This window comes from Rhodococcus sp. NCIMB 12038 (assembly GCF_002165735.1).
Lineage (GTDB): Bacteria > Actinomycetota > Actinomycetes > Mycobacteriales > Mycobacteriaceae > Rhodococcus_F.
Genome location: NZ_NHML01000006.1, coordinates 230,373 through 285,541, shown reverse-complemented (window position 1 = coordinate 285,541; position 55,169 = coordinate 230,373). Strand labels below are relative to the sequence as shown.

The 55,169-nt window shown below is 65.8% G+C and carries 59 protein-coding genes and 1 pseudogene (1 of these 60 only partly in view); 36 read left to right on the top strand and 24 right to left on the bottom strand.

Features of this window, described 5'->3' with window-relative positions; translation table 11 throughout:
* Window positions 1–64: 64 nt before the first annotated feature.
* A complete protein-coding gene (locus tag CA951_RS11575) occupies window positions 65–823 on the top strand; it encodes a polyprenol monophosphomannose synthase (protein ID WP_072941699.1) in 759 nt (252 codons plus the stop codon).
* Here CA951_RS11575 and CA951_RS11570 read toward each other — a convergent pair.
* A complete protein-coding gene (locus CA951_RS11570) occupies window positions 783–1,196 on the bottom strand; it encodes a TIGR03618 family F420-dependent PPOX class oxidoreductase (RefSeq protein ID WP_087556968.1) in 414 nt (137 codons plus the stop codon). The two genes, CA951_RS11575 and CA951_RS11570, sit on opposite strands and share 41 nt — an antisense overlap.
* A 30-nt stretch (window positions 1,197–1,226) precedes the next feature.
* On the opposite strand from CA951_RS11570, the gene CA951_RS11565 reads away from it, so the two are divergent.
* Genes CA951_RS11565 through CA951_RS11550 form a run of 4 tightly spaced genes read left to right on the top strand, consistent with a single transcriptional unit; the run spans window position 1,227 to window position 4,724 of the window.
* The gene (locus CA951_RS11565) at window positions 1,227–2,000 is read left to right on the top strand and encodes an SDR family NAD(P)-dependent oxidoreductase (RefSeq protein WP_087556967.1); all 774 of its coding nucleotides are present in this window, start codon (window positions 1,227–1,229) and stop codon (window positions 1,998–2,000) included.
* The gene (cbiE, locus tag CA951_RS11560; RefSeq protein WP_087556966.1) at window positions 1,997–3,232 is read left to right on the top strand and encodes a precorrin-6y C5,15-methyltransferase (decarboxylating) subunit CbiE; all 1,236 of its coding nucleotides are present in this window, start codon (window positions 1,997–1,999) and stop codon (window positions 3,230–3,232) included. Before CA951_RS11565 ends, cbiE begins: the two co-directional genes overlap by 4 nt.
* Window positions 3,229–3,978 (top strand): precorrin-4 C(11)-methyltransferase, encoded by a 750-nt coding sequence (gene cobM / locus CA951_RS11555; RefSeq protein ID WP_087556965.1) that lies wholly within the window; start codon window positions 3,229–3,231, stop codon window positions 3,976–3,978. Before cbiE ends, cobM begins: the two co-directional genes overlap by 4 nt.
* 2 nt (window positions 3,979–3,980) lie before the next feature.
* Entirely contained in the window at window positions 3,981–4,724 is a 744-nt protein-coding gene (locus CA951_RS11550) for a cobalt-precorrin-6A reductase (RefSeq protein WP_087556964.1), read from the top strand.
* A gap of 16 nt (window positions 4,725–4,740) precedes the next feature.
* Here the strand turns inward: CA951_RS11550 and CA951_RS11545 are convergent, their stop codons facing one another.
* Entirely contained in the window at window positions 4,741–5,178 is a 438-nt protein-coding gene (locus CA951_RS11545; RefSeq protein ID WP_087556963.1) for a cupin domain-containing protein, read from the bottom strand.
* 175 nt (window positions 5,179–5,353) lie between these two features.
* On the opposite strand from CA951_RS11545, the gene CA951_RS11540 reads away from it, so the two are divergent.
* Window positions 5,354–6,094, top strand: coding sequence for a lipoate--protein ligase family protein (locus tag CA951_RS11540; RefSeq protein ID WP_087556962.1), 741 nt, complete (start codon window positions 5,354–5,356; stop codon window positions 6,092–6,094).
* 41 nt (window positions 6,095–6,135) lie between these two features.
* Here the strand turns inward: CA951_RS11540 and CA951_RS11535 are convergent, their stop codons facing one another.
* A complete protein-coding gene (locus CA951_RS11535; RefSeq protein ID WP_087556961.1) occupies window positions 6,136–7,014 on the bottom strand; it encodes a LysR family transcriptional regulator in 879 nt (292 codons plus the stop codon).
* Between the two features lie 118 nt (window positions 7,015–7,132).
* On the opposite strand from CA951_RS11535, the gene CA951_RS11530 reads away from it, so the two are divergent.
* From CA951_RS11530 to CA951_RS11520, 3 genes are all read left to right on the top strand, one after another.
* On the top strand, window positions 7,133–8,167 hold the full coding sequence (locus tag CA951_RS11530; RefSeq protein ID WP_087556960.1) for a nitronate monooxygenase: 1,035 nt from the start codon (window positions 7,133–7,135) through the stop codon (window positions 8,165–8,167).
* 121 nt (window positions 8,168–8,288) lie between these two features.
* Entirely contained in the window at window positions 8,289–9,500 is a 1,212-nt protein-coding gene (locus tag CA951_RS11525; RefSeq protein WP_087556959.1) for a YbfB/YjiJ family MFS transporter, read from the top strand.
* 223 nt (window positions 9,501–9,723) lie between these two features.
* Entirely contained in the window at window positions 9,724–10,968 is a 1,245-nt protein-coding gene (locus CA951_RS11520) for a reverse transcriptase family protein (protein ID WP_087557039.1), read from the top strand.
* 16 nt (window positions 10,969–10,984) lie between these two features.
* Here the strand turns inward: CA951_RS11520 and CA951_RS11515 are convergent, their stop codons facing one another.
* Window positions 10,985–11,731 (bottom strand): SDR family oxidoreductase, encoded by a 747-nt coding sequence (locus CA951_RS11515; RefSeq protein WP_087556958.1) that lies wholly within the window; start codon window positions 11,729–11,731, stop codon window positions 10,985–10,987.
* Window positions 11,732–11,892: 161 nt separating this feature from the next.
* Between CA951_RS11515 and CA951_RS11510 the strand changes: the two genes are divergently transcribed.
* Window positions 11,893–12,720, top strand: a complete 828-nt coding sequence (locus CA951_RS11510) for an NADPH-dependent oxidoreductase (RefSeq protein ID WP_087557038.1) — start codon at window positions 11,893–11,895, stop codon at window positions 12,718–12,720.
* A gap of 12 nt (window positions 12,721–12,732) precedes the next feature.
* Here the strand turns inward: CA951_RS11510 and CA951_RS11505 are convergent, their stop codons facing one another.
* Both CA951_RS11505 and CA951_RS11500 read right to left on the bottom strand, forming a co-directional pair.
* Entirely contained in the window at window positions 12,733–13,035 is a 303-nt protein-coding gene (locus tag CA951_RS11505; RefSeq protein WP_087556957.1) for a hypothetical protein, read from the bottom strand.
* A pseudogene (locus tag CA951_RS11500) lies at window positions 13,002–13,607 on the bottom strand (FAD-dependent monooxygenase); the annotation flags it as partial. The gene CA951_RS11505 and the pseudogene CA951_RS11500, both read right to left, overlap by 34 nt.
* Before the next feature lie 181 nt (window positions 13,608–13,788).
* Here CA951_RS11500 and CA951_RS44900 point away from each other — a divergent pair.
* Window positions 13,789–14,064, top strand: coding sequence for a hypothetical protein (locus tag CA951_RS44900; RefSeq protein WP_179220174.1), 276 nt, complete (start codon window positions 13,789–13,791; stop codon window positions 14,062–14,064).
* A 62-nt stretch (window positions 14,065–14,126) separates the two neighbouring features.
* On the opposite strand, the gene CA951_RS11490 is transcribed toward CA951_RS44900, so the two are convergent.
* The 4 genes from CA951_RS11490 to CA951_RS11475 all read right to left on the bottom strand — a co-directional run bounded on the left by CA951_RS11490 (window position 14,127) and on the right by CA951_RS11475 (window position 17,273).
* The gene (locus CA951_RS11490; protein WP_256973496.1) at window positions 14,127–14,879 is read right to left on the bottom strand and encodes a transporter substrate-binding domain-containing protein; all 753 of its coding nucleotides are present in this window, start codon (window positions 14,877–14,879) and stop codon (window positions 14,127–14,129) included.
* A gap of 115 nt (window positions 14,880–14,994) precedes the next feature.
* Complete coding sequence (locus CA951_RS11485) at window positions 14,995–15,294, bottom strand: hypothetical protein (protein ID WP_087556955.1); 300 nt, start codon at window positions 15,292–15,294, stop codon at window positions 14,995–14,997.
* The gene (locus CA951_RS44120) at window positions 15,294–15,416 is read right to left on the bottom strand and encodes a hypothetical protein (protein ID WP_256973495.1); all 123 of its coding nucleotides are present in this window, start codon (window positions 15,414–15,416) and stop codon (window positions 15,294–15,296) included. Before CA951_RS44120 ends, CA951_RS11485 begins: the two co-directional genes overlap by 1 nt.
* A gap of 846 nt (window positions 15,417–16,262) precedes the next feature.
* A complete protein-coding gene (locus tag CA951_RS11475; protein WP_087556954.1) occupies window positions 16,263–17,273 on the bottom strand; it encodes an NADP-dependent oxidoreductase in 1,011 nt (336 codons plus the stop codon).
* A 233-nt stretch (window positions 17,274–17,506) separates the two neighbouring features.
* On the opposite strand from CA951_RS11475, the gene CA951_RS11470 reads away from it, so the two are divergent.
* The 7 genes from CA951_RS11470 to CA951_RS11440 all read left to right on the top strand — a co-directional run bounded on the left by CA951_RS11470 (window position 17,507) and on the right by CA951_RS11440 (window position 23,728).
* Window positions 17,507–18,475 (top strand): polysaccharide deacetylase family protein, encoded by a 969-nt coding sequence (locus CA951_RS11470; protein WP_087556953.1) that lies wholly within the window; start codon window positions 17,507–17,509, stop codon window positions 18,473–18,475.
* A gap of 52 nt (window positions 18,476–18,527) precedes the next feature.
* Window positions 18,528–20,048, top strand: coding sequence for a long-chain fatty acid--CoA ligase (locus CA951_RS11465; RefSeq protein WP_087556952.1), 1,521 nt, complete (start codon window positions 18,528–18,530; stop codon window positions 20,046–20,048).
* A 92-nt stretch (window positions 20,049–20,140) separates the two neighbouring features.
* Entirely contained in the window at window positions 20,141–21,088 is a 948-nt protein-coding gene (locus CA951_RS11460; RefSeq protein WP_087556951.1) for an AraC family transcriptional regulator, read from the top strand.
* Between the two features lie 121 nt (window positions 21,089–21,209).
* Window positions 21,210–22,046, top strand: coding sequence for an SDR family oxidoreductase (locus tag CA951_RS11455; RefSeq protein WP_087556950.1), 837 nt, complete (start codon window positions 21,210–21,212; stop codon window positions 22,044–22,046).
* Between the two features lie 214 nt (window positions 22,047–22,260).
* Window positions 22,261–23,034 (top strand): 3-oxoacyl-ACP reductase FabG, encoded by a 774-nt coding sequence (gene fabG, locus CA951_RS11450; RefSeq protein ID WP_087556949.1) that lies wholly within the window; start codon window positions 22,261–22,263, stop codon window positions 23,032–23,034.
* Window positions 23,031–23,486, top strand: a complete 456-nt coding sequence (locus CA951_RS11445) for a MaoC family dehydratase (protein ID WP_087556948.1) — start codon at window positions 23,031–23,033, stop codon at window positions 23,484–23,486. The genes fabG and CA951_RS11445 overlap by 4 nt, the downstream gene beginning before the upstream one ends.
* Before the next feature lie 14 nt (window positions 23,487–23,500).
* Window positions 23,501–23,728 (top strand): hypothetical protein, encoded by a 228-nt coding sequence (locus tag CA951_RS11440; protein ID WP_179220173.1) that lies wholly within the window; start codon window positions 23,501–23,503, stop codon window positions 23,726–23,728.
* Between the two features lie 614 nt (window positions 23,729–24,342).
* Here the strand turns inward: CA951_RS11440 and CA951_RS11435 are convergent.
* On the bottom strand, window positions 24,343–25,038 hold the full coding sequence (locus CA951_RS11435) for a S1 family peptidase (RefSeq protein WP_256973491.1): 696 nt from the start codon (window positions 25,036–25,038) through the stop codon (window positions 24,343–24,345).
* 1,320 nt (window positions 25,039–26,358) lie between these two features.
* On the opposite strand from CA951_RS11435, the gene CA951_RS43405 reads away from it, so the two are divergent.
* Together CA951_RS43405 and CA951_RS11430 are read left to right on the top strand one after the other, a co-directional pair.
* Complete coding sequence (locus CA951_RS43405) at window positions 26,359–26,499, top strand: hypothetical protein (protein WP_179220172.1); 141 nt, start codon at window positions 26,359–26,361, stop codon at window positions 26,497–26,499.
* Window positions 26,500–26,623: 124 nt separating this feature from the next.
* The gene (locus tag CA951_RS11430) at window positions 26,624–26,896 is read left to right on the top strand and encodes a hypothetical protein (RefSeq protein WP_087556946.1); all 273 of its coding nucleotides are present in this window, start codon (window positions 26,624–26,626) and stop codon (window positions 26,894–26,896) included.
* 687 nt (window positions 26,897–27,583) lie between these two features.
* Here CA951_RS11430 and CA951_RS11425 read toward each other — a convergent pair.
* Entirely contained in the window at window positions 27,584–28,357 is a 774-nt protein-coding gene (locus CA951_RS11425) for an SDR family NAD(P)-dependent oxidoreductase (protein ID WP_087556945.1), read from the bottom strand.
* A gap of 115 nt (window positions 28,358–28,472) precedes the next feature.
* On the opposite strand from CA951_RS11425, the gene CA951_RS11420 reads away from it, so the two are divergent.
* Window positions 28,473–29,075, top strand: coding sequence for a TetR/AcrR family transcriptional regulator (locus CA951_RS11420; protein WP_087556944.1), 603 nt, complete (start codon window positions 28,473–28,475; stop codon window positions 29,073–29,075).
* Between the two features lie 57 nt (window positions 29,076–29,132).
* Here the strand turns inward: CA951_RS11420 and CA951_RS11415 are convergent, their stop codons facing one another.
* Entirely contained in the window at window positions 29,133–29,744 is a 612-nt protein-coding gene (locus CA951_RS11415; protein WP_087556943.1) for a hypothetical protein, read from the bottom strand.
* A gap of 336 nt (window positions 29,745–30,080) precedes the next feature.
* Between CA951_RS11415 and CA951_RS11410 the strand changes: the two genes are divergently transcribed.
* Genes CA951_RS11410 through CA951_RS11400 form a run of 3 tightly spaced genes read left to right on the top strand, consistent with a single transcriptional unit; the run spans window position 30,081 to window position 33,911 of the window.
* Entirely contained in the window at window positions 30,081–31,475 is a 1,395-nt protein-coding gene (locus tag CA951_RS11410) for an NAD(P)/FAD-dependent oxidoreductase (protein WP_087556942.1), read from the top strand.
* Window positions 31,476–31,520: 45 nt separating this feature from the next.
* A complete protein-coding gene (locus CA951_RS11405; RefSeq protein WP_087556941.1) occupies window positions 31,521–32,414 on the top strand; it encodes a dihydrodipicolinate synthase family protein in 894 nt (297 codons plus the stop codon).
* A 3-nt stretch (window positions 32,415–32,417) separates the two neighbouring features.
* Window positions 32,418–33,911: a sodium:alanine symporter family protein gene (locus CA951_RS11400; protein ID WP_087556940.1), complete on the top strand. Its 1,494-nt coding sequence runs from the start codon at window positions 32,418–32,420 to the stop codon at window positions 33,909–33,911.
* Window positions 33,912–34,049: 138 nt separating this feature from the next.
* Here CA951_RS11400 and CA951_RS11395 read toward each other — a convergent pair whose 3' ends face one another.
* The 3 genes from CA951_RS11395 to CA951_RS43400 form a co-directional block, all read right to left on the bottom strand.
* Entirely contained in the window at window positions 34,050–34,811 is a 762-nt protein-coding gene (locus tag CA951_RS11395) for a class I SAM-dependent methyltransferase (RefSeq protein ID WP_087556939.1), read from the bottom strand.
* A gap of 209 nt (window positions 34,812–35,020) precedes the next feature.
* A complete protein-coding gene (locus CA951_RS11390; protein WP_087556938.1) occupies window positions 35,021–35,599 on the bottom strand; it encodes a dihydrofolate reductase family protein in 579 nt (192 codons plus the stop codon).
* Complete coding sequence (locus tag CA951_RS43400) at window positions 35,596–36,390, bottom strand: ferritin-like domain-containing protein (RefSeq protein ID WP_218780486.1); 795 nt, start codon at window positions 36,388–36,390, stop codon at window positions 35,596–35,598. Before CA951_RS43400 ends, CA951_RS11390 begins: the two co-directional genes overlap by 4 nt.
* 110 nt (window positions 36,391–36,500) lie before the next feature.
* Here CA951_RS43400 and CA951_RS11375 point away from each other — a divergent pair, with 110 nt between their 5' ends.
* Window positions 36,501–37,028, top strand: coding sequence for a hypothetical protein (locus CA951_RS11375; protein ID WP_087556936.1), 528 nt, complete (start codon window positions 36,501–36,503; stop codon window positions 37,026–37,028).
* Window positions 37,029–37,070: 42 nt separating this feature from the next.
* On the opposite strand, the gene CA951_RS11370 is transcribed toward CA951_RS11375, so the two are convergent.
* Both CA951_RS11370 and CA951_RS11365 read right to left on the bottom strand, forming a co-directional pair.
* Window positions 37,071–37,502 carry a hypothetical protein gene (locus tag CA951_RS11370; protein WP_256973489.1) on the bottom strand — a complete coding sequence of 144 codons (432 nt, stop codon included), beginning with the start codon at window positions 37,500–37,502 and terminating at the stop codon, window positions 37,071–37,073.
* The gene (locus tag CA951_RS11365; protein ID WP_087557036.1) at window positions 37,499–38,101 is read right to left on the bottom strand and encodes a dihydrofolate reductase family protein; all 603 of its coding nucleotides are present in this window, start codon (window positions 38,099–38,101) and stop codon (window positions 37,499–37,501) included. Before CA951_RS11365 ends, CA951_RS11370 begins: the two co-directional genes overlap by 4 nt.
* A gap of 200 nt (window positions 38,102–38,301) precedes the next feature.
* On the opposite strand from CA951_RS11365, the gene CA951_RS11360 reads away from it, so the two are divergent.
* Window positions 38,302–38,928, top strand: a complete 627-nt coding sequence (locus CA951_RS11360) for a class I SAM-dependent methyltransferase (protein ID WP_087557035.1) — start codon at window positions 38,302–38,304, stop codon at window positions 38,926–38,928.
* Window positions 38,929–38,931: 3 nt separating this feature from the next.
* Here CA951_RS11360 and CA951_RS11355 read toward each other — a convergent pair whose 3' ends face one another.
* Window positions 38,932–39,891: a hypothetical protein gene (locus tag CA951_RS11355; protein ID WP_256973488.1), complete on the bottom strand. Its 960-nt coding sequence runs from the start codon at window positions 39,889–39,891 to the stop codon at window positions 38,932–38,934.
* Between CA951_RS11355 and CA951_RS11350 the strand changes: the two genes are divergently transcribed.
* Window positions 39,869–40,186, top strand: a complete 318-nt coding sequence (locus CA951_RS11350; protein ID WP_256973487.1) for a hypothetical protein — start codon at window positions 39,869–39,871, stop codon at window positions 40,184–40,186. The two genes, CA951_RS11355 and CA951_RS11350, sit on opposite strands and share 23 nt — an antisense overlap.
* Window positions 40,187–40,206: 20 nt before the next feature.
* On the opposite strand, the gene CA951_RS11345 is transcribed toward CA951_RS11350, so the two are convergent.
* Together CA951_RS11345 and CA951_RS11340 are read right to left on the bottom strand one after the other, a co-directional pair.
* Window positions 40,207–40,413 carry a hypothetical protein gene (locus CA951_RS11345; protein ID WP_072941917.1) on the bottom strand — a complete coding sequence of 69 codons (207 nt, stop codon included), beginning with the start codon at window positions 40,411–40,413 and terminating at the stop codon, window positions 40,207–40,209.
* Window positions 40,410–40,664, bottom strand: a complete 255-nt coding sequence (locus CA951_RS11340) for a hypothetical protein (RefSeq protein ID WP_179220171.1) — start codon at window positions 40,662–40,664, stop codon at window positions 40,410–40,412. Before CA951_RS11340 ends, CA951_RS11345 begins: the two co-directional genes overlap by 4 nt.
* 271 nt (window positions 40,665–40,935) lie before the next feature.
* Between CA951_RS11340 and CA951_RS11335 the strand changes: the two genes are divergently transcribed.
* On the top strand, window positions 40,936–41,118 hold the full coding sequence (locus tag CA951_RS11335) for a ChaB family protein (RefSeq protein ID WP_087556933.1): 183 nt from the start codon (window positions 40,936–40,938) through the stop codon (window positions 41,116–41,118).
* Window positions 41,119–41,183: 65 nt separating this feature from the next.
* Here CA951_RS11335 and CA951_RS11330 read toward each other — a convergent pair whose 3' ends face one another.
* The gene (locus CA951_RS11330; RefSeq protein ID WP_087556932.1) at window positions 41,184–41,912 is read right to left on the bottom strand and encodes a GntR family transcriptional regulator; all 729 of its coding nucleotides are present in this window, start codon (window positions 41,910–41,912) and stop codon (window positions 41,184–41,186) included.
* Window positions 41,913–41,963: 51 nt separating this feature from the next.
* Between CA951_RS11330 and CA951_RS11325 the strand changes: the two genes are divergently transcribed.
* From CA951_RS11325 to leuD, 8 genes are all read left to right on the top strand, one after another.
* Window positions 41,964–44,819, top strand: a complete 2,856-nt coding sequence (locus CA951_RS11325; RefSeq protein ID WP_087556931.1) for an FAD-binding and (Fe-S)-binding domain-containing protein — start codon at window positions 41,964–41,966, stop codon at window positions 44,817–44,819.
* Window positions 44,820–44,891: 72 nt separating this feature from the next.
* Complete coding sequence (locus CA951_RS11320) at window positions 44,892–45,347, top strand: hypothetical protein (RefSeq protein WP_087556930.1); 456 nt, start codon at window positions 44,892–44,894, stop codon at window positions 45,345–45,347.
* A 132-nt stretch (window positions 45,348–45,479) separates the two neighbouring features.
* Window positions 45,480–46,127, top strand: a complete 648-nt coding sequence (locus CA951_RS11315; protein WP_087556929.1) for an IclR family transcriptional regulator — start codon at window positions 45,480–45,482, stop codon at window positions 46,125–46,127.
* Window positions 46,128–46,312: 185 nt separating this feature from the next.
* Complete coding sequence (locus CA951_RS11310; RefSeq protein WP_087556928.1) at window positions 46,313–47,533, top strand: CaiB/BaiF CoA-transferase family protein; 1,221 nt, start codon at window positions 46,313–46,315, stop codon at window positions 47,531–47,533.
* Window positions 47,534–47,615: 82 nt separating this feature from the next.
* Window positions 47,616–48,953 (top strand): SLC13 family permease, encoded by a 1,338-nt coding sequence (locus CA951_RS11305; protein ID WP_087556927.1) that lies wholly within the window; start codon window positions 47,616–47,618, stop codon window positions 48,951–48,953.
* A gap of 27 nt (window positions 48,954–48,980) precedes the next feature.
* Window positions 48,981–49,850 (top strand): hydroxymethylglutaryl-CoA lyase, encoded by an 870-nt coding sequence (locus tag CA951_RS11300; protein ID WP_087556926.1) that lies wholly within the window; start codon window positions 48,981–48,983, stop codon window positions 49,848–49,850.
* 231 nt (window positions 49,851–50,081) lie between these two features.
* Window positions 50,082–51,509, top strand: coding sequence for a 3-isopropylmalate dehydratase large subunit (gene leuC / locus CA951_RS11295; RefSeq protein WP_087556925.1), 1,428 nt, complete (start codon window positions 50,082–50,084; stop codon window positions 51,507–51,509).
* Complete coding sequence (gene leuD / locus CA951_RS11290) at window positions 51,493–52,101, top strand: 3-isopropylmalate dehydratase small subunit (RefSeq protein WP_087556924.1); 609 nt, start codon at window positions 51,493–51,495, stop codon at window positions 52,099–52,101. Before leuC ends, leuD begins: the two co-directional genes overlap by 17 nt.
* Before the next feature lie 339 nt (window positions 52,102–52,440).
* Here the strand turns inward: leuD and CA951_RS11280 are convergent, their stop codons facing one another.
* On the bottom strand, window positions 52,441–54,132 hold the full coding sequence (locus CA951_RS11280; RefSeq protein ID WP_087556923.1) for an AMP-binding protein: 1,692 nt from the start codon (window positions 54,130–54,132) through the stop codon (window positions 52,441–52,443).
* A gap of 171 nt (window positions 54,133–54,303) precedes the next feature.
* A protein-coding gene (locus CA951_RS11275; protein WP_087556922.1) for a ketopantoate reductase family protein crosses the window boundary here: on the bottom strand, window positions 54,304–55,169 show its 3' portion. 58 nt of this gene lie beyond the right edge of the window; 866 of the gene's 924 nt are visible here — the last part of the coding sequence; its start codon lies beyond the right edge, outside the window; it ends in the stop codon at window positions 54,304–54,306.

Below are 55,169 nucleotides of genomic sequence, written 5' to 3'. Positions count from 1 at the left end.
TCACGACCGCACTCGCCGCTGCACGTCCGCGGAGAGTCGGGATCACAGATCAACCGAAGGTGTCATGGAAAGCGTCGCCCCGAAGGTAACCGTCGTCGTCCCGACCTACAACGAACGCGACAACCTGCCCAAGATCGTCGAGCTTCTCGCGGCATTGGCCATCCCGAACCTGCACGTGCTGGTCGTCGACGACAACTCGCCGGACGGCACCGGTGAGGTCGCCGACACGCTCGCGCAGAGCGGTCCGATCCCGGTCGGTGTGCTGCACCGGACCGTGAAGGACGGCCTCGGGCGCGCCTACGTCGCCGGCATGACGCGGGCGCTGTCGGAGGGCGCGGACATCGTGATCCAGATGGACGCCGACCTGTCGCACCCCACCGAGGCCATCCCGCGGATGGTGGAGACGCTGACGACGACGGATGCGGCCGTCGTGCTCGGCTCCCGCTACGTGGCGGGAGGCGCGGTCGCCAGCGACTGGCCGTGGCACCGCAAGGCGCTGTCGGCGTGGGCGAACTTCTACGTCAACGCGATCCTGCGGTTGCGGGTCAAGGACGCCACCGCCGGGTTCAAGGCGTGGCACGCGGACACGCTGCGGGCCATCGACGTCGAGGGTGTGCAGAGCAACGGGTACGCATTCCAGGTGGAGATGAACTACCGGGTGGTGCAACGCGGCATGACGATCGCCGAGGTCCCGATCCGGTTCGAGGAACGCACGGACGGTGTGTCCAAGATGAGCCTCGCGGTGCAGCTCGAGTCGGCGCGGGTCCCGTGGAAGCTGCGGTTCAGTCGTGACGCAGCGCAGCCGAGCCGAGTACGCGGCTGACGGCGATTTCCACGACCACCCGGGTCGGGTTCACCCGGGGCTGGCGGTACCGCGCGGCGTAGCGGGCAACGGCGTCGGCGACGGCTTCGGGGTCGGTGAGGACCCGGGCGGGACCTTCGAGCGTCATCCAGCGCGGTCCGTCCACCTGGCTGACCGCGCCGTACCCTCCGCGTTCGGCGTTGAGGGCCTTCTGCGAGGAGCCGTTGGTGATGACGCGCGCCAGCCCGTGCTCCTGATCCCAGGTGAACCCGACGGCGACGACGTGCGGGGTGCCGTTCTTGCGGAGCGTGGTGAGCGTCCCGAGGTGGTATTCGCCGAGGAAGGCGAGTGCCGCGTCGGGCAGGCGGATCGGGGTGGAGGGGGTGCGGTCCATGCCCCGACGGTAATCCAGGACACTGGACGGGTGAGCCTGGGATCGAAGAAGAACAGCGGAAAGCCCGACGACGGGGTGGTACTCCTGCTCGGTGGTCGCAGCGAGATCGGCCTCGAGATCGCCTCCCGGCTCGCGCCCGGCCGCACGATCGTCCTCGCCGCCCGCCGCAGCACCGAACTCGCCGCCGAACGGCAGGCGCTGCTCGATGCGGGCGCGTCCGCGGTGGACTGCGTGGAGTTCGACGCCGACGACCTCGACAGCCACGAGAAGCTCCTGAGGTCCGTCGTCGACGCCCACGGCCCGCTGTCGGTGGCGGTGCTGGCGTTCGGCATTCTGGGCGACCAGGCGCGCGCCGAGCGGGACGCACGGCACGCCGTCGCCGTGGTCCACACCGACTACGTCGCGCAGGTCTCCGTGCTCACCCACCTCGCCACCCTGCTCCGGGAGCAGCGGTCGGGACGGATCGTGGTGTTCTCGTCCGTCGCGGGTGTGCGGGTGCGCCGCGCCAACTACGTCTACGGGTCGGCGAAGGCCGGCCTGGACGGGTTCGCCTCCGGCCTGGGTGACGCCCTCCACGGCAGCGGTGTGTCCCTGCTGCTCGTCCGGTCCGGCTTCGTGATCGGCCGGATGACCGAGGGAATGTCGCCCGCGCCGATGTCGAGCACGCCCGGGCAGGTCGCGGACGCGGTCGTGCGGGGCCTGCGCCGCGGCGCAGGCCGAGTGTGGGTGCCGGGACGATTGCGGCCGGTGTTCTTCGTCATGCGACTGCTGCCGCAGGCGATCTGGCGCCGGATGCCGCGATGACCGACCCGATCGTCGTCGTCGGTATCGGTGCCGACGGGTGGGACGGTCTGTCGCCGTCTGCGCGACGCGAGATCGAGGCCGCCGACGTCGTGATGGGTTCGGGGCGCCAACTCGCCCTGATTCCCGAGTCGCCTGCGGTGCGGGTGGACTGGCCGTCGCCGCTGGTCCCGGCGCTGCCCGGCCTGTTCGAACAGCACCACGGCCGGCGGGTCTGCGTGCTGGCCAGCGGAGACCCGATGTTCCACGGCATCGGCGTCACCCTCGTCGGACTCCTCGGCGCGGACCGGGTGCGGGTGATCCCGCACCCGTCGTCCGCCACCCTGGCCTGCGCCCGGTTGGGCTGGGCGGCGCACGAGACACCGGTGGTCAGTCTCGTGAACCGGCCCGTGGACACGCTCCTGCCGGCACTCGGCGATCGGACGCGACTGCTGGTCCTGAGCCGCGACGAGCACACCCCCGCGGCCGTGGCCGAATTCCTGACTGAACGAGGATTCGGTCCGTCGCGGCTCACCGTGCTCGGTGAACTCGGCGGACCCGAAGAGTCGAGGCTCGACGGAACGGCGTCGGCGTGGTCGCACGGGCCGGGGCCCCGGCTGAACGTGATCGCGATCGACTGCTGCGCCGAGTCCGGCGCCGTCCGGCTGACCCGGCTGCCGGGACTGCCGGACGCCGCGTTCACCGGTGACGGGCAGATGACCAAACACGAGATCCGCGCCCTGACGCTGTGCGCCCTCGCACCCGCGGCGGGGGAGTTGCTGTGGGACGTGGGAGGCGGATCGGGCACGATCGCGATCGAATGGATGCGCACCCACCCTCTCTGCCGGGCAGTGACTTTCGAGCGCAGCGCGGCGCGCGTCGACCAGATCACGTCGAATGCCTCGGCGCTCGGGGTGCCGTCCCTCGCGGTGTTCGGCGACGCACCCGCGGCCTTCGGGGACGTGCCCGCCGAACTGTTCGCGCCGGACGCGATCTTCGTCGGCGGTGGCGTCACCCAGGACGGCCTGCTCGACGAGTGCTGGTCCCGGCTCCGGGTCGGCGGCCGGATGGTGGCCAACGCAGTGACGGCGGAGTCGGAAGCGCTACTGCTGCAGTGGTTCTCGAACTGCGGCGGGCAGCTCCGTAAATTTCAGGTGTACCGGGGGGAGCCGCTCGGTGGGTTCACCGCGTGGCGGCCACAACTGCCGGTGGCGCAGTGGTCGGTGACGAAGCAGTCGAAAGGTGTTGTGGCATGACGGTGTACTTCATCGGAGCCGGTCCCGGTGCGGCCGACCTGGTCACGGTCCGCGCGCAGCGGATCATCGCGGCCAGTCCGGTCTGCCTGTACGCGGGCAGCCTCGTCCCGCAGGAACTACTGGCCGAATGCCCCGAGGGGGCACGGGTGATCGACACGGCGCGTCTGAGTCTCGACGAAATCGTCGCCCTGCTGATCGAGGCCGACGCGGCCGGTCAGGACGTCGCCCGCCTGCATTCGGGTGACCCGTCGATCTTCAGTGCCGTCGCCGAACAGGTCCGCCGGCTCGAATCCGCCGGGGTCGCGTACACGGTGGTGCCCGGGGTGCCCGCGTTCACTGCGGCGGCGGCGTCGCTGGGTCGGGAACTGACCGTTCCCGGCGTCTCCCAGTCGATCGTGCTGACCCGCGTGTCCACCCTGTCCACCGCGATGCCGGAGGGTGAGGACCTGCGTTCCCTCGGCCGCAGCGGCGCCACGATGGTGGTGCATCTGGGGGCGCACCGGATCGATCAGATCGTCCTGGAACTCACCGAGAACTACGGCCGCGACTGTCCGGCTGCTGTCGTCGCGTTCGCGTCGCGCCCCGATGAGATCGTGCTGCGCGGCACCCTGGCCACCATCGCCGATCAGGTGAAGGCGGCGGGCGTTACGAAGACCGCCGTGGTAATCGTCGGTAAAGTGCTTGCTGCCGAAGGTTTTCCGGATAGCTACCTGTACTCGGCCGCCCGCGAGCGCACCACCCACTGAGCGTGGCGCGGATCCTGATCCTCGGTGGCACCGGGGAGGCCCGAGCGCTGGCCGCGGCACTCGCGGACGTTCCCGGTGTCGAGGCAGTGTCCTCCCTCGCCGGCCGGGTCCGTGACCCGCGCCTGCCTGTCGGGGACGTGCGGATCGGCGGCTTCGGGGGAGCGGACGGCCTCACGGAGTGGTTGCGCTTGCATCCCGTCGACGCGATCGTGGACGCGACGCACCCGTTCGCGGCGCAGATCACGAGCAACGCTGCCGACGCCGCGCACCGCTGCGGCATCCCACTGATGGTTCTTCGTCGCCCCGAATGGTCGCCGCGTCCGGGTGAACACTGGCACGGCGCCGCAGACCTTGCCGACGCCGCCGAACTGCTCCCCGGTCTGGGAACGAGGATCTTCCTCACCATCGGCAGGCAGGGTGTCGACGCGTTCGCAGACCTGCACGCGCTGTGGTTTCTGATCCGCGCGATCGATCCGCCCGACGTGGCGATGCCGCCGCAGTCGATCCTGCTCCTCGCCCGCGGGCCGTTCGCGGTCGCCGACGAGACCGCACTCATGCGTGAGCACCGCATCGACGTCCTCGTCACCAAGAACAGCGGCGGCGGTCAGACCGACGCGAAACTGGACGCCGCACGCGCACTGGGCGTCCCGGTCCTGATGATTCGCCGTCCGCCATTGCCACCGGCGACGGCAACGGTCGACGACGTCGCCGGAGCCGTCGCCTGGATCGGCGCCCTCACGCGATGACGACCCGGCCGGCCCGTCAGCAGGCCGGCGCCGGTGCGTCCTCGGACAGGGGCTTGCCCTCCGGTTCGGTGTAGAACGCGAGCAGGACCAGCGGTTCCGTTCCCAGATTGGAGCCCTCGTGGACGTGATCGCTGCCGTGGTCCTCGGTGATCGCCTGACCGGCCGTCGTCACCGCGGTCGTGCAGTCCTGCAGCGTCCGGCTCAGCACACCCGATTCGACGAACGCGTACACCGGGCCGTCGTGGTAGTGCCACCCCGTCGTGCCGCCGGGGGCGATCTCGATGCGCCGCAGCGTCAGATCCGTGCCCGCCGAACTTCCCGCGACCGCCGGAACCGTGGTCTCGAACAGAACCTGTGCCGTCACCCCCGAAGACGGCGTGGCCTGGGCGGGGGAGGCGGACAGCACCGCGGCGACTGCGCAGGACAAGACGACCACACTCGATCTGAGGAGCATCGTGACGACCTCTCGGCGCGCTGGCCCTGCACACTGCGCGCAGGCGTCCAGGGGGAGTGCATTACGGCGTGTCCAGGGTAGGGCCACGAACCGTGCGTCCGAGGGGATATCCGCGAAATTCGATCGCCGTGCAGACTATGTCTGAGATACTCCGGAGCGGAACGGCGGGATGGGTATGACGATAGAGCAGTTGCTGACCACGCATTTTCCGGATGATCCCGTGATGGATGCGGCGTTTGCGTCGGCGCTGCTGCGTCGAACCGGGCGAGATCCGAATGCGTCTGCGCTGGTGCGGATCTACAGTCCCGCACCAACGTTGTCGTTCGGGCGGTTGGACGCTGTTCGACCGAAGTTTCCGGCCGCGGCCGTGGCGGCGCGGCAACATGGGTTCACCCCCGTCGTCCGGGGCGCCGGTGGTCGGGCGGCGGCGTACCACGAGCAGACCCTCGTCGTGGAGATCGTCTCCCCGGACACGGAGGGCATCGTCGGGGCTCGGCCCCGCTTCCAGCGCATCACCCCGAGGATCGTCGCCGTGCTGAGGACGCTCGGCGTCGATGCTCGCATCGGACCGGTGCCCGGCGAGTACTGTCCCGGTGATTGGACGGTGAACGGCGCGGGCCGCGTCAAGTTGGCGGGGACCGCGCAGCGAATAGTAGCCGGCGCATGGCTATTCGGCTTCGAACTCGTGGTATCCGATTCGAATCCCGTGCGGGCGGTGCTCGCCGATGTCAACGCCGCCCTCGAGTTGGAGTTCGACCCCGCCACGGCGGCGTCCCTCACGGACCTGAACCCGGCCGTCACCCTCGACCAGGTCCGGACCGCGATCCTTGCCGAGATCGGCGCGGTCCACGAACTGACCCCAGATCCCGACCTCCTCGAGGAAGCCGCGAACCTGCGCGACGCCCACGTGGCATGAGGGGCCCGGCCCTGGGGATCCCGCTCCATCATCGAAATGGCCTACAGTGACGAATGATTCGACGATGCCGTTCCGGCGCCGGGCGGGGGAGAGTTGCGGATCGCGGCGTCCCGCAACACCCGCAGCAGCGGCGTCACCCGGTTGCGGCGGTACACGAACCGCACGACCGCGGGTGGCGCACCGACCAGCGGGATGAACCGGACGTTGCGGTGGTTCACTCGCCTTTGGGCGACTTCGGGAACCGTGCCCACACCGCGGTCCGCGGCGATCAGTTCGAGCCACTCGTCGAAGTTCGAGCACGTCACCACCGGGCCGTCGTGGTTCGGCCACAGATCTTCGGACGTGGTGCCGCTGAGGGTGTTGATGACCAGAGGCAGCGTTCCGAACTCGGCCCAGTCGATGGACTCGCGGCTCGCGAGAGGTGAGGCGGCGGAGACCGCCGCGATCCGCTGCTCCTCGAACAGCGGATGCTGCACGAACTCGTCGCCCGGGACGTCCCGGCGGACGACCGCGGCGTCCACCGTCGCGTTGTTCAGCGCGGCGATGGGGTCGTCGCAGCGCCGCGGAACCACGGTGGCGCGGGAGGTCTTCTCGGCGTCGTCGATCACCTGCTGTGCCCACGGATCGGGGAGGAGCCAACTGAAGCCGAGGGCGAGGGATCGGGTGGTGTACAGCGCCATCGCGGAATCGAGATCGCCGAGAATGACGCGCACCTTCTCGACGAACCCGGCACCGTCCTCGGTGAGGGCGAGCGCACGCGAGGTCCGGTCGAACAACCGCACGCCGAGCGAGGCCTCGAGTTGCTGCACCGTTCGGGTCAGCGCCGGCTGGGTGATGTGGAGCGCGGTCGCCGCGGCGGTGAACGAGCCCGCCTCGGCGACCGCCACGACCGCCCGCAGATGCCGCAGTTCGATGGTCATAACTGCCAAGCATAGATCCAGCCGAAACGGCATTTCCGCTTGCCGATTCGGCGGTGCACGATGGTGGACGGAAGCGTGAGCCGCGTTCGTCACGCACCCATCGACCGAAAGGAACCTGGTGTTCGATTTCGAGGAAGACCTCCGAATTCCCATCGTCGGGGCGCCCATGGCGGGAGGGCCGAGCACCCCCGAACTCGTTGCCGCGGTTTCGTCCACCGGCGGCCTCGGTTTCCTGGCGGCCGGGTACAAGAGCGTCGACGTGGTTCGCCGTGAGGTCGACGCGGTTCGCGCTCTGACGGACGCACCGTTCGGACTCAATCTCTTCGTCCCGGGCCGCCCGCTTGCCGACCGCGCGGCCGTGGAGGCCTATCGGGAGCGGTTGCAGCCGCTCGCCGAACGTCGGCAGGTGGTGCTGCCCGAGGTCGTCGACCACGACGACGACGCGTTCGACGCCAAGGTCGACCTCGCAGTCGAGCTTGCCGTTCCCGTGGTGTCGTTCACGTTCGGGCTTCCGCCGCGAGGCGTCGTCGAGCGGTTGCACGCTGTCGGCACTGCCGTCGTGGCGACGGTGTCGGATGTCGACGAGGCACAGTCGGCCGCCGAGCGGGGCGTCGATGTGATCTGTCTGCAGGGAGTCGACGCAGGTGGGCATCGGGCGACGCTCGACCCGGACGCGGAGCCGGACCCACGTTCGACCCGGGAACTGGTCGAGGCGGCCCGCGTCGCGGTCGACCTTCCCCTCGTCGCGGCGGGAGGGATCGCGACGGGTGCAGACGTCGCTGCGGCTCTCGCGGCCGGCGCCACCGCAGTCCAGATCGGTACCGCTCTCCTGCTCGCCGGCGAGGCGGGCACCAAGCCCGCGTACCGCGCCGCGTTGCACGACGACCGGTTCACCGACGCCGTCGTCACCCGCGCGTTCTCGGGCCGTCCCGCCCGCGGCCTGGTCAACGACTTCATCACCGACTTCGACGCCTACGCGGTGACGGCATATCCGCAGGTACACCTGTTGACGAGCGGGCTGCGGGCCGCGGCGGGGGCCGCGGACGACCCGCAAGGCCTCGCCCTGTGGGCCGGCGTCGGGTATCGCAAGGCCCGGTCGGCCCCCGCCGAAGAGATCATCCGGGACCTGTGGAGAGAAGCGCGGGACGGCTGATGGACATCGGCGAACGTCTGCTGCCGTACGCCGAACACCTCGCGCCGGCCGACGCGCGCGCGGCGTTGCTGAGATCCGTCGCTTGCTAGGTTCGGCGGCGAACGTCTTTGGAAGAGAAGGCATGAACGCACTAGGTAGCACCGACGAGCGAATCACGTTCCGAACCCCGACCTCGCCGTGGATCACGGTCGGCCAGGTTGGGGCTGCACTGGCGGCCGGCATGGGTATCGGACGGTTCGTCTACACCCCTGTTCTCCCGCTGATGGAGGCTCAGGCCGGATTGACCCCGTCAGCGGGCGCCGCTCTGGCGACGGCCAACTATTTCGGCTATCTCATCGGGGCGCTCGCCGGAATCGCCCTACCCGGGCTGATGCGCTCGGCGGCAACCCTGCGTGTCTCACTGCTCGTCCTGACCTTCACGCTGGCGTTGATGCCGGTCGCATCGAACGAAACCGACTGGGGTGTATTGCGATTCATTGCAGGTGTCACCAGTGCGCTGGTGTTCGTTTTCGCTGTCGGCGCCATGCACTCCCACCTGAGTGGTCAGGCAGCGCACCTGTCGGGGTGGGCGTTCGGCGGAATCGGAGCGGGTATCGCCCTGTCGGGCCTCGTCGTCCTCATCCTGCGGTCGATGAGCACGTGGGAGTCCGTGTGGTGGGCGGCCGCGCTGCTGACCGCGATCTGCACCCTCGCGGCGTGGACTCTCACACCGCAGCACCCGGCATCCGCGTCGGCCGACGAGCGTCGAAGGCCACCCGAGCAGGGGGCCCGCCGGTTCGGCGCCCTCTTCGCCAGTTATTCCCTCGAGGGCGTCGGATACATCATCGCCGGCACCTTCCTCGTCGCGGCGATCGACCGTACCGCGGGTGGCATTGCCGGCAGTGGCGCCTGGGTGCTCGTCGGCTTGGCGGCGCTGCCGTCCGGTCCGCTGTGGGCGTCGCTCGGCCGACGGTGGTCCCGGCCGGTCCTGCTGGTGATCGCCCTCACCGTTCAGGCTGCCGGTATCGCGCTGCCCGCGGTGGCAGGCGGCATCGGGCCCGCCCTGGTCTCCGCCTTCCTGTTCGGGGGAACCTTCCTCGGCATCAGCCAGATGTCGCTCGCGATCGGCGCTCACCTCCAGTTCCCGCGTGCGGTCGCGATTTTGACGAGCGGATACAGTCTCGGTCAGATCGCGGGCCCACTCGTCGTGACACCACTGCTGTCCGACGGCTACCACGTCGCCTTGCTCGTCGCCGCGGGTATCGTCCTCGCCGCAGCACTTGCCGCCGCCGGACTGAGCGTCCGGTCGCGGGGCACACCACGGTCGGGTAGGGGGAAGGCGGCCCATTCCTGAAGGCGATTGGGCCCCGGACGGCCGCGAGGATGTGGCATTCTCACGAGGTGCGACGGTGGCGGGGTGAGAGTGGTGTGGCCGGTTCGCCGGCTGCGACCATGTCAGGGGTAACCCCTGGCTCGACAGTGTTCATCGGAGACACCGTCCGACGCGCGACCGCATGCTCCGCGTGCTCCGGCGCGCCGCAGACGACAGGTATCGGTCGCCTCGCACCGTCGCACGCATGACTGCCCGCCCGGCCCTGCCGCCCGAGATCGCTCGTCGCCTCGCGGCGGTGGCGATCGACGGAGCCTGGACCGGGGCCGGCCTCGTCCTCCGCTTCGAGGAAACCGGAGTGCCGGACGCCGACCGGATCGCGATACGGCTCCACGACCTCATGCCCACGCCGCCGATCGACGGCGTCGACAGCGTCTTTCGGCTGCTGTCGGAACTTCCGCTGATCGAGCGGGCAGAGCCGATCGTCGACGAGGTATCCGGCAACAACTGGAAGTTCGACGTCCCGCAGTGGTCGCGCACTGCCGCGGTCGCCGAGGCGGTCGGCCTCACCCCCGCCGAACTCGACTGGTTCGCCGATCCCGGCGGGTGGCTGCGCACGAAGCCGCCGCCGCTGCAGCACTACCGCTATCGGATCCGGTCGGACAACCGCCTGCTCGAAGCGCCCAAGGAACGTCTCCGGGAGGTGCAGCGCCGGATCCTGCGGTCCGTCCTCGACCGCGTTCCGCCTCATGCGGCGGCGCACGGATTCGTCCGAGGTCGCAGTGTCCACACCTTCTCCGCTCCGCATGCCGGGCACGAAGTCGTGCTGCGCATCGACCTTCGCGCGTTCTTTCCCTCGGTCTCGCGGACGCGGGTGCGGGCGGTCTTCGGCGCACTCGGCTATCCGACCCGGGTGTCCCGGGTGCTCGCCGGGCTCTGCACGACGTCGACCCCACCCGGTGTCCTCGCGCAGCTTCCGTTCGACGCGGCGAGCCGGCTCCGGGGTGCGCACCTGCCGCAGGGGGCGCCGACGTCACCGGCGCTCGCCAATCTCGTTGCACACCGGCTCGATCGCAGGTTGACCGGACTCGCGCGAACCCACCGCGTCGCGTACACCCGATATGCCGACGACCTCGCGTTCTCCGGCTCGGATCTCGCGGTGGATCGACTGATCCACGCCGTCGGCAGGATCGTGGCGGACGAAGGCTTTTCCGTCCACCCCGGCAAGACCCGGGTGATGCGAGCACACCGACGCCAGCACCTGGCAGGGCTGGTGGTCAACACTCGTCCGCAGGCGGCGCGTGCCGAGTACGACGACGTGAAGGCACTGCTGTTCAATTGCGTTCGGCACGGGCCGGATTCGCAGAATCGTGACGGCAGACCGCACTTTCGCGAGTACGTCTACGGACGCATCGCCTGGGTCGGGGAGTCGAACGAGAGCAGGAAACGCTCGCTGCACGCACTGGCCGCCCGGGTCGGCTGGGAAGGTTAAGGCCGCCGGACCGCGGTCAGCCGCGGCCGACGAACGGCATACGGGAGGCCATGATCGTCAACGTCGGCACGGTGACGTCGAGGGGGAGTTCGACCAGCCGGGTGACCGCGTCCGCGACGTACCGCGGATCGAAGGTGGGTTCGGCTCGCATGGATCCGTCCGCTTGGCGCGCGGAGTGGCCGATGCCGGCGGTCATGGCGGTGTCGGCGTTTCCGATGTCGATCTGGGTGCAGCAGATGTCGTGGTCGCGCCCGTCGAGTGCGATCGACTTGGTCAACCCCGATACTGCGTGTTTGGTTGCGGTGTAGGCGACGCTGGCGGGTCGAGGTGTGTGCGCGGACAGGGAGCCGTTGTTGATGATGCGTCCGCCGCGGGGTGTCTGCGCCTTCATCATTCGGACGGCTTCTCTCGAACAAAGGAAGACCCCGGTGAGGTTTGTGGCGACGGTCCGGTCCCAGTCCTCCGGTTCGATCTCGTCGACCGCGCCGGAGGGGCCGAATGTGCCGGCGTTGTTGACGAGTACGTCGAGGCGGCCGAACCGTTCGGCGACGGTGGCGAAGAGGCTGTGCACCGACTGCGGTGAAGAGACGTCGGCAGGCACCACGAGTGCGTGGTCGTGCCCGTGCGCTGTCCGATCGAGGGACTCTCGTGTCCGTCCGGTCAGCACCACGTGGTGTCCGGCATCGAGTAGTCCGGTCGCGATGGACCGCCCGATTCCCGAGCCGGCACCCGTCACGACGATGACCCGTTCCGTCACGTTCACTCCTCAATTCGATCGGTAACGCAAGGTTCACGAACAACTGATGGTAACCATCGAACCGTCGCCGATCGCCGGTGTTCGACATCGGCAGGTTCGTGGTGCCCGCAGGAATCACGGTGCGCCGAACCCTGGAGTGGGGGAGCGGAGTCGGGTTTCCTGTCCCGGTGACCATCGCAGACATCGCACCTCGTACCGCATTGCAGCAGCGCTACTGGGACCCCGCCCTCACTGAACCCGCGCAGTGGAATCCGGTTCTGGAAGCCCTGCATTCGCACCGGTCGGTTCGCCGCTACCTGCCCGATCCGCTGACCGACGAGACCCTCGACGTCCTCGTCTCGGCGGCGCAGTCGGCCGCCACGTCGTCGAACCTCCAGGCGTGGAGTGTCGTCGCCGTCCGCGACCCAGACCGGAAGGCTCGCCTCGCCGCGCTCGCCGGCGACCAGGCCCACATCGTCGAGGCCCCGGTCCTGCTGGTCTGGCTCGCCGACTTCGCCCGCGTCCGCCAACTCGCCGGCGATCGCGGCGCGCCGATCGAGGGCGCCGACTACCTCGAGAGCAGTTACCTCGGGTTCATCGACGCCGCCCTGGCGGCGCAGAATGCCGTGACCGCGGCGGAGTCCCTCGGATTGGGAACGGTGTTCATCGGCGCGATCCGTAACAAGCCCGAGGAGGCCGCCGCGGAACTCGGGCTGCCGCCCCACGTGTTCGCGGTGTTCGGGCTGGTCGTCGGGCAACCCCATCCGGACGCCGACGCCCAGATCAAGCCGCGTCTGCCCCGACAGGCCGTGCTGCACCACGAGACGTACGACCTGCCTGCCCAGCGCGACCACGTCGACGCCTATGAGGGGCGCATCGCCGCCTTCTACGGCACCCAGCAGCTCGAGCATTCGTGGACTGCACGGGTTCTGGACCGACTCGCCTCGGCAGCACGGTTGAACGGGCGCGATCGGCTCAAGGAATCGCTGATCCGACTCGGGTTCCCCCTGCGCTAGGGGCTGTCGACGCTATGAACTGGCGCCTTCGGAAATTCGATCCGCTGTGTCCGACGGGGCCGGCAGGGCCTGGATCGCGAGGCGGAGTGCAGCGCCCGGTTCGGTGCCTGCCGGCCACCATCCGGCCGTCGACCCGTCCGGGCGGGCCAGGAGTGCCCCGCCGTGGGGGATGCCCATTCCGCGGGCGGTGATGGCGTCGACATCGTGGACGACGAGCGACGGATCCGAAAGCGAGGGCGCGGCGCGCTGCCACGACGCGCTCGGGTGCGTCGTGCACAGCGTCAGCCCGCGTCCGAGCAGGTCGAGGGTGGACACCGTAGGGGGCGTGGGACGGCAGCCAGACGTGCGGGATTCGGCCCCCGAGGTCCGCAGGCAATTCCTGCGCGGCGAGCCGGGTTCCGCCGTGCGGATCGGCCGAGCGGGCCACGTTGTGCGCGGCCACCGGTCGGCGTTCGGTTTCGTAGGTGTCCAGCAGCTGCGGTCAGGAACACGGCGCCTTCCCGCCAGCGGTCCGCGAGCTGCGCGGCGAACGTGAAGGTCCCGATGCGTTCGATCCGCGGCTCCAGGTCGGTCAGTCCGCTGCCGAGCCGGATGAGGCGGGTGGCCTGCTCTTTCGTCGGACTCGCCACGGACTGTCGGGCGAGGTCGTGCTCCACGCCGTACACCCACCGGTCACCGCGGCCGGCCGGGACGAAGACCCCCGCGGCTTCGGGGTGGGTGACGGCGTAGACGCAGTAGCGGCGGTCGCCGAGCAGTTCCCACAGCGGGGCGCGGAACTCGGTTCCGACGGCCTGGGACAGACGGCCCGGCCCGCGCATGGCGATCCCGAGGGCATCGCGCACCGTGCTGCGCGCGCCGGCCGCCGCGACGAGGAAGCGGGCATGGAAGGAGCGATCGGCTTTCGACGTCGCGCAGTGTCACCTCGACACCGTCGGACCGGTGGTCGAGGCCGGCCACCTCGGGGCGAATCCTCCCCGTCGACGAGGTCGCTCGCATCCTGATCGCCACCGCCGAACGGAGCCTGTGCCGGTGAGCGGTGCGTCACGCCGGGTCGGTGGCCCTGCGGGGGTGGCGGCGCTGGTGGAACCGGGCGCGCTGCAGATCCAGGAGCGTCGCGCTCTCGGCATCTGCTTGCTGCTGTCGACGGGCAATTCCGACCCGAACGGCGGTCGTACGTCGGTGAAGTTCCGCTGCTCGGTCGTCTGCGTTCTCGTCGTCGAGAAAATGGGCGGCCGCACGATCGCACCGAATCAGCAATTGTTCGTAGACGAGGCGCGCCGGCGCTCGCTCGTCGAGTTGGGTGATCGCGACGTCCTCCACGAATTGCAATGGGATACGCAGTAATTGGTAATTCATTCGCAAAAGTGTCATCGGCATGCCGCGCAATGTTGTCACGATCGGGGATGCTAGCCCTCGTGGCCGACGTGTGTGCGGCGTTTCGCGTTCATCGGGCGGTCAGCCGGGAGATTCGTCGACGCCGAGGAGGAGCCCGGCACAGGGGAAGACTCGTCGTGGTCCTTGTTCACACCGATGCCGTACTGATCCAACTGCAGCTCGGGGCCGGTGACCTCGAGGTGTGGATCCTGCACCGCCATCCCCGCCAGGATGACGTCATCGGTGCTCGCGGCGTCGGCTTGGCGCTGTTGGAGAACGATGAGGCAATCGTCGAGGTCCCGGACGGCGACGATCGTCGCAGTCGGCACCAGCCGCTGCACGGCATCGAGCGAGGAGGTATCGACGAGAGGACAGACCCGCTGGTTCTCCGGGTCCGCGAGAGTCCCTGTTGCGGAGCCGGTGCGCACCAGCAGTCGTTGGACGGCCCGGAAGTACACGGTGGAGAACGCGATTCGTTCCGCACGTGCGCAGGTGATGGTGAAGGTGCGGGCCACGATGTCGACGACGTTGTTCTCCAGTGCGTCGAGTCGGGCGGCCGAGGTGAGGAGGCGAAATTCGATCAGGGACGGATCCCCGAGCAGGTCCTGTGCGATTTCCCGCGCGATGTCGACGTCGAAACCGGACAAGGTTCCGGTCACCGGGTCGCAAAAGCTCATCAGGTTGGTGCTCTGGTCGACGCCGACGATCAACCGGCCCCGCGCGCGAATCGCGGCGACCGCACCGTCGGCGGGTGCCGCGGCCGGTGTCGGGTCTGAGGCCGCCAAGGGCGCCGCACTCTGCCGGTGATTGCGGTTCGGGTGAGGCGGTAGCACCGGTGGCGGCGAAGCGTTTCGTCGGCGCAGGCTTGCTGCGCGAGGATGCCGGCGCTCGCGATCGCACCTAGCGGTTCGGTGCCCTCCACCCGTGCACCGCGCTGGCAGTCGAGGACGCTGGACCGGCTGTGCCTACCCACTGGGCGATCACTGACACCAGCACGGTGGCGGTGAGCAGGGCCGGGTTCAGTCGACGGTGCGTCCTGCGCACCAGATACAGCTGCGCGAGCACGAGCAAGGCCAGGGCCGCGACCGTGGTCGCCAGTGCGGCAGCGGGGAGCCGTTCGGTTCGAGTCTGGGTGTCGGCGACGGCACGGATCTGATCCGAGTAGAGGGTGTGCGCCACCGGCAGCACGGTGTCCTGCATCAGCGCGGAGGCATCGCCCAGGCCACCCCGATCGGGTTTCCGGCGTTGTCGTTGGCGCGGGCGGTCGAGATCAGTCCGGCGTAGACACCGAAGTGTCGGGAAATGTCCGTCAACTGCTGCACGCATTCCGGTTCTGCGGGTCGACCCCGGTGCCTGCGGTGATCAAGGCTGCCGAGGCGTCCGCGAGCGCCTGATTGTAGGTCTCCAACAGCGTGGTCGGATCGACGTCGGTGGAGATGAACAAGGTGGTGGCGGCCGCATCGGCGATGGCCGTGAGCTGTAGAGAGACTGCGCCGCCACCGCCACCGCCAGCGGTTCGGTATGGCCGCGCAGCGTCTGGATTGTTGTTGGCGGGCCCCGACCGATATGGACGGCACCACCCCCGCGACCAGCGTGGCCGCAATCAATATAGCGCCGAACAGGATGAGCCGGCCCGGGGTGGACACCAGCAGTTCGCGCCACGGTGGGCGAGGTGGGGCGTCCTCGGCGACCAGCGACTCGTCGAGGACGTGCCCGTCTTCGGTGGTGTCGGTCGCGCATTGGAACACGATGCTCCTCCATGCCCTGGAAGTCAGATCCGCGGGCGCCGGATCCAGCGGCGGGCTTTGAGCGCGAGGTGCAGTTCGAGGCGGGTGGCGCCGTTGAGGGGGTCGACGCCGAGGGTGTCTCGGATTTGTTGATCCGGTAGTACAGGCTGGTGCGGAGCAAGGTGTCGGCGACGGCTTTGACGTTGTCGCCCTGGTCGTAGAACACCTCGAGGGTGTTCACGAGGTCACCGTTGGGGTCTGCGTCGACGAGGGGGTCGAGTAGGTCGGAGACGGTTCCCCGTCGGTGCGTAGCAGGGTGGCGATCAGCCGGTACGGCCCGATCTTCTGGCGAGGACCTGCACTGGAGGTGGATACGTGGGATACCTGTGCATGCGTTGGAGACCGCACTCCGGCCGTGCGATAACAAGGTTCAGAGCCTGGCTACGCAGTTAGATCGATGATGAGTTTGCCCGGTTGGCCGTTGGAGAACGAGTCCACGAAGGCGGCCGGCAACTGCTCGAATCCGGGCAATACGGATTGCACGACCTCCAACTGTCCGGAACTGATGAGTTCGCCGAGCGTGGCTTCAACCTCTGCTGCGCGGTCCACGTAGTCGAGCACGACGAATCCTTGTGTAAGGATACGCTTGGTGAGAAGCAGCCCGAAGTTGATTGGGCCGGAGGGTCGTTCGGTCAAGTTGTAGCCGTCGATCAGGCCGCACAATGCGATGTGTGCATGGTTGTTCAGCCGGGCGATCGATGCCTCGAACATCGGGCCCCCCGAGTTTTCGAAGATGCGGTCGATGCCGTCCGGTGTTGCCGCCTCGAACTGGTCCTTCCAATCAGGGGCCTTGCGGTCGACGACGGCGTCGGCTCCCAGTCGGGCCACCATCGAGCACTTCTCGGCCCCTCCTGCGATGCCGACAACGCGTGCGCCCGCCCGCTTTGCGAGCTGGACCGCCACGCTTCCCACTGCGCCAGAGGCGCCGGAGATCAAGACGGTGTGTTTTGGTTTCGGGCGCAGGATGTCGCACACTCCGGCCCACGCGGTCAGGCCCGTCATCCCGAGTATGCCGAGGTAGTGCTCTAAGGGAACGTCCTCGTGTGATGCGATTCGGTCCCAGTCGGTACCGGGCGAGCTGACGATCTGGCGCCGTTGCCAGCCGACAAAGCCGCGAACGATGTCGCCCGCGGTGAAGTTGCTGTTGCGTGAGGCGGTCACGCGTGCCAGACCGAAAGCGCGGACTGGCTCTCCGAGTGCTACGGGCGGAAGGTAACTCGGTCGGTCGTCGAGCCAGCCCCTGATGGCCGGATCGATCGAGATGAAGAGGGTCTCGAGTGCGACGTCGCCAGCCTCGAGTTCGGGCAGGGCGACGTCCTGCACGCGGAAGTCCTCCACGCTCACGTGCCCGCGGGGGCGCTGCGCCAGGACGATCTGTTGTGATGAGTTCACGGTGTTACTCCTTCGTCATCAACGACGGTAGAAGTCATGGCAAGGCAAAACTTGGGCTTCTGCGCACGGGATTCGAAGAGCGCGCACAGCGCGCATCCCGATGCCCGATGCGATGCGCCTGATGAAAGCAGGTGCGCGCAAACAGCCAAGACGTGATGTCCGTCACTTCATAGGGTCGGTGAGAAGCGGGTTTCGTGCCGAGGAGCCCTCCTAAAAGATCCGGAGTCAACGCAATGAATGACATGCGCGCCGACCGACCTCTCGAGATTGCGGTCACGATCGATGACTTCGTCCTGTGGGACGGCGTTCCCATGCCGGACGATACGACTCCCACTGATATCACGCGGTCCGTCGCGAAGACGTTGAACGACTACGGACTCGAGGGGACCTACGGCTTCTCTCATACATACCGGTTAGAGAACGAGCCAGAACAAATGGAGGCCTTCGAGGCGTGGGTCGAAGCGGGCCATCACCTGGGTAACCACACTCACCAGCATGCCCCGCTGCGTTGGATGCCCGACGCGGCATTCCGATGCGATTTCGAGACGGCCGAGAAGTATATCGGTCATCTGATCGACGCCGCACCGTCGAAGTACTTCCGGTACCCGATGGACATGTCGTCAGGATCTGAACGACGTCGAGGGGAAGTCGAGAATTACATCGCTGATCTCGGCTACCGCACCGCCCCGATCACCAGTTGGTTCAGTGATTTCGCGTTCATAATGCCGTACTTCCGCGCGATGACCCTGGGCGACAAGGACGTGCAGAAGCAGGTACGCGACCTGCACGTGTCGACCGCGGTTGACATGCTCTACAAACACGCGGACACCGCGCACACCCTGTTCGGTGCCGACGCGCCCCTCATCTGGCTCGTTCACGGCACCACGATCTCTCGTGACACCCTCGCTCCGATCCTCGAGGCATTCCTCGAGCGTGGCGTGGAGTTTGTAACCCTCGATGAGGCGATGAAGCATCCGGTGAACTTCGGAAAGCCGCCGTGTAGTGAGAGCTTCACCAACCAGCTACAGAGATTCGCGATTGCTGCGGGCGTGCCGAAACCCGAACTCGACTTCGAGCGGCTAGCCGAGATCTTGAACCTCGCGCCCATTCCCGGACTCGACACGATGGCGACTTACGAAGATCGCATGTTCAAGCCGTTGGCGAGGCGGGTGGGAGCCGACTACGACTGGGATTGGTCCTGAGCCGGCAATCCGCATTCACAGCATCAAACCATCATCATCGGAAAGCAGGATCATGCTCAACCTGGCCACCATGCTCGCCGACACTGCTCGACGCACTCCCGACAGAACCGCTGTCATCGAAGGTGACCGAACCCTGACCTTCGGTGAAATCGATGCGGCCGCGAACAGTGTCGCCCATTTTCTTCTCTCGCTGGGGTTGCGCCCCGGCGACCGCGTCGCCCTGACGATCGCGAATGTTGTCGAGTTTCCGATCGTCTACTTCGGCATCCTCAAGGCCGGTGGAGCCGTGGTGCCGCTCAACACGATGCTCAAGCGGGAGGAGGTTGCCTACCACCTCCGTGACTCGGGCGCGACGGCATACTTCTGCACCGTGCCGGGACTCGGCGACGAGGCGTGGCGCGGATTCCAGGACGTCGAATCCTGCGAGCATCTGGTCACCCTTGGCTCCGCATTACTCGATGCGCCAGGTGTAGGAACGACCTTGGCTGACGCAGTGGCCGAACACCCCGCCGAAGACGTCCTGCAGGTGACCGAGGCAACGGACACAGCGGTGGTCCTCTACACGAGCGGGACGACCGGCAGACCGAAAGGGGCGGAGCTCACCCACGCCAACATGGTCCTCAACGCCATCGGGCACAACCAACTGCTCGACGCCCGAGCCGACGACATACATCTGGTCACACTTCCGCTCTTCCACTCGTTCGCACAGACCGTGCAGCTGAACGCCGGTTTCGCCATGGGTGCCACCCTGGTCCTGCTGCCACGATTCGACGCAGCCGAGGCTCTGGCGTTGATGACGCAGCACCGGGTGACGGTCTTCGCCGGTGTCCCGACGATGTACTGGGGCCTGCTCAACAAGTCCGCTGACGGAACAAATGTTGGCCTCGACGGTCTCCTGCGAATCGCGCTTTCCGGCGCAGCTGCCATGCCCGTCGATGTGCTGGAGCGGTTCAGGGATGTCTTCGGTGTCGGAATCCGGGAAGGCTACGGACTCACCGAAACCAGTCCGACCGTCACGTTCAACCGGCTCGACCAACCGAACCGGTCGGGATCGATCGGCACGCCGATCTGGGGAGTAGAGGTGAAGCTGATCGACGATCATTGGAACGAGGTCCCCGCCGGTGAGCCAGGAGAACTCGCCGTACGTGGATACAACGTGATGAAGGGATACCTGGGGCGGCCCGAAGCGACAGAGGACGTGATCCGCGACGGCTGGTTCCGTACGGGCGATATCGCAACGAGGGACGAGGACGGCTACTACTTCATCATCGATCGCGCCAAGGACTTGATTGTGCGGGGAGGCTTCAACGTCTATCCGCGGGAGCTCGAGGAGGTGATCATCGGCCATCCCGAAGTCAGCCTCGTGGCCGTCGTCGGAATCCCCGACGAGCGAATCGGTGAGGAAGTAAAAGCCTTCGTCATCCGAGAGCCCGGCTCGGTGTTGAACGAGGAAGACCTGATCGGCTGGTCACGGGAACGATTGGCGGCTTACAAGTACCCGCGCCTGGTGGAGTTCAGGGACAGCTTGCCGATGAACGCGACAGGAAAGCTCGTCAAGCGGGCTCTGCGATGATCGAGCCGTTGGCGTGGGCGCCGGCGCGCGCTAGCGTCGACTGTGGCACGAGTCGCAGTTTCGGCATACCGGTGTGAGAAGGTGTCGCGAGCTTGTATTCCGTCGATACGTTACGCAGCAACGAGCACGACCAGCGCGAGCGCGGTGACTGGTGGCGCGATCAGGTCTCGTCGATCCACTGTCCGATGGCGTTCTCGCTTGCGGATAACTACCAGGGAACCCTTCACCATCAACACTCGGATACGTACCAGCTAGTTCGCTGGTGGGGCGAAGCGGAGGTCCTCTCCCGCTCCGCAGCGGACATCCGTCGACATCCACATGGCGCCTACGAACTGCTCCTACCGGTCCGGGGCGAAGTGATCCTCGAGCAGGATCGTCGTGAAGCCACGATCACACCGGCGGTCATGGCTCTCACATCGCTGGACACCGCGACTGTTCTGCGCCATGGTGATGGCTTCTCTTCTGTTGCATTCGTGATGCCACGTGACCGGATCGAGGCGCGGGTGCCGACATTGCCGCACGCTGGCACCGTCCTCGATGCGACATCTGGACTGGGACGCATCGTTGTCGACGTGGTCAGTAGTCTGCGCAGGGAGCGGCACGAGCTCACTGGGAGTCAATTCGACGCGATAGCCGACCGAATCGTCGATCTCGTGGCGCTCGCCTACAACGCAGACACGGCCGCCCCCTCCGTCGATGTTCAGGAAGGGTTGGTCACCGCCATCCGGCGCTTTGTTCGAGAGAATGCGCACGACCCGAACCTCACAGGAGCCGTGGTAGCGGCGCGCCTCGGCTGGTCGCTCCGGCACGTTCAGGCCCAGTTGCAGCGGATTGGGACAACACCGTCGGATCTCATCCGAGAGGAGCGGCTGGCGTTGGCGCGGTTGCGTCTGCAGGACCGTGGCTGGAGCCACCAGAGCGTGACTCAGGTGGCATACTCCTCAGGATTCGGCGACCTCAGCACCTTCAGTAATGCGTACCGTCGGGCCTTCGGTGAGCGCCCATCCGACACACGGTCCGCGGCCTCCGACAATGGCTGAACCAGACCCGCGGTTCGGCTCAGGTTTGACGACCGGGTCTGCTCATGTCTATTGCGCGCGATGCAAGCGAAGTGCGCTGCTCCCCAAGAGATAACGCCGATGCGGTCCTAGCGTAGACAGTATGAATAGTGCAACCACCTCCGAAGTGCGAAGGGCGCCCGACTCCCTCTTCGCTGTCGCCGGGAGGACCGCCGTCGTGACCGGCGGTTCACGAGGGATCGGCGCCATGATCGCCCGCGGCCTGGTACTGGGCGGTGCCCACGTCGTCATCACCAGCCGAAAAGAAGAACAGTGCCGCGCGACGGCGGAAGCTATCAATGCCGAGGCCGACGCTGAGGGAACGGCAGGACGCTGCACCCCCGTCGCCAGTGACCTGTCGTCGGCCGAAGGGGTGACCGGTCTGGTCGACTGGCTCGGCGAGCACCTGACAAGCATCGACATCCTGGTGAACAATGCCGGGGCCACCTGGGGTGCGCCACTTGAAGAGTTTCCCCTCATCGGTCGGACGAAGGTACTCAACACCAACCTTGTCGCTCCGTTCTACCTCATTACGGGAACGCTTCCGCTTCTGCGCAACGCGGCACGTCCCGACCGGCCCGCTCGTGTCATCAACATCGGCAGCGTGGATGCCTTGGCTACACCGAGCTGGGAGAACTACTCCTGCAGTGCGAGCAAAGCCGGGCTGCACATGGTCACCCGCCATTTAGCCAAGAAACTGGCCCCCGACGGCATCACCGTCAACGCGATCGCCCCCGGCCCGATCTTGACGGAGATGCTCGGACACGTAGCTGCGGATCCAGAGGTTGAGGCGGAACTCCTCGAGCGCGTTCCGCTGGGCCGCTACGGACAAACCGAGGACCTGATCGGCACGGTCCGGTTCCTGGCCTCCCGTGCCGGCTCTTATCTGACCGGCATCATCATTCCGCTCGACGGCGGGATCTCCGGCTGCGCCGGCTGAACGTTCGCCTCCACCCTCTTCCACGCCCAACAAGCCCCGATTCGAGGAACCCCGCGAACTCGGCGTCGAACGAGCAGCGATTGCAGACACACGACACGCAATTTGGACTCGAAACAACATGCATAGCCAGGGGATCAGGGCATGACCCTCATCCTCGAACGGCTCTCCTGAGCCGAAGTCACATCGATCCAATCCCTGAGAGGAACCCCACCTCGTGAGCACATCACCTCATCCCGAACACCGCCGTACCGCAATCGTCACCGGCGCCGCACGGGGAATCGGAGCCGCCGTCGCACAGCGGCTCGCAGCAGACGGCCACGCCGTCGCCGTCCTCGACCTCGACGAAGGCGCCGCCCAGTGCGTGGTCGACACGATCGTCCAGGCCGGAGGTACCGCACTTGCCGTCGGCGCAGATGTCTCCAACGGAACCTCTGTCGAGAAAGCAGTGGACAAGATCGCGACCGAGCTTGGAGCAGCGGTCGTTCTCGTCAACAACGCCGGCGTCACCCGCGACAATCTTCTATTCAAAATGTCGGCCGCCGACTGGGATACCGTCATGAACGTCCACCTACGTGGCTCGTTCCTGATGACGCGCGAAGTCCAGGGGAACATGACCGAGGCCGGTTTCGGACGCATCATCAACCTCTCGAGCGTGTCAGCGCTCGGAAACCGCGGACAAGCCAACTACGCCTCGGCCAAAGCCGGGCTGCAAGGTTTCACCAAGACTCTCGCCCTGGAACTCGGCAGATTCGGTGTTACCGCCAACGCTGTTGCGCCCGGTTTCATCGAGACCGAGATGACAGCCGCGACAGCAGCGCGAATGGGAATGAAATTCGACGAACTCAAAAGGAAGGCGGCCGCTGACATCCCCGTCGCCCGCGTCGGGGTCCCCGAAGACATCGCACACGTGATCTCATTCCTTGCGAGTGAAGGAGCCGGATTCATCTCCGGGCAGGTTCTCTACATCGCTGGAGGACCCAGAGTATGAACACAATCAACGGAATCGACGAACTGCACGCCGTAGCGCACACCCGAATCGGCTACTCGTCATGGCACACCGTCACCCAGGAGAAAATCGACGCGTTCGCTGACGCGACGGGTGACCACCAGTGGATTCACATCGATCCCGCACGGGCTGCTGACGGACCGTTCCGCGCCACCATCGCTCACGGACATCTGCTGACCTCGATGATCCCGATGCTTGTATGGGAGGTCTACACCATCAACGGCGTCCGAATGGGAATCAACTACGGGTCGAACAAGGTTCGATTCCCAGCACCCGTGCCCGTCGGCTCACGGATACGGGCCGCGGTTGATATTGCGAACGTTGACACCGTTCTCTCAGGCGTCCAAGTTGTCACGGCCGTCACGATCGAACGAGAGAATGCCGACAAGCAGGTCTGTATTGCCGAGATTGTCAGCATCTACGTTCCGAATTAGCGTCGCACGCTTCCGTGCAAGACCCCACGAGCGAGGCCTGGGTCGTGGTCGCGATGGTGCTCACCGCTCTCGCCGCGGATTGCGCGCCCTGCAGATCGCCCCGCTCCCAACAACAGGCACTCACCACACCCGACGACGGCGCGCAACTCCGGCGCCTTCGGAGCGTGACCGGCCTGTTCAACCTTTTGGGGGTGCTCGTGGTGGTGCTGATGATCGTGCGTCCCGGATCGAGTTACGTATAACCGGGGTGCTGCGGGCCCTGGCAGTGCTCTCGGCGCTGGCCGCGCGTCCATACTCGAATTGGCATTACTTCTCCTTGGGTATCTCCACCGCAGTTCGCGTCGGTCGTGCGCCACTCCTGCCTGCGCGGTCATCGCCCGAGAAGGCCCGAATTCCGCAGCCGGTTGCGACGCGTGTCATCGACGAGCCGCTAGCCAAGCGGGGCTTCAACCGTCAGGTGGGTTGCCCGTTGGCCCAGGGGACTTCTCACCCGATGAGGACTACGAACTAGTCCTCGAACCTGCCGATATGAGATCCGGAAACAACACGGAGACAGGGATGTCGATTGCAGTTCGAGCTGAGCCACGAACGCGCAGGCCGGACTGGCGGTGCGGACAGGCGCTTGCAGCTGAACACCTGCAGGAACTTCTGCCAGTCGAACTCGCGGGCGTGTGCACCGATAATTCGGCGTCGAGTTCGTCTAGAGGTCGGACGTATGATCGACGGACCGCCGGGCGACCATGCGGAAGGATGGACAATGGACAATTGGTGGCTGTACTACAGTCCCTTTCCTCAACCTGTCCGAGACTGGTTGTGGCTGATCGTGCAGCAGCTGTTATAGCCCGTGGGATGTGGGTCAATTGTTGGTGACGACGAAGCCCTTACCGACAGGGTTGGGTTGGGCGTTGATACCGTCGAGGACGGCAGCGAACTTGATGTACTCGAACGCGAAGAGCGCAGGGTCGAATCCGCGGACCATGCCCACGATCTCGGAGTTGTTCTGAAGTACGGGACCCCCGGAGTCGCCACCGCCTGACTGGGCGTTGCTGTAGAAGCGTGTCGTGTTCTGCGAGGTGATCGACCCGCAATGAATTCCGGTGCCGGCTCCGTCCTTGCAATGGGGACCGACCGGGTCGGAGGCGCCGATCCCGTCGACCCGGGCACTGGGACCATTCGATGTGAGTATCGCGTCAGCGTTCAGGCGAAGGACCACCCAGTCGACGCCGGTCCCGCCGCCGGGACTGCGGTACACGATGTTCCCGATGTGTTCCCGCGGTCCGGTCGGCGTATAGCGGTAGACGGGCGCACCGTCGGGTGCGTCGTCGACACAGTGGGCGGCGGAGATGCCGATCTTGTTGCCGAGCGAGTCGGAACCGACGACGCCCATCGTGCAGAACTCGATGATGCCGGGTGGGTGCGGCACCGGGTTCAGGTCGTCGGTCCAGGGAATGCCGTTGGACACGACACCGGTGGCTGATGCAGCCGGCGTGTTGACCAGGAATGCGCCGAGGGTGGCTGCGAGAAACGCAAGAAACCCGTATAGCCTTCTCAATTGGATTCTCTCTTCTTGGCGGCCTCGAGGGACTCTCTCGAGGCCGTTCTTCGTGGTGGCGAGCTGGGCTCAGTGTGACGATTTCTCCACGGCTGACTGTCGGGAGCCGCAAAGCAGCGGAACCTTGTCTGCCGGACGCCGATCATCCGGTCGTAGCGGATGCAGATCGTGCCCCGGGCACCCTGGGTGAGGGAGCCTTGCTCAGTTCGGTTCTGCGGCACGACGAGCGCGTGGATGCGTCGACGGGGAGCGTCGTGTGGCACTGATCGGAGTGACGGATAGTGCAGACGTCGCGTGCGACGGGGGAGCGGTGGAGCAGATCGTGCATCGGGGGCCTCGACTTGCAGGGTGCAGGAGTTGTTCGACTCCCACACTCCTCGCGAGATGTCCATTCGGCGACGGCAGAACGACCGGTAGACATACCTATTTCGTGCCCGGGGCTGCCTGTCGGGTGAGATCCGCACGGTGAAGTTCGTAGATGTGACCGCCGAGGTCGACTGCGCCGTTGCGGCGACTGTGACTGGCGGACAGAGTGATTCGCGCGCGATGCGGCGAGGAATGACATGCTTGGAGGGGGCACGTCAGCCGAGGGTCGCCACATCGGAGATGCTCACACGGCGGTGGCAGCTTCGGTGATGTGTTGTAGCGCAGTCAAGCGCAGCCCCCGCCAACGATGTAAATCAGCGGGCAGGGGCGCTACACGGACAACCTGCGCGTAGTAACGAGCAGCGCATCACCGATCTTCGTGAGCCGGAGCAGGGAAGTCCAGAGAGTGTGATCCATGCCACTGCACTATTTTCGCACCTTCCGAATTACCGACTGGTAAGTGCGATTTCAATGTTCTCGTGCGCCGTGCGCGATCCGGTTGGGGTTGCTCGGGCGCGAGCCTGCGACAGGGGTGTGCGGCCGATTATTGTGTGCTACAGCGCGTCTGATTGTGCTCGGAATTGTTCTCCGTAATCGAGTGCTTGTGGCGGCTGCTCACAACGTTGTCGCTGACGACCCGAAGCGCAGTCGACCCACTGCCTGGCGGCCGGGCCGGCACCCCGGCACGATCGGTGCCGGCCACGCGAAATGCCGGGGGCAGGGTGTGGACGCCAACGATGTGACGTAAGACACAGCTGAATTTGTGGGGGAGGTCTGGCGCTCGGGATGTCTGGTTGCAACTCTTAGCCGAGACCCAAGCCCTCATACCCAGATACGAGTATGGGTGGGGGTATTTCGGCCAATGTGCAGGTGTCGAAGTCGGTCCAAGGTAGCTGGTATGCCGCGTCATCGACGTGGCAACCGAGAATATCTGCACGTGGGAGAAGAGTTGCCATGGCATCGATCGCCGAAAATTTGGGTAGCAATCTGCTGAATACATTGCGGGTCAGTGTAGTTGGCACTGTTCTGTACGCCGGGCTCATCATGGGTCTGGTCGTGGTGGCGGTGTGGAAATTCCCGATGCCCGGCGTGTAGGCGCCGCGCCTCATGGCCCCGGGTCGGTGGCGGCGTTGCGAGCGAAGTGCCGGCGGCTCCGGGCGGCCGGTGATCAATCGCGCGGCACCTATGGCCGGCTCCTGTTGGTGTGGAGGGAATGACAATGTTCGGGACGAGCATCGACGCGATGGTTGCTCTGCTGGTGACTGCACTGGTGGTGGTTCCCGTCGCGTTCGGTGTGGCTGCGCGAGCGGACGCGAAGGTCCGTGGTCTTTCACAGCCCCGAGTCCACGATCCGGACCCGAGGAGGTCGGTCGCGGACGTGGACGAGCGGCGCGATCAATGGCGGCAGCTGGCAATGCGGGCGTGGCTGATCTGCTGCGGCGCCTCGCTGGTCGCAGTGGCGGTGGTGGGCGTCCTGATCTGTGTCGGGTGAAGTCGACGACGGGCGCCGGAAGTGCGCCGGTATGAGTTTGCGCGTGTTGGTCGGGACGGGCTGAACCCGAGGCGTCGACCCCCCGGCTGGAGTATCAACACAGATTGAAAACCTTTCAGCCGCTGCGACTTACGCGCTCGATGTCGCCCCAAGGCGCGGTGTGTAACCCGGGTGAGTCGATGCGGGATTTCGGCACGACCGGTCCGCACCAATCCCTGCTGGCCAGTATAGGTTTGGCTGGCTTGGTATCGAATTTTCGACCTGTTCCTGCGTGTTCGGGTGCGAGGATATGGTAGATCCGCCGTCCGCTTCGTTCGGCATCGGGCATAAAGGCCCGCCCGTACGACGGTGCCGTCGTACGGGCGGGGTGATCCCCCGACGCGCACCAGGGGGGTGGTGCGGTCGTGGAGTGCAGCACTGATCCCTCAAAAGGGGGCGCATGTTGCCTGTCTGTGGCTGCGCGGTGTGTGCTGCCTGCGTGTCTGCGAGTGAAGTTGTGGGTCGGACATTGTGTCCGGCGGCCTCCTTCTCACGGTTCGGCGGTGTTTCGACGTGCTTCCAATTGTGTGGTGATCTGCGACGTTGCGCATGGGTCGTTTGACGTATGGCCGTACCTGTTTTTGCGGTTCGCGTGGTTCTTGCCGGTCGTGTGCCTTGCGTCGGTTTCGGCATTTGCCGAAGGCGCCTCTAGACGGTGTTGACCGCGACGCGTCCACCGTCGACGTCGAGGACGGTTCCGTGTACGAAGCGGGCATCGTCGGAGGCGAGGTAGAGCACGGCGGCGGCGATGTCTTCGGCGGTGCCCGGCGTGCCGGCGGGTGTGGTGTGCATCAGGGTGTCGGCGGGGGAATCGGCGTCGGGTCCGGCGGGGCGGATGACGCCGGGGGAGACGGCGTTGACGCGGAGTCCTCGCGGGCCGAATTCGGCGGCCCAGGATCGGGTGAGGCTTTCCACCGCGGCTTTGGATGACGCGTAGACCGGGCCGTGGGGGATGCCGAGGCGGGCCACCCAGGAACCGAGGTTGACGACGACGCCGCCACCGTTGTCGATCATGTGCGGGGCGAGGGCCTGCATCAGGAAGATGGGCGCTTTGACGTTGACGGCGTAGATGCGGTCGACGATGTCGTCGTCGACGGTCAGGGTGCCGGACGGCGGGAAGACGCCCGCGTTGTTGACGAGGATGTCGAGGTGCCCGCCGGTCAGGTGCAGTGTCTGTTCGGCGAGGGTGTGGCTGGTGGCGGAGGTGCCGTCGAGGTCGGCGGGGAGGAAGTCGGCGCGGCCTCCCGCTTGATGGATCGCAGCGACGGTGTCGTTCCCGCGGGTGGTGTCGCGGCCGGAGACGATGACGTGGGCGCCTTCGGCGGCGAAGGCGACGGCGATGGCGCGGCCGATGTGGGAGGTCGATCCGGTGACGAGGGCGGTGCGGTCGTGGAGGCGGTTGCTGGTGAGGTGATTGGTCATGTCCCGAACGGTAGAAACAATTTTTTGGACCAGCAAGTCCAGAAAGTGAGGTGTGATCGCTGGTAATGGGATTGATGGAGGGTTCACCGGTCCAGAATTGCGTTATCGTTGCCACGTGCCGATCACTGCGAAGGGGCGAGCGACCAGACAGCGCATCGTCGAGGGTGCGGCGACGCACCTTCGGGGTGGTGAGCCGGGCCGGGTCACGCTCGACGACATCCGCGCGATCACCGGAACCAGCAAGGGGCAGTTGTTCCATTACTTTCCGGGTGGCAAGGACGAACTGCTGCTTGCTGTCGCCGTCTTCGAGGCAGGCCGGGTTCTCGACGATCAGGAACCGCACCTCGGCGCGTTGACGACGTGGGCGGCGTGGTTGCGGTGGCGGGAGGTGTTGGTCACCCGGTACCGCGCCCAGGGCGCGCACTGTCCGCTCGGTTCGCTGCTGGCGCAGGCGGGCGGAACTCCGGGGGCGTCTGAGGTGGTCCGAACAATGTTGGCGCAGTGGCGGACCCACGTGGCGGCGGGGATCGAGGCGATGCAGGCGGCGAGAGAGGTGCGGGCGGAGGTGGATGCGTCGCGCACTGCGTCCGCGTTCATCGCGGGTATTCAGGGTGGGGTGCAGGTTCTGCGGTCGACGGGCAGTGTCGAGGATCTCGAAGCCGTCCTCGACACTCTGATCGACTACCTTCGCTGCCCGGAATCACCCACTACCTGCTGATCAACTCGGATACCGCAGGGCGCGCGGATGCTCGCCGCACTCCGGCTCACCGAGGCGCTATCCCGAGGGGGTGTCGAGCTGTTTCCATTCGTACGCCCACTGCCGCAGTCGCTTTCGGCGCAGCAGCGTGCGTGTGAGTGTGATCGGGACAAGGAGGGCGCCGGCGGACAGTGCCCAGACCCCGCATGCGGCGGTCGCCGCGAGGACCGTGTTTTGCCCGTCGGTGGGGATGGGTCCGGTGAGGTTGCCGTCGGCGTCGATGCTGATGGTGATTGTTTGACCGGCCTTGGCGGGGGTGTCGGTGGGCACGATGCCGGTGTGTTCGCCGTGGGGTGTCGTCCAGCGGGCGCGGGCGCTGTCTTTGGTGCCGGTGGGGCGGAGCGCGTCTTCGGGGGTGTCGGATGCGGGATGGGTGTCCTCGAGTAGGACGGCCGGCACCTGCTGCTCATCAGCCCGGAGCGCGCGGGTCTGTTGTTCGAGTCGGGCGTGGGTGGCGGTTCCGAATGCCGCGGCGAATGGGATCGCCAGCAGTATCAGTACGGCGGTGATCAGGATGACGGCAGCTTCGGCCCGGTCGCTCGGCCGCATGAGGTGGTTGCGGCTCCACGGGCTCAGTCGCCACCACCGGGTCGGGGTGGGTACCGGTGCCGATTCGTCCGAGCGACGCATGGCTCACCTCCCGTACGGGCCTGTTCGCGGTCTCCACTCTCGATTGTGCCCAAATCTGACGTGGCGACGCCTTCATAACCGGACAGTCAGTTTGCCGCAGCCGTCGGAATCGCCGAAATTTTCGCGATTCGGGATTGCGTGATCTGTGATCACAACTTAGTCTTGACTGATCCGGGTATGACGGGCATCACCATCAGACCCGATATGTGCGACTCGACCCGGCCTGGCATTCCACGGCGCTACCGCAAGCCAGGACGGGCGTCCCGAAACAAGAATTCGCCACAAACTCGCCGACGCCTCCGGTGAGAGACACGGCGCTAGTCAAGGAGATATGAAGTGCGAGATGTAGTTGTTGTCGGCGCGGGCCTGGCCGGACTCTCAGCCGGCTGGCGGCTGCGTCATTGGGACACCCTTGTACTGGAGTCCGACGAGCGCGTCGGTGGCCGCATCCGCTCCGAGCGTCGCGGCTCGTACTGGCTGAACTGGGGCGGCCACGTGTTCGCCGGCCCCGGATCTTCGACCGAAGCCCTGCTCAACGAGGCCGGCGTCATGTCGGTCGACATTCCCGGGTCGCTTCAGGCGCTCTCCATGAACGGCAAGTTCCTCGAGAAGGGGCACATCGCCACCTACCCCTTCCGGATCCCGATGTCCCTGTCGGCGCGGATGGCGACCATGCGTGCCGGAATGAAGATCGTCGCGGGCGTCGGAAAGTACACCGGAGTGGTGCGGACCCGCGCCGGTGAGTCCGGTGCAATGCGACAGCAACGAATCTACAACTTCGCGAACGACGAGTCCTTCCTCGATTTCGTCGGGGACCTGCCGGAGGATGCGGCGGCCCTGTTCAAGACCACCGTCACCCGGTCGGCCGGAAACATGGACCAGATCTCCGCCGGTGCGGGCATCGGATACTTCAGCCTGGTGCTCGGATTCGGACAGGGCCTGAGCCGGGGCATCGTCGGCGGCCCCTCCACCCTCACCGAGGCCCTCGCCGCGTCGCTGGGCGACCGCGTCCAGTTGGGTGCCGAGGTGCAGGAGGTCGTCCACAAGAAGGAATCGGTCGTCGTCCGCTACCGCCAGCACGGCCGTGACCACGAGGTCGAGGCGCGCACCGTCGTCCTCGCCACGACCGCGGACGTGTCCCATCGGGTCGGTGTCGATCTGCCGCAGGATCTGCGTGACGCGCTCGCGCAGGTCAAGTACGGACCCCACGTCAGCTCGGCGTTCCTCACCGACGAGAAGACGAAGCAGCCGTGGGACGGCATCTACGCCATCGCCGCCCCGAAGCGGTCCTTCGCCATCGCCCTGAACCAGGCAAGCATCGTGCGCGGCAGCGAGTCCGTACGGCAGCCGGGCGGCAGCTTCATGACGTTCTCGCCGGCAGCCCTGGGCCAGGCACTGCTCGACAAGAGTGACGAAGAGGTCGTGCAGACCCACCTCGCCGACCTCGAGCAGATCCTCGGGCCCGGATTCTCCGACACGGTCGTCGAGGCCAAGGCCGCGCGATGGAAGAATGCGTCGCCCTACAGCTTCCCGGGCCGCGCGAAGCTGCAGCCCACGCTGACTCGTGGAGCGGGTCGCGTCTTCCTGGCCGGCGACTATCTCGGAACGCTCTACACGGAAACGTCGATCACCTCCGGGTTCTCCGCCGCACAAGAGGTGACGAGTGTGCTTGCCACACACCGTCAGACACGTCACAGCAGCCCCGTGGCTGCACAGGCCGCCAGCGCCTGACATTCCGCACACCCAACACCCGCCAACGATCCAGGAGTCACTTTTATGTCCAAGCAACTCAGCGGTGTCCTCACTGCCTTGACCACCCCGTTCGACGCCGACGAGCAGATCGACGTGAACAAGCTCAAGGTCGTGGTGGACCGCTCGATCAAGGCGGGCGTCGACGGTGTCGTCGCCGCGGGATCGACCGGTGAGGTCGGGGCGCTGTCGTCGGACGAGCGCCTGCGGCTCGTCGACACGGTCATCGAGCACGCCGATGGCCGGGTACCCGTCATCGCTCAGACCGGTGCCACGACAACTGCCGAAGCCATCCGGCTTTCCCGCGCCGCCGAGAAATCGGGCGCGGACGTGCTCATGCTGATCACCCCGTTCTACGAGCCGCTCTCGACCGAAGAGACGGTGACCTACATCAAGGATGTCGCGTCGTCGGTGGAACTGCCGATCATGCTGTACAACATCCCCGCGGTCACCGGTGTGAACCTGGACCCCGCCACCGTGCGCTCGCTGGCCGAAGAAGTCGACAACATCCGTTACATCAAGGACTCGAGCGCGAACTGGGAACAGGCACTGCAGCTGATCCACCACCACAGTGACGTGATCGGTACGTTCATCGGCTGGGACTCCTACATCTACAGCGCCCTGGTCGAGGGTGCTGCCGGAGTCATGGCGGGTGCCGCGAATGTGGTTCCGGACGAGATCGTCGCAGTAAACCGGCTCATCGCCGACGGCGACCTGCACGGCGCGCTCGCCAAGTGGCGCGAGGTGTACCCGGTGATCGATTCGATGATCTCCGTTCCGTTCATCTCCGCCGTCAAGGCGGGACTTGCCCTGCAAGGCGAGCCGGTCGGCGCTCCCCGTCGACCCACGGCCGAGCTCCCCGCCGAGCAGGTCGAGGGAATCGGACGGGCTCTGACGAAGCTCGCTGACCGGAACGGGTAAATCGTGACGGACATCGACTGGGCCGAGTTACTCACGACTCTGGCAGACGGAATCTGGGGACCGATGGCCTATGTCGTACTGGGCCTGGGGTTGGCGTACACCATTGCCATGAAAGGCATTCAGTTCCGGCGCATTCCCGACATGATTCGCCAGCTGAGGGAGCACAGCGAGGGGGAGGGAGGCCTGTCTTCCTTCCAAGCGCTCGTGCTCGCTCTCGGGAGCCGCGTCGGTGTCGGGAGCATCGCGGGCGTCGCCACCGCGGTCGGCGGCGGCGGACCCGGCGCACTGCTGTGGATGGCCGTGACGGGACTCGTCGGCTGCACCGTCGGGTACGCCGAGGCCACCCTGGCACAGGTGTTCAAACGGCAGGTTGAGGACGAAGACCGGAAGAAGGCCGGCGAGGACATCGGCGGCATGCCGTACTACATCAAGTACGGCCTGAAGCTTCCGAAGGTCGCGGCGCTCATCGCGTTTCTCGGCCTGGTCGGCTACGGCTTCATGTTCCCCGGGTTCCAGGTCAGCACCATCGCGTCCAGTGCTCAGCTGGCGTTCGGATTGCCGAGCTGGGTGCCAGCAGTCTTCGTCACCGCACTGATCGCCCTGGTGATCTTCGGCGGCACGACACGGATCGTCAAAGTTACCCAGACGCTCGTTCCGACTCTTGCAATCGGGTACCTCGTGCTGGCACTGGCCGTGATCTTCGCGAACCTCGAAAGCGTCCCCGACGCAATCAAGCTCATCGTGAACTCGGCATTCGGTCTCGACCCCGTTCTGGGCGGCATCGCGGGCGCCGCAGTCGCGTGGGGTGTTCGCCGGGCGGTCTTCGCGTCGGCGAACGGCATCGGCGAGGCCACCTTCGCGGCCGCGGCGGCACGGACCTCGCATCCCGGAAAGCAGGGCCTCGTCCAGACGTTCAGCATCTACATCGATGTCCTGCTGATCTGCATGGCAACGGGTTTGATGATGGTGGTGTCCGGCCAGTACAACGTCTCGGACGGCTCCGGCGGACATCTCGTCGAGAATCTTCCCGGCGTCGAGGCAGGCCCGAACTGGGTCCAGAAGTCCATCGACACACTGGCGCCGGGATGGGGTGCGGGCTTCATCGCGGTCGCCGTGTTCCTGTTCGGCTTCACCTGCCTGCTGCTGTACTACTACGTGGCGAACTCCAATCTCCTGTTCCTTCTGAACGGGCGAAAGGGTCCGGTGCCCAGGCTGATTCTCAAGGTCGGCACGCTCGCGATCGTCTTCGTGGGCTCCGTGGTGAACGCCGGAATCGTCTGGGCCATCGGCGACATCGGGCTCGGGATGATCGCCTGGATCAACCTCGCCTGCCTGGCACTGCTGTTCCCCATGGTCTACAAGGTCTACCGCGACTTCGAGCAGCAGAAGAAGCAAGGACTCGACCCGACCTTCGACCCGAAGTCGCTCGGCATCGAAGGAGCCGACTTCTGGGAGGAGAGCACCGCCACCGCCGCCACGGCGGATCGCAAAGACTGAGCCTTTCGTTCGAGGACCGTGCACAGCGTCGTATCGACGCAGTGCACGGTCCTCGAGGGCACCGCCGCAGGCGTCGACCGAACGCACTCGACGACTACTCACGCACCGAACACATCAAGTACAACCGTGGACGCTGACCTACCGCAGATCCGCGCAAGGAGTCTTCGCGGGAGTCAGTGCGACGAGCCATGTCCTGTAGTGCTCGATCACGGTGCCTCCGAGTTCCCGGACAGCGGCGGCAGCCTGTTCGGCCTCCTCCGAGGTCCAGTCGCTGAACGTCGAGAACAGCCGGAACACTTGCCGGTCGTTCAGCTCGATGTTCCACCGGAACGTGCGGACCACGTCGACGGTGAACAGGCCCGAACGAGTCAACTCTGCGGTGAGCGCTGAAACATCCTCCGGATCGGGTCCGGGGCGTGGTGGTGCGCCGCGGTCCTGCACGATCCGTGCGACACGCTCCCGGAACGGGGTCCTGGCGTCGGGATCTCCGAAGACGTTCCGCCACACCAGGAACCTCCCATCGTGGGTCAGCGCGCGGTGGACCTTCGGAAGAGCGATATCGAGATCGATCCAGTGAATCGATGTCGCCGCGATTGCGATGTCGAAGGCATTCTCGGGAAGCTCGACGTCCTCGACGCGTTCGACGATGACGGTCGCGTCCGGATGTGCGCCTCGGAGGCGTGCGGCGAGCCGTGGGCCGGGCTCCACTGCGGTGACACTCAGGCCCGCGGCGAGCAGGGGACCGGTCGCCTGCCCTGTTCCCGCTCCGATGTCCAGGGCGCGGAGGCCGGGCTCGAGAACGCCGAGACCGCGAAGACTGTCCCACAGCGCCGGCGGATACGGCGGCCGCGCGTCACCGTAGATGTCCGCGTGCGCCTCGAAATGCATCGGATCAATCATGCACGAAAGTCTAGATTCCTGTGCAGGCCGACAGGTCGTCGATCCGGCGGCGAAGGGCCGTCGTACTGCGCACTCACCCACGAGTTCCGCGCCGTGGGTTTGCAGGCAGTACATCGAGCAGCAGCGGCGACCGCCCGTGCTCCCGGTAGGCCGCAGTCGATGCGCTGGCCCGGCCTTGAAGGACCGGGCTTGCGCGCTACCCTCCGCGGTCAGTGGAGGGTGGGTCGGTAGACGAGCTCCTGGATGTGACCGTCGAGCGTCCGGTTCTCGAGCAGCTCGAGGTCGAAGTCGGCCGCACCCTGGAAGATCGGGTCATCACCGGTCTGACCGGTGATCACAGGGAAGAGCGTCACCTGCAGGCGGTCGACGAGGCCGGCGGCCAGCAGCGCCCGGTTCATCGACAGGCTGCCGTGGGAGCGAAGGGGCACGTCGGACTCCTGCTTGAGCCGGGCGACGATGTCGACGGCGTCACCGCTGACGATGGTCGCGTCCGGCCAGTCGAGAGGTCCTTCCAACGTCGTCGACACCACCGTTGCCGGCAGGCTCCTCATCCGCGTGACCCATGGGTCACGCACGTCGGACTCCTCGGTGCTCGATGCCAGCATTTGCGCAAATGCCCGATACGTGTTGGCCCCGAATACCATCCGCTGCTCCGACTCGTACAAGCCAAGGCGGTGGTCGAGCAACTCGGGGCCCTGCTTGCCCCAGTAGCCTCCCCAGTCGCCGCCGCTGACGCCGCCGTAGCCGTCGAGGCTGGAAAAGACGTCGAAGGTGTAGGTCGCGGTCATGTCGTTCTCCTCGAGTCGCGTTTTGATCGATGTGGATACAGACTGGGAACCACTGCGAAACTCATCGTCGTCGTTGTGAGTCCGGTCCGGCCTGCTGTGCCGAAAGCCTGTGCGGCGGCATTGTCGAACAGCCGCATGGTGTCGGCGACGAAAACCCGCCGTGTCACACCCAACACGCGCAGGGCCGGTCCGTGATCAAATGCGACGACCACCGCGACTGCCAACGCCAGTGCGCGCCAAGTCCGCCTGATCGCGGCCCGCACCTGCGCAGGGGTGTGGGCGAAGCCGGTGCTCAGGCGACAGCACTGGAACGGGACGTGGCGTCGTTCGTCGTCGAGGATTCGGTGGGACACCTCGGCCAAGAGTGCGTCGCCGCCGCCGTCGGCGAGCGCACGGTAGTAGCGCAGCGCAATAACTTCCGCGACGGTCAAGATCATGAGCTCGAGCCGTAACCCCATCAACCGACGCAATTGCACGAAAATGCTGTCGGACCAGTGCCGATCCACTGTCGGTACCCCGGCGGCGCGTAGCAGCGCCGCGAGCATCCGCGCATGGTTCTGTTCTTCGGCGACGAACAGTCGCACGGCGGCCTCGTAGTCGGGGTCGCCCGCAGCGTCTGCCTTGACGATCAGGTGGGCGCCGTCGCCGCTCTCTCCCACCTGAAACTTCTGCAGGCTCCGCGCCACGGCCGAATGAAGCTTGCACCCGCGTGACCAGTCGGGGTCGGGTTCCGCTGCGCGCCGCGCGGCCCGGTCCGCGAAGTCGGCGGTCCAGGCCTTCGACGTGCTCACACAGAAAGCGTAGAGCGAACACGAGCGCCGCCACCTACACCGCGGTCCCGGTCACCACCGCGCGGGTATATACACCCAATACGTTGCCGACACCTGTGATTCAATCTGTCATGCGCAAGTCATTGCTTATAGTCGCGTTGATCGCGTTCTGGTCGGTTGCCGGGGCTGTGCCTGCGGGGGCGGCACCGACGCAGCCGTCCTGGTCGGGGGACTACTCGTTGAAGCGCTTCGCCGCGACGAAGACCGGTACGAGTTTGGCCGCGCGGCAGTGGGAGCCCGACTTCGCTGATACGTACCGATTCGAGACGAGTTGCACGGACGACTCCTGCATTGCGACCGTGGTCGATGGGCCCACGCCGGCCAATCCGACTTTGCCGCTACCGCCGCGATACACGTGGGACGGGACCAGCTGGGTCCACACCTACGACTGGGAGTGGGACTGCTACCAGGGCGAGGGCGTGCCGAAGGTGTGGGCACCGGCGCACTCGGTTGCGTACTACACACCCCAGCCAGACGGGACGCTGACCGGTTCCTGGCGAACCGACATCGACAGCGGCCCGTGCGAAGGTTCGGTGATCATGGACGTCGCCGCCTATCCCGTCCAGCCGCCGCCCGGACCATTCGGTAGCAGTTCGTAGGACACGGGTGCACAGCGGCCACCGACCGGCTGAGCCCCCTGCCTAGCAGCCGACCTGCGAGCAAGCCCAGCTTCTGGCGATCTTCCATGCACTGTCTTCGGCCACGAACGGAATCGGTGAACCCTCCGGCTGCGGCTGCCCATTTATGACGGGGTTGCCGAAGGCGAGTAAGGATCCGTCGCCAGGGTCCAGCACCGCGTGGAATTCGACAGTCATTCCCTCCTGAACGAACTTCTGGGCGAGCCGGGGATCGGCCTCGTCGACGCCCTGAATCAGATTCACTCGGTCGGACAAGGGGACGTCGTAGTCGAGGGCAGTGTTGTACAGCGCGGTCAGCTCGTCCGCCGTCGGGAGCATTCCCGGTATGCCGTGTGTGGATGATGCCTCACCGTCGTCCGGACTGCACGCAGTCATTAGCACTGACGCGGTGACGACGATGCCGCAGGCCAATATCGAGTTGAACCGAAGCGTCATCGACGGGTCCTTCGCGGTGAGGAACGCAAATGTTGCCCGTTGGACTCCTCGCGGGCGCGCCGGTAGCGCTCGTAGATCACGCGCGAGCCGAACGTCCTGGTCTCGATCAGGTCCAGCGGAACGTTTTCGGTGACCGGCGGCAGGAACGGCGTGCCGCCACCGACGACGATCGGATTGCGGAACATGCGCAGCTCGTCGACGAGGCCGAGTTCGATTGCTGTCGCGGCCAGGCCGGCGCCGCCGATCGAGACGTCCTTGTCGGTTGCGTCGAGCGCTGCAGCGGCCTCCTCGGCCACCGACGCATTGGCCAGCCGGGCGTTGCCTTGGACGCTGTCGAGCGTGCGGCTGAAGACGACCTTCGGGATGGTGCACCAGATGTCGGCGAACGCGGCCTGAAGCTCGGTGTCGCGCATCGACGGATCCGTCTCCCACGGCAGCATGGTCTCGTAAAGCCCACGGCCGCACAGATGGCCGCCGAGCTCGCGTATCTGCTCGACGTGGAAACGAAACTGCTCGTCGTCGGGCACCGTCCACCCGAAGCCCCCCTCCCGGTCGGTGATGAAGCCGTCCACCGAGACGCTCATCGAGTAGATCAGCATGGCAATGTCACCGTTGAGCTGGACATCCGGCTCTCCATCCTTCTGCACGCTGCTCTGTCCCAGAGTGTGACCGGTCAGAGTGCGAAGACGCATCGTCGTTGGCGGGTTCCAGCGATCGTACGGCGATTGTCGACGCCAGGTGCCGACTCGCCGCGGGGAGGTTCGGCGTGTGCAGCACCCGATCGATGATCATTGACCGCATGGCGAACGCGAGAACCCGGCCAGGCGACATCGTCCGAGAGTCGTACTCGGCCAGATCCCAGGAATACACGGCTCTCTTCGGCTCCATGACTTCGACACACCCGTCCGATCGGGCCCTGGTGAGCAGTTGGGCTGCCTCACTGACGGGACCCGTGCTCGACGCCGGGTGTGGTCCGGGTCAGTGGACCGACTTCCTGGCCGCGTGCGGAGTCGCTGCGAGCGGCATCGATCTGGTGCCAGAGTTCGTCGAACGGGCCCGCGCGCAGTCTCCGAGCCTCTCCTTCGAAATCGGCAGCTTCGAGACGCTGGACGTCGCGACAGAATCACTGGGTGGTGTGCTGTCCTGGTACTCGCTCATTCACCACAGTCCGCAAGACATCCAGACTCCGCTCGCCGAGTTCGCGCGCGTGATTCGACCGGGCGGCGGCCTGCTGGTCGGCTTCTTCGAAGGAACAACCGTAGAGGCATTCGACCATGCCGTGACCACTGCCCATCGATGGCCGGTTGCCGAACTCGGCCGGCAGTTGGCCCAGGCCGGCTTCGAGGTGATCGAGACACACACCCGGACGGGGAGCGGCTCCAGGTCTCACGGCGCCATCACCGCACGCCGGCAGAGCACCCGGTGACGGCTACAACCGTGGGTCCACCGGCTCGGACTCGAGCGCCAGAACCGCGAACACCGTTTCGTGCACTCGCCACAGCGGGTCGCCTTCGGTGAACCGGGTCAGCGCCTCGAGGCCGAGCGCATGTTCGCGCAGAGCCATCGATCGTTTGCGGCCGAGTGAGCGGTCGCGGAGAACATCGAGGTTCTCCGTGTAATCGGGGCCGTAGATGATCCGCAGGTATTCCCGCCCCCGCACCTTGATGCCCGGCTGAATCCTCCGGTGTGCCAGTTCTGCGGGTGTGGGGCCGAGTGGCTTGACCACCATGCCCTCACCGCCGGCCTCGGTCAGTTGCGACCACCAGGTGGTCGCCGCGTCCCGGGACTCGTCGGACGTGAGGTCGACGAACCGGTGCCTGGTCGCGGCGATGAGGGGATCTTCGAGTGCCGCCAGCTTCGCGAGGTGCCAGGAGTGCGGTTCGGTGACTGCGGTCGCGCGGCCGTCACAGGCGAGGATGTGGAACGGCGCGAGCCGCACCCCGTCCAGGCCGGTCACCGGCCAGCAGTACCGTGCATACGACTCCCTGAAACGCCGGGCGTTGTCCGCGCGGGTTCGGGTGTGAGCCAACAGGTCTGCGACGTCCATCCCCCGCGCCGCGGCCCGTTCCAGCGCGGTGATCGCGTCCGGCAGCGCCGCACCCGCCGCGGCTCCGACCGACGCGTATTGGCTGCGGATCAGTTCTCCCGCCTTCGCCGACCACGGCAGCAGTTCGCAATCGAGTGCCAGCCACGACGACCCGAGGTCGTCCATCAGCGGTCTGCACGCGGTGCGGAGCCGGGCCACCAGTTCGCTCATCGTGGCCGGGTCGTCGAAGAACGGTCGGCCGGTGCGGGTGTAGACGATCCCCGAACTTCCGTCGGTGACACCGAACCGCTCCGCCGCGGTTGCGGCATCGCGGGCCAGGATGGCGATCGCCCGGGAACCCATGTGCTTCTCCTCGCACACGATCTCGGTGATCCCACTCGGCCGATCCGCGCCTTCTCCGCAGGACGAGTACCTGAACGAGATCGATCCGGATCGCGCCATTGCCAGGTCGTCCGACGGATCCACTGTCACTCGCGCGGTCTACCCATCCAACGGCGGTAGCGCCTACTTCTCCATCACCCTTCCCACCAACCAACAGATCATCATCAACACCACCCCCATCGGGGGTTCCACCGTGCCGGTGACGTTGGAGCAGATCGAATACCTGGCGACCGCGCCCGACCTCGACTTGGGCTGAACTCCGACGAAGGCCATCCGTCACATGCTGTCGAAGATGCGCTGTTCTGGGACGCCGGCGTTCTGTGCCGAGGTGACGGCGTCGAGGAGGTCGTCGGTGAGTTGCTCGAAGGTGGCGGTGCGGACTCGTTCCGGGGGTCGGTCGCTCGGGTGGGTGGTCAGGAAGCAGTGCAGCATTGCGCACGTGTCGCGCACGTGTTCGAGAGCCCGGCGTTGGTCGTCGTTCATCGCCGGTCCGATTGGCGTCCGACGCTCGGCGCCTGTGCGTCGTGCGGTCCCCTCCGTGGGCAGGCGTGGTCGACCGCCCGCAGCAGGTCGTGGGTGAGTCGTCGGTAGGTCGAGAGCCATCGGTGGTCGACGGGTTCGTCGCGCAGGTATGCAGTCAAGGTGGCGGTGTTCTCGCCGGTATCCAACCATCGGCGCAGGTCGGTGGTGCGATCCTGGACGTGCTGCAACAAAGAGTGTGGCGAAACGGGCATCGAGTCTCCTCTGGTACGGAATTCCCTTCGGCGAGAATGAATTTCACGTGGCGGCTAGCTTCCCGAGCCATTGTTGCCTATGTCGGTGTCCGATGCTGGTGTTTGCCGGTCTGTGCCGCCGCTGTCGGGAGTCGGGCCGACTCGTTGGCCGTCGATGGTTGATCGGTCGGCCATGTCGGAAAACTTGCCCGACTCCGGTTCCGTCGCGGTGATACCGGGCGGACAATCGATGGGTACGACATCAAGCCCATGACCGAGAAGGAGTGGAGCCGTGAATCGGACCGACCTCCCACAGACACTGCGGAGATCATCGAAGGAGGTGCAGGCCGCTTTCGCCACGGCACACGAAACAGCCGTTCGGCGGTACGGCGAGGGCGAGGAGGCTCAACGTGCGGCATACGGCGAGCTCAAACAATCGTACGAACTCGTGACCGACCACTGGGTGCCCAAGTAGGACTGATGTCGCACCCGTGAGTACTTGTTAACCGCCGGACGTTGACAAGTACTCACGGGTGGAGGTCAGACGACGGCAGACCAGATCTCGTCGACGGACCGATCGGACGCCTCGGTGCGGAGGGCCTGGGCGACGAGCAGGCGTCCGGTGTTTTCGAGGTGCTTGCGCATTGCGGCTTCTGCCTCGTCGGGTTGACCGGCGATGATTGCGTCGATGACGGGTGTGTGCTCGTCGTCGATGTCGGTGAGCGTTCTGGTCTTGTCGGCGGTGTTGGCCCCGAGCAGTCGGGTGGTCTCGCGCAGTGTCTTGACGATCGCCCGGGCCCGGCTGTTGTCGGCGGCGTCGAGGATCAGGTCGTGGAGCCCGAGGTCGTGGTGGGCGAACTCGTGTTCGTTGCCGATGGCCGCTGCGTCCCGCATCAGGCGCTGCTGGTGGAGCAGCGCGTCCGACAAGGCGGCGGGGTCGGGTGCGGTCGCGGCCTTGCGGACGGCGGGGAGTTCCAGCGCCAATCGGACTGCGAAGATCTCGGCGATCTCCTTGGGCTGGGGGAGCAGGATGCGGAAGCCCTGCCGAGCCTCGAATTTGATGAGTCCCACTTCTTCGAGGCGGAGCAGCGCGTCGCGCACGGGGGTGCGGGAGATGCCCAGGCCCTCGGCGAGTTGGTAGACCGAGTACTTCACTCCGGGCTTCATGCGGCCGTCGTCGATGGCGGCCCGCACGGCCGCGATCGCCTGCTCCATCCGTCGCCCCGGGAACGGGGTGAGCGGTTCGAGTTCGAGCGCTTCGTCTGCCACCCGATCACTGTAACAACATCGGACTGTTCGTAGCATGCTAGGAGCTGTAGCATGCTACGAATGATCACCGCTGAATCACTGGCCGCTGAGCTGCGCAGTTCTGGAGTGAGCGATGTTCTCTCCGACGGCACGACCCGCGCCGCCTATTCTTCCGACGCTTCCCTGTACCGGGTGCGACCGCTGGTCGTCGCGCGGCCACGGCACGCCGACGAGGTCGCGGCGGCTCTCGCGGTGTGCCGTCGGGAGGGTGTGCCGCTGACCAGTCGTGGAGGCGGCACCTCGGTGGCAGGCAACGCGGTCGGGACGGGACTGATCCTGGACTTCAGCCGGCACATGAACCGGGTGCTCTCGATCGACACGGACGCACAAACCGCGACGGTGGAGCCGGGCACGATCCAGGTGGTGCTGCAGCAGGCCGCTGCCGCCCACGGATTACGGTTCGGCCCAGACCCGTCGACGTTCACCCGCTGCACCATCGGCGGGATGATCGGAAACAACGCCTGCGGGTCCCGCACCCTCGGATATGGCCGGACCTCGGACAACGTGACGGGCCTACATGTGCTCACCGGGACCGGGGAGTCGCTGCAACTGGGCGCGCCCGGTGAAGGGGCAGCATCCCCCACACTGACCGCATTGCAGCAGGTCACTCGCGGTGGCCTGGCGACCATCCGCACCGAACTCGGCCAGTTCGGTCGTCAGGTGTCCGGCTACGCCCTCGAACATCTCCTGCCGGAGAACCGGTTCGACGTGACCCGCATGCTGGTCGGCACCGAGGGCACGCTCGCCGTGGCGACCCGGGCCACGGTTCGGCTGGTCACCGAGCCCGCCCACCGGGTGCTGGTGGTGCTCGGCTACCGCGACATCGCGTCGGCGGGGGACGCGACCCCGCTGGTGTTGAAGTTCGATCCGACGGCCTGCGAGGGGATCGATTCCCGAATCGTCGACGTGGTGCGTGAGCGCCGCGGCCCGGATGCGGTTCCGCCGCTGCCTACAGGAGCGGCGTGGTTGTTCGTCGAGGTCGTCGGCGAACAGATCGACGAGACGATCGCCCGGGCTCAGCAGGTCGGACGCGACTGCGGCGCCGTGGACAGCCTCGTCGTCACCGACGCCGCCCGCACCGCCGAGTTGTGGCGGATCCGGGCCGACGGAGCCGGGCTCGCCGGGCGCAGCCCCGCCGGACTGCCCGCGCACGCGGGGTGGGAGGACGCGGCCGTGCCACCGGCAATGCTGGGTAACTACCTCCGCGACTTCGATGCGCTGATGAACGAATACGACGTCACCGGCCTGCCGTACGGGCACTTCGGCGACGGCTGCCTGCACGTGCGCATCGACTGGCCGCTCGACCAGCCCGGCGGCAGCGGCATCTTCCGGGAGTTCCTGGTCGCGGCAAGCAAACTGGTCGCCGGCTACGGCGGTTCCCTGTCGGGTGAGCACGGTGACGGCCGCGCCCGCAGCGAACTCCTGCCGCTGATGTACTCACCGGACGCGATGACACTCTTCGCCGCCGTCAAGCACGTCTTCGACCCGGACAACATCCTCAACCCGGGTGTCGTCGTCGACCCGCGCCCCGTCGACGCGGATCTGCGGGTGCCGGCAGCCCCGCTCGTGCGGCGTCAACTTGCGATGGCGTATCACCACGACGACGGCGACTTCACCCAGGCCGTGCACCGCTGCACCGGCGTCGGGAAGTGCCGGGCCGACAACACCGCGAGCGGGGGAGTGATGTGCCCGTCGTATCAGGCGACACGGGAGGAAAAGGACTCCACCCGCGGCCGCGCGCGCGTCCTGCAGGAAATGATCAACGGCACCGCCGTCGACGGAGGCTGGCGTTCGCCGGAGGTCCACGACGCCCTCGACCTGTGCCTGTCCTGCAAGGGATGTTCCTCGGACTGCCCGACCGGGGTCGACATGGCCGCCTTCAAAGCCGAAGTGCTGCACCAGAGCTACCAGGGTCGCATCCGCCCTGCCTCCCACTACTCGCTGGGGTGGCTCCCGCGCTGGGCGAAGATCGCCAGCCGTGCCCCCGGCCCGGTCAACGCCATGATGCGCGTTCCCGGCATCGGACCGCTGGCGTTGTCGTCGGCCGGCGTGGACAGGCGCCGCACCATCCCCCCGTTCGCGAAGCAGACGTTCCGGTCCTGGTTCAAGGCCACCGAGAACGACCGTGCCACCACCGGTGACCCAGTAATGCTGTTCGTCGACTCGTTCACCAACTACTTCACCCCCGAGGTCGGGCACGCCGCCGTGCGGGTGCTCGAGGCCGCCGGGTACCGACCGCAGTTGACCGACAAGCAGCAGTGCTGCGGACTGACCTGGATCTCGACCGGTCAACTCACCGCGGCGAAGAAGATCCTCGGACGCACCATGGACGCACTGTCCGGCAGCGCCGCGGCCGGGATCCCGATCGTCGGGATGGAGCCGTCCTGCACCGGGGTGCTGCGTTCGGACGCCGCGGAACTGCTGGGGAGGGCGGCCGCCGATCCGGTCGCCGAGGCCACCCGCACCCTGGCGGAACTGTTGACGGACCGAGGGTGGGAACCGCCGTCCCTCGAGGGCAAATCCGTTGTCGCGCAGCCGCACTGCCATCACCATTCCGTGATGGGGTGGAGTCCGGACGCACAACTCCTGGAGAAGGCCGGTGCACAGGTGCAGCGGTTGGGTGGGTACTGTGGCCTGGCCGGGAACTTCGGCGTCGAGAAGGGACACTACGAGGTGTCCGTCGCCGTCGCCGAACAGCAGCTTCTCCCCGCCGTGGCCGGAGCCGATGCCGACACCACGATCCTCGCGGACGGATACTCCTGCCGCACCCAGCTCGCGGATCTGACCGATCGCCGCGGTGACCACCTGGCGCAGCTCCTCGCCGCGCAGCTCGACGCGGAGGCGGCGCTCCGCTGCGATGGCCGGTAGTGCAGTGGGTGCGCCGCCGCGTACCACGAGCAGACGCTCGTCCTGGAAATATTCGCTCCGGACACACAGGGAATGACCGGCGCACGGGCACGCTTCCGTGAACTCACCATTCGGCTCGTCTCAGGGCTCCGGGGCCTTGGCAATAGACGCTCGGATCGGCGCAGTGCCCGGCGACTACTGTCCCGGCGAGGCGACTACTGTCCCGGCGACTGGGCCATCAAAGGCGCTGCCCGGGTCAAACTCGCCGGCACGGCACAGCGGATCATCTCGGGCGCATGGCTCTTCGGCGCAGAGCTTGTCGTCACCGACCCCGAACCCACACGGGCCGTGCTGACCGATGTCAACGCAGCACTCGACGTGGAATTCGATCCGAGCACCGCGGCGGCACTGGCAGACCTCAACCCGGCAATCTCGCTCGAGCAAGTACGAGCAGCCATCCTCATCGACCTGGGCACAGGACGCGAAGTCGTTGCCGAGCCGGCTGTCCTCGCCGATGCGATCAGTAACCGCGCATCACACGCGCCATGACCAATGCCAATGTCTGTTGCTGTTCGACCGACCGCCGTTTCGGCAGCGCTCGACGCTAGGATCGTTCCACACAGGCAGTAGTCACTATGCGGTTCGCGGTAGCGGTCGCGGTTTCCTCGGGAGAGTCGGGCAATGGTGGACGAGCAGCGCAAGACGGTCGGTGTCTTGTCGCGAGCATTCGCCATCATCGACGCGGTCGAGTTGCGTCCGATGATCACCAGCGACCTTGCACGGACTGTCGGCCTGTCGAAGTCGACCACCCAACGTCTCGTGGCCGAGCTCGCGCACTACGGCTATCTACGTCGAGATACCGAGGGCCGGTACTGGCTCGGGTATCGCTTTACCGCCGCCGGGATGACCGATATCGCCATGCCCGTCCTTCAGGAGCTGAGCGAGAGCACGGGCGAGTCCTCGCAACTGTGGGTAAGGCGCGGTGACCTGCGCTTGTGCGCCGCGAGTGTCGAATCATCGAACGAACTGCGGGCCACCATGCCGGTCGGCACCACATTTCCGCTGGCGGAAGGGTCGAGCGGCCACGTGCTGGCCGGCGATTTCGACAACGACCCCGCCGCGCGACGCCGCGGCTGGTGGCAGACGCTCTCCGAGCGGGTTTCCGGCCTCGGCTCGGTCAGCGCACCGGTACGAGTGCACGGCGAGATCGTCGCGTCGGTGTGCGTGTCGGGCCCGGTGCACCGGCTCGGTGACGATCCCGGAGCCCGCCTCGGTCCCTCGGCCATCGCTGCAGCTCATCGTATCGAAAAGTCACTCCTCGACTCCTGACCCCGGCGCCGCCCTCACGGCTGTGGGTGTGTCTTTTTTGCTCTCTCCACCTGTATTGGTCGGCATATACCCGTTGCGTTGTGTGACCTGTCGCACTATGGTTGCCCCATCATTCGGGTCATAGTGGCCCATATATTGGGTCACAGTGACTTGTCGATCACACCGCCGACAGGAATCGGAGCATCATGAACACCGCCACTACAGGCCCGCTCGACGGCATCACCGTCCTGGAGCTGGGCAATTTCATCGCAGCGCCCTTCGCGACTCGGCTGCTAGCCGATTTCGGCGCCGAGGTCATCAAGATCGAGCGACCCGACGGTGGTGACGAGCTGCGCGGCTGGCGTCGCAGCAGGGGCACCACCTCGATGATGTATCGCACCATCGCCCGCAACAAGCGCTCGGTGACGCTCGATTTGAAGAGCACCGAGGGGCAGCAGCTGGTGCTGGACCTGGCCGCCCAGGTCGATGTCGTGATCGAAAACTTCCGCCCCGGCACCCTGGAACGCTGGAACATCGGCCCCGAACAGTTGCAGGCAGCCAACCCTGACCTCGTCCTGGTGCGGATCTCCGGTTACGGCCAGAACGGCCCCTACGCACAACGCGCCGGCTTCGGTGGTGTCGCCGAGGCATTCGGTGGATTGCGTTATGTGACCGGCTATCCCGACCGTGAACCGGTACGTCCGGCAGCACCACTGGGCGACACTCTCGCTGGTCTCTATGGTGCGGTCAGCGCGTTGATGATGCTCCTGGCCAAAGCCCGCGGCGGCGACCACACCCGGCCCAAGGTCGCCGATGTCGCACTCTACGAATCGGTGTTCATGGCGATGGAATCGCTGACCGCCGACTACGACGCCTACGAAATGGTGCGCGAACGCACCGCCGGCAACCTGCCCGGTGTGGTGCCCAGCGGCTCCTACCCGTGTGCCGACGGCTCGGTTCTGATCGCCGGGAATGCCAGCGCGGTGTTCGCCAGGCTGATGAAGGCCGTCGGCCGCCCGGACCTGGCCAGTGATGCCGACCTGGTCGACGGCACCAAACGCTACCTGCGGGAAGACGATCTCGACGAGGCGATCGTGGCCTGGACGACGACCAGAACCACCAAAGAGGTGGTCTCCCTATTGTCCGACGCCGGTGTCCCGGTCAGCGAGGTCTACGACGCCGCCCGCATCGTCTCCGACGAGCACTATCTGGCCCGCGGCATGATCCAGCCGTTCAAGGTCGACGTCGAAGACGGCACACCCGAGGAGGTGCGCTTCCCCGGCGTGGTACCTCAGTTCGACGGCCAGGCAACGGAAATCGGATGGTTGGGGCCCGATCTCGGTGCCGACACCGAGCCGGTGCTGGGCCGGATGCTGGGCCTGACGCCTGACCGCCTGCACGCACTGCGCACCGCAGGCGTGATCTGACCCGCGGGCATCCGCCGCTCCGCTGTTCCCTGGTGCAACCACATCCTTTCCCCTCTGCTCCCGCACGGAAGAACCCGGTCCCATGGTCTACGCCATCTCCATCCTCGCCCTCGTACTGATCTTCACCATCGCCACCAAGGTGCCGATCAACATGGGCATCCTCGCCTTCGCCGGCGCCTTTCTCGTCGGCGGATGGGTGTCGGGGATCCCGATCGACGACATCGTCGACGCATTTCCCGGTGACATCTTCCTGATCGTCGCCGGCATCACCTTGCTGTTCGCCATCGCCAAGGCCAACGGCACCATCAACATCATCGTCGAATCGGCCCTACGCCTGGTCCATGGACGGCGCTGGGCGCTGGTGTGGATGATGTTCCTGCTCTCCGGCGCGCTGATGGCGCTGGGATCACCGATGGCGGCAGGCATGCTGGCCCCCATCGCGATGCGGCTGGCCGGGAAGAAGAACATCAACCCTCTGCTGATGGGCATGGCCATCAACCACGGCGCCCTGGGCTGCGCGTTCTCGCCCATCACGATCTACGGGGCCTTCGTCAACGGATTGATCAAATCCGCCGGGTACGAGGCGAACCCGCTGCTGCTGTTCATCGTTCCCTTCGCACTCAACGCCCTGTTCTTTACCGTACTGTTCGTCATCTACGGCCGCGACCTGCTCCACGAGCTGCCCGACGGCACCGATGAGACCACCGGGTCCGGTGCAAGCTCACCGGCCAGTCTCCACCCGAGCCCCGGCGGCGCCCCCGAATCGGGCACCCGTGCCGCGACCGCCGTCCTGCCCGAAACCGACGTCATCGGCCACACCCCGTTCAACCGCGAACGGGTCGCGACGCTCCTCGGAATCCTGCTCCTGGCAGTAGGTTCGGTGGCCTTCAACGTCGACGTCGGAGTCAGCTCGATCTGCATCAGCACGGTGCTGCTACTGATGGCCCCGCAGAAGATGCCCCGAATCGAAGACAAGGTGGCTTGGCCGGCCGTCCTGCTGGTCTGCGGCATGCTCACCTACATGACGGTGCTCAAACAAAACGGCACCCTCGACTTCCTCGGGGACGCCGCCGCCCACCTCGGCTCCCCCCTGGCCGCCGCGCTGATCCTGCTGTACGCCGTCGCGATCATCTCCGCGGTCGGCTCCTCGATCGGCACCCTGGGCATCGCGCTGCCGCTCGCCGCACCCATGCTCGCCGCCGGGGAACTCGGCGTGCTGGGATTCATCATCGCGCTGGCCTTCGCGTCCACCGTCGTCGACGTCAGTCCCTTCGCCACGAACGGATCGATCGTGGTGGCCGAGGCCGAGGTCGAAGACCGTCAACGGTTCCAACGCAGCGTCTTGGCCTACTGCGGTCTGGTGGTGTTCCTCGCCCCGCTGGTGGCCTGGGCCCTGATTGTCGTTCCCACCTCGCTCTGACCCCCGACCCTTCAGGAAGGTACACCCATGCCCGTCACCATCACCGACGTCGTCCTGCGTGACGGTCTGCAGGACGAGGACGTCCTCGTCGCGACCGACGACAAACTCACCATCGCCGACGAGCTGGTGGCTGCCGGTATCCGGCAGATCGAAGCAGTGTCGTTCGTCTCGCCCACCCGGGTCCCACAGATGGCCGACGCCGACGCACTCGTCGCCCGGTTGCAGCCCTACCGCGCCACCACACAGGTCAGCGCATTGGCACTGAACGTCCCTGGGGTTCATCGTGCGGTGGCGGCCGGAGTTGACGTCGTGCACATCGCGGCTTCGGCGAGTTCCGCGCACAGCCGAGCGAACGCCGGCACATCCGCCGCGCAGGCCCTCGAGGATCTGTCCCGGGCGGTGGCCAGTTACCCGGCGCAACGGTTCCTCGGCGGGATTTCCACCGCCTTCGTCTGCCCGTTCGAGGGAATCATCCCACCCACCCGTCTGGTAGAAGTCGCCGAACAGTTCGCAGCCATGGGGATACGCACCCTCGGGTTGGCCGACACAATGGGCACCGCCACCACCGAGCACGTGCTCACCGCGGTGGGCGCCGTACGCGATGCACTGCCCGACATCACTATCGGACTGCACCTGCACAACGCTGACGGCCAAGCGCTGACCACCGCCCTGCAAGCAGCACGGAATCTGGGCATCGAACACTTCGACAGCGCGGTCGGCGGATACGGCGGATGCCCATTCGCGCCCGGCGCGCACGGCAACCTCGCCACCGAGGAACTGGTCGCGCATTTCCACAGCCACGATGTGGACACCGGCATCGATCTCCAACAGCTCGCCATCGCAGCCTCGACGGTCAAACGTATCCTCGCCGATTCCCCGCAGCTGTCGAAGGAATGATCGGCGACTCCTCGGCAGGTATCCTTTTCACCCCGCGGTCTCACGACAACGCAGCAACCCGAAGAACTCGTCGATGCCTTCCACGCCGACGCCATAGCTACCGGCATCGATTCCGAAGGATCTCGAGGGCCCGAGCCGTTCCGCAGCAGACACTTCAACAAGTCCAAGCACGAGCCCCCCAACGACGGGGTGAGCCCAGCAGCAAACGAGAACCCCTCCGGAGGTGCCACAATGGGGCAAACACTCGCAGAAAAAATCTGGAATGAGCACCTGGTAAGACCAGGAACAGCTGACGAGCCGGATCTCATCTACGTCGACATGCATCTGGTCAACGAGGTCACCAGTCCCGCCGCATTCTCGGGACTCCGCGAGGCCGGGCGCGTAGTCCGCCGACCGGACCTCACGCTGGCCATCGAAGATCACAACACTCCGACCGACGATATCTTCCGATCGATCACAGACCCCGCAGCTGCGCTGCAACTCGAACATCTTCGACAGAACTGCCAAGACTTCGGCATCGAGTTGTACTCATTGGGCGATACCGCACGCGGAATCGTCCATGTCACAGGACCGGAACTCGGATTGACCCAACCCGGCATGACGGTGGTGTGCTGCGACTCTCACACCAGCACACACGGGGCCTTCGGAGCTCTCGCTTTCGGGATCGGTACCAGCCAAGGCGAGCATGTCCTTGCCACGCAGACCCTGTCGATGCGGTCAATGAAGAACATGCTGGTGACCGTTCACGGTGAGCTTCCCCCCGGTGCAACAGCCAAAGACCTGATCCTGACTGTTATCGAGGTACTCGGCACGGACGGCGGGCAAGGACACGTCATCGAGTATCAAGGCGCGGCAATACGACAGCTCTCGATGGAGGGCAGGATGACCGTGTCGAACATGTCCATCGAGGCAGGCGCGCGTGCAGGGCTGATTGCACCGGACGAAACAACCATCGAGTACTTGCGCGGCCGCCCGCACGTGGTTGACGGCCCAGAATTCGACATTCAGGCGGATCACTGGCGAACCCTTGTATCCGATCCGGACGCCCACTTCGACAAACAGATCACGATAGATGCAACAACGATTCACCCGCGCGTCACCTGGGGTACCAACCCTTCCCAATCCGTGCCCCTGACCGGGGAGGTTCCAGACCCGGCCGATTTCGCACACCACGCAGAACAACTCTCCGCCCAGCGTGCGCTTGGGTACATGGAGCTACAACCTGGCACAAAAATGAGCGAGGTATCGGTAGACGCCGTTTTCATCGGGTCGTGCACCAACAGCCGGATCGAGGATTTGCGGGAGGTTGCGGCCGTGTGGCAAGGCCGAACGATCTCACCGGAGATAGAGGTGATCCTTGTTCCGGGCTCTGACACAGTGCGCGCTCAAGCAGTTCGGGAAGGTCTGGATCAAGTGTTCACAGCCGCCGGCGTGGACCTTCGCTATTCAGGATGTTCGATGTGTGTCGCGCTGAACGAGGATCGAGTGAGCGCCGGTAAGCGGATCGCATCCACCAGTAACCGCAATTTCGAAGGACGACAGGGAACCGGCGTCAAGACGCACCTGGTATCGCCCGCCGTCGCAGCTGCCACTGCAGTGACCGGTCGGCTCACTGCACCGTCCGAACTGAAGGAGTCGACCAATGGAACCCATCGTTAGCCACACCGGAATCGCAGTACCGATTCCAGTTTCCGATATCGATACAGACCAGATCATTCCCACTCGGTTCTGTGTTGGTCTGACAAAGGTCGGATACGAGGATTTTCTGCTATACGAGTGGCGCAAGGATAAAAATTTCGTGCTCAATAATCCGGTCTATCGAGGTGCCAGCATCCTGGTTGTCGGCCGAAACTTCGGGTGCGGATCCTCCCGAGAAATGGCCGTATGGGCCCTGAAAAATTATGGGATACGCGTTGTCATATCTCCCGAATTCGGCGACATCTTTCGAGGTAACGCCCTGAAGAATGGTCTCCTGACCGTCACTCTCAGTGAAGCTGAGATCGAATCGATCTGGGCGGTTCTGGCGTCCACCCCCGGCGAGACGATGACCATCGACCTCGAAAATTGTCACGTACAGGTCGGGAATGGGAACACCTTCGGCTTCGAATACGATGCGAACGCACGATGGCGACTCATGAACGGACTGGACGACATCGCAATAACCCTGAAAAATATTGGCGACATAGACAATTACGAAGCTCGGAGGCGACTGGACCTGCCGACCTCGCCTCGAGTCGTAACTCGGATGTGACTTCGACCGTGGGGTCAAGCCCCGGGGCGTGGTGTACGAAGTCGTCGCGTGACTCCTCGTGGGGTTATGCCGTCAGTTCCGCGGGTGTCACCTCCTGATTCGGGTGCGGTCCGGGAAGATGCCCTGAAATGCGTGTGTACCTGGCCATCATGAGCCTCGACCCCAAAGGCGCCGCCCGCCAGCGCTGGTTCAACCGCTGGAGGCGGCACTGAATGCCGTCGAGATCACCTTCGACGGACGCCTGTCCGCCGGACGAAAGTAGCTACAAATCAACCAGTTACACCGTTATCTGGACAGACCCGTCTCGGCATCGTCGAGGAATACGTTATCCGCGACGGGTTAGTCGATTAGGTCTTCGTAGCGGTATTCGGTGGTGATCGGGGTGCTGTCCTCATGGGCTTGGGTTTCGCGGTGTTGGAGTTCGACGCGACGGATCTTGCCGGAGATGGTTTTGGGGAGCTCGAAGAACTCGATGCGCCGGACCTTGAGGTAGGGGGCGAGGTGGTCGCGGGAGTATTCGAGGATCGAGCGGGCGGTGTCGGCGGTGGGTTCCCATCCGGTGGCGAGCGAGATGTACGCCTTGGGTAAGGCGAGGCGGGTGAGATCGGGTTGGGGGACGACGGCGGCTTCGACGACGGCGGGGTGTTCGATGAGCACACTTTCCAACTCGAACGGTGACACCTTGTAGTCGGAGGATTTGAACACGTCGTCGGTGCGTCCGACGTAGGTGATGTACCCGTCCGCGTCACGTTGTGCGACGTCTCCGGTGTGGTAGTAGCCGCCGGCCATGACCTGGTCGTTGCGGTCGGGGTCACCGAGGTATCCGGTCATCAGATTCTTCGGATGCTGGCTCAGGTCCAAACAGATCTCTCCCTCGTCGGAGACGGTCCCGGTGATCGGATCGACAAGCACCACCGGCACCCCGGGCATCGGCCGTCCCATCGAACCGGCTTTGACCGGTTGGCCGGGGGTGTTGCCGATTTGCAGGGTGGTCTCGGTTTGCCCGAATCCGTCGCGGATGGTCAATCCCCAGGCGTGTTCGACCTGGCGGATGACGTCGGGGTTGAGCGGTTCCCCGGCACCGAGCAGTTCGCGGAGACCTTCAGGTTTGGGGCCGAGGTCGGCCTGGATGAGCATGCGCCACACTGTCGGCGGTGCACAGAAGGTGTTGACCTGGGCGCGGTGCAGCTGGTCGAGCAGGGATGCGGCGTCGAATCGGCTGTAGTTGTAGACAAAGATTGTCGCCTCGGCGATCCACGGCGCGAAGAAGCAACTCCACGCGTGTTTGGCCCACCCGGGTGAGCTGATAGCCAGATGTACATCGCCGGGCGTGAGGCCGATCCACGCCATCGTGGTCAAATGTCCTACGGCGTAGCTGGTCTGGGAGTGTTCGACGAGTTTCGGTTTGCTGGTGGTTCCGGAGGTGAAGTAGATGAGCATCGGTTCGTCGACCGTGGTGACGGTCTGGAACGGGCCAGCCGGGGCCAAGTCGGCCGATTGCGCATACGGGTGCCAGCCAGCGGCCTCGCCGCCGACCACTATGCGCAGGTAGTCGCCGGTCAGTTCGTCGAATTTCGGGGTGTCGGCGAGATTGGCGATCACACACCGCGCCGCGCTACGGTCGAGGCGGTCGCGAAGATCGTCCGGCCCGAGGGCGGCGGTGGTGGGCATCACGATGGCGCCGAGCTTGAGCACCGCCAGCATCGCCTCCCACAGCTCGACTTGGTTGCCCAGCATCAGAATAACCCGATCACCTTTACCCACACCGAGCTGCTGCAGCCAGGTCGCGACCCGGTCGGAGCGCTCGACCATCTCCGCGAAGGACACCTTCAGTTCGCTGCCGTCCTGTTCGGTGATCCACAGCGCCGTGCGGTCGTTGCCGCGGGCGAACGCGTCGAACCAGTCGATGGCCCAATTGAACTGCCCCGTCAGTTGGGGCCAGCGGAACTCGTGCACGGCTTTGTCATAGTCGTCGATCAACGTTATCAACTGGTCACGGCCGGCACGATATAAGTCTGTGTTCGTACTCATAAATTCATGATCCTTCTCGTGTTACGGCTTGGGCAGGGGACAGCGGCGGAAGTGCCAGACGAATACGGCGCTGACGCTGCCCACTTCGGTGTGCTCTTCGACAGTGGCCAGATGATGATGCGCGTCTGCCGGCAGCGGATCCGAGAGACCGACATGGCCGTCCCCTGTGTGTTACTTCTGGACGTCCTCTCGTTCAGCTGGTTTGACTGCTGAAATCAGTGCTAGGACAAGCCGGTTCATCGGCGTAGCGATGCTGTGTCGGTCGGCCGCCCGCACGACAGCCCCGGTCAGCGCATCATGCTCCAAAGGCCGACCGGCAAGACGATCCTCCCTCATCGACGACGTACCGTCCGTGGGGGCGTTAAGTAGCCAGTCCAGCATGCCCTCGGCATCGGCCGGGGTGAGTGCTGCACCCTCAGCATTGCCGACTGTAACCGCCTCGTACATGATCTCCAGCGCCAGATTCTGAATATTTGCTTCTTGCAACACATCCAAGCGGCGACCTGTCAGAGCGGTGAGGGGGCTGGCAGAAATGTTCGCCAGGAGCTTACGCCAGGCGACGGTCTTCAAATCGCTTTCAAGCGACGTCCGCATACCGCCCGCCATGAGCTCGTCGGCAAGTCTGCGACTGACCGCATCGTCGGGCATGGAGACATCGACACTGCCAGATCTACGCAAGACCGCGCAGCCGGGCTTGTAGCGTTCGGCGTTGAGGTAGACGACGCCGGGAATAATGTGTGCTCCGTCGGTGTAAGGGGCTACCCGATCGGTGTGCTCGATGCCGTTCTGTGCCACCAACATTGCTGTCCGGGGATCTGCGGCGGCGCGCAACCAACGCTCCGCTACCGCAGTGTGGTGAGCTTTGACGGCCACGATCACCGTAGAATGCGTCATGGCTTCAGCCGGGTCTCCGATGTGTTGGACCGGCCACGATTCAGTAGAACCGTTCTCGGTGATCTCGATGTGATCAATCGGAGTCCGCCCACCGCAGATGGTGATGGGCCGGCCCGCGCGGGCAAATGCGGACGCGAGTGATA

What these genes read in the sequence shown, in the direction of transcription:
- CA951_RS11575 (WP_072941699.1), top strand. Translation starts at nt 65, where the DNA reads ATGGAAAGCGTCGCCCCGAAGGTAACCGTCGTCGTCCCGACCTACAAC.
- CA951_RS11570 (WP_087556968.1), bottom strand. Translation starts at nt 1,196, where the DNA reads ATGGACCGCACCCCCTCCACCCCGATCCGCCTGCCCGACGCGGCACTC.
- cbiE (WP_087556966.1), top strand. Translation starts at nt 1,997, where the DNA reads ATGACCGACCCGATCGTCGTCGTCGGTATCGGTGCCGACGGGTGGGAC.
- cobM (WP_087556965.1), top strand. Translation starts at nt 3,229, where the DNA reads ATGACGGTGTACTTCATCGGAGCCGGTCCCGGTGCGGCCGACCTGGTC.
- CA951_RS11545 (WP_087556963.1), bottom strand. Translation starts at nt 5,178, where the DNA reads ATGCTCCTCAGATCGAGTGTGGTCGTCTTGTCCTGCGCAGTCGCCGCG.
- CA951_RS11540 (WP_087556962.1), top strand. Translation starts at nt 5,354, where the DNA reads ATGACGATAGAGCAGTTGCTGACCACGCATTTTCCGGATGATCCCGTG.
- CA951_RS11535 (WP_087556961.1), bottom strand. Translation starts at nt 7,014, where the DNA reads ATGACCATCGAACTGCGGCATCTGCGGGCGGTCGTGGCGGTCGCCGAG.
- CA951_RS11525 (WP_087556959.1), top strand. Translation starts at nt 8,289, where the DNA reads ATGAACGCACTAGGTAGCACCGACGAGCGAATCACGTTCCGAACCCCG.
- CA951_RS11520 (WP_087557039.1), top strand. Translation starts at nt 9,724, where the DNA reads ATGACTGCCCGCCCGGCCCTGCCGCCCGAGATCGCTCGTCGCCTCGCG.
- CA951_RS11485 (WP_087556955.1), bottom strand. Translation starts at nt 15,294, where the DNA reads ATGCAGGACACCGTGCTGCCGGTGGCGCACACCCTCTACTCGGATCAG.
- CA951_RS11470 (WP_087556953.1), top strand. Translation starts at nt 17,507, where the DNA reads ATGAATGACATGCGCGCCGACCGACCTCTCGAGATTGCGGTCACGATC.
- CA951_RS11465 (WP_087556952.1), top strand. Translation starts at nt 18,528, where the DNA reads ATGCTCAACCTGGCCACCATGCTCGCCGACACTGCTCGACGCACTCCC.
- CA951_RS11455 (WP_087556950.1), top strand. Translation starts at nt 21,210, where the DNA reads ATGAATAGTGCAACCACCTCCGAAGTGCGAAGGGCGCCCGACTCCCTC.
- CA951_RS11445 (WP_087556948.1), top strand. Translation starts at nt 23,031, where the DNA reads ATGAACACAATCAACGGAATCGACGAACTGCACGCCGTAGCGCACACC.
- CA951_RS43405 (WP_179220172.1), top strand. Translation starts at nt 26,359, where the DNA reads ATGGCATCGATCGCCGAAAATTTGGGTAGCAATCTGCTGAATACATTG.
- CA951_RS11430 (WP_087556946.1), top strand. Translation starts at nt 26,624, where the DNA reads ATGTTCGGGACGAGCATCGACGCGATGGTTGCTCTGCTGGTGACTGCA.
- CA951_RS11425 (WP_087556945.1), bottom strand. Translation starts at nt 28,357, where the DNA reads ATGACCAATCACCTCACCAGCAACCGCCTCCACGACCGCACCGCCCTC.
- CA951_RS11415 (WP_087556943.1), bottom strand. Translation starts at nt 29,744, where the DNA reads ATGCGTCGCTCGGACGAATCGGCACCGGTACCCACCCCGACCCGGTGG.
- CA951_RS11405 (WP_087556941.1), top strand. Translation starts at nt 31,521, where the DNA reads ATGTCCAAGCAACTCAGCGGTGTCCTCACTGCCTTGACCACCCCGTTC.
- CA951_RS11395 (WP_087556939.1), bottom strand. Translation starts at nt 34,811, where the DNA reads ATGATTGATCCGATGCATTTCGAGGCGCACGCGGACATCTACGGTGAC.
- CA951_RS11390 (WP_087556938.1), bottom strand. Translation starts at nt 35,599, where the DNA reads ATGACCGCGACCTACACCTTCGACGTCTTTTCCAGCCTCGACGGCTAC.
- CA951_RS11375 (WP_087556936.1), top strand. Translation starts at nt 36,501, where the DNA reads ATGCGCAAGTCATTGCTTATAGTCGCGTTGATCGCGTTCTGGTCGGTT.
- CA951_RS11370 (WP_256973489.1), bottom strand. Translation starts at nt 37,502, where the DNA reads ATGACGCTTCGGTTCAACTCGATATTGGCCTGCGGCATCGTCGTCACC.
- CA951_RS11365 (WP_087557036.1), bottom strand. Translation starts at nt 38,101, where the DNA reads ATGCTGATCTACTCGATGAGCGTCTCGGTGGACGGCTTCATCACCGAC.
- CA951_RS11360 (WP_087557035.1), top strand. Translation starts at nt 38,302, where the DNA reads ATGGCGAACGCGAGAACCCGGCCAGGCGACATCGTCCGAGAGTCGTAC.
- CA951_RS11350 (WP_256973487.1), top strand. Translation starts at nt 39,869, where the DNA reads ATGGCGATCGCCCGGGAACCCATGTGCTTCTCCTCGCACACGATCTCG.
- CA951_RS11355 (WP_256973488.1), bottom strand. Translation starts at nt 39,891, where the DNA reads ATGGGTTCCCGGGCGATCGCCATCCTGGCCCGCGATGCCGCAACCGCG.
- CA951_RS11345 (WP_072941917.1), bottom strand. Translation starts at nt 40,413, where the DNA reads ATGAACGACGACCAACGCCGGGCTCTCGAACACGTGCGCGACACGTGC.
- CA951_RS11340 (WP_179220171.1), bottom strand. Translation starts at nt 40,664, where the DNA reads ATGCCCGTTTCGCCACACTCTTTGTTGCAGCACGTCCAGGATCGCACC.
- CA951_RS11325 (WP_087556931.1), top strand. Translation starts at nt 41,964, where the DNA reads ATGCTACGAATGATCACCGCTGAATCACTGGCCGCTGAGCTGCGCAGT.
- CA951_RS11320 (WP_087556930.1), top strand. Translation starts at nt 44,892, where the DNA reads ATGACCGGCGCACGGGCACGCTTCCGTGAACTCACCATTCGGCTCGTC.
- CA951_RS11315 (WP_087556929.1), top strand. Translation starts at nt 45,480, where the DNA reads ATGGTGGACGAGCAGCGCAAGACGGTCGGTGTCTTGTCGCGAGCATTC.
- CA951_RS11310 (WP_087556928.1), top strand. Translation starts at nt 46,313, where the DNA reads ATGAACACCGCCACTACAGGCCCGCTCGACGGCATCACCGTCCTGGAG.
- CA951_RS11305 (WP_087556927.1), top strand. Translation starts at nt 47,616, where the DNA reads ATGGTCTACGCCATCTCCATCCTCGCCCTCGTACTGATCTTCACCATC.
- CA951_RS11300 (WP_087556926.1), top strand. Translation starts at nt 48,981, where the DNA reads ATGCCCGTCACCATCACCGACGTCGTCCTGCGTGACGGTCTGCAGGAC.
- leuC (WP_087556925.1), top strand. Translation starts at nt 50,082, where the DNA reads ATGGGGCAAACACTCGCAGAAAAAATCTGGAATGAGCACCTGGTAAGA.
- leuD (WP_087556924.1), top strand. Translation starts at nt 51,493, where the DNA reads ATGGAACCCATCGTTAGCCACACCGGAATCGCAGTACCGATTCCAGTT.
- CA951_RS11280 (WP_087556923.1), bottom strand. Translation starts at nt 54,132, where the DNA reads ATGAGTACGAACACAGACTTATATCGTGCCGGCCGTGACCAGTTGATA.